Annotated in this window: 52 protein-coding genes and 1 tRNA gene (2 of these 53 only partly in view); 26 read left to right on the top strand and 27 right to left on the bottom strand. The window is 67.3% G+C overall.

Translation table 11 applies throughout. From position 1 onward, the window contains the following. Positions 1-1,930 carry the 3' portion of an ankyrin repeat domain-containing protein gene (locus B9Y82_RS18050; RefSeq protein WP_100474663.1) on the top strand. 1,403 nt of this gene lie to the left of the window's left edge, so 1,930 of the gene's 3,333 nt are visible here — the last part of the coding sequence; its start codon lies off the left edge, out of view; the stop codon is at positions 1,928-1,930. 74 nt (positions 1,931-2,004) lie between these two features. On the opposite strand, the gene B9Y82_RS18045 is transcribed toward B9Y82_RS18050, so the two are convergent. Then, complete coding sequence (locus B9Y82_RS18045; protein ID WP_100474660.1) at positions 2,005-3,783, bottom strand: monovalent cation:proton antiporter-2 (CPA2) family protein; 1,779 nt, start codon at positions 3,781-3,783, stop codon at positions 2,005-2,007. Positions 3,784-4,128: 345 nt separating this feature from the next. Here B9Y82_RS18045 and mgtE point away from each other — a divergent pair, with 345 nt between their 5' ends. Both mgtE and B9Y82_RS18030 read left to right on the top strand, forming a co-directional pair. Continuing rightward, a complete protein-coding gene (gene mgtE, locus B9Y82_RS18035; protein ID WP_100474654.1) occupies positions 4,129-5,499 on the top strand; it encodes a magnesium transporter in 1,371 nt (456 codons plus the stop codon). Between the two features lie 83 nt (positions 5,500-5,582). Further along, entirely contained in the window at positions 5,583-8,309 is a 2,727-nt protein-coding gene (locus tag B9Y82_RS18030; RefSeq protein WP_100474651.1) for a bifunctional acetate--CoA ligase family protein/GNAT family N-acetyltransferase, read from the top strand. Positions 8,310-8,333: 24 nt separating this feature from the next. Here the strand turns inward: B9Y82_RS18030 and B9Y82_RS18025 are convergent, their stop codons facing one another. Beyond that, positions 8,334-8,714, bottom strand: a complete 381-nt coding sequence (locus tag B9Y82_RS18025; RefSeq protein WP_100474648.1) for a YbjQ family protein — start codon at positions 8,712-8,714, stop codon at positions 8,334-8,336. A 98-nt stretch (positions 8,715-8,812) separates the two neighbouring features. Between B9Y82_RS18025 and B9Y82_RS18020 the strand changes: the two genes are divergently transcribed. Next, positions 8,813-9,514 (top strand): alpha/beta fold hydrolase, encoded by a 702-nt coding sequence (locus tag B9Y82_RS18020; protein ID WP_100474645.1) that lies wholly within the window; start codon positions 8,813-8,815, stop codon positions 9,512-9,514. Here the strand turns inward: B9Y82_RS18020 and B9Y82_RS18015 are convergent. Further along, entirely contained in the window at positions 9,477-10,253 is a 777-nt protein-coding gene (locus B9Y82_RS18015; protein WP_100474642.1) for a YdcF family protein, read from the bottom strand. The genes B9Y82_RS18020 and B9Y82_RS18015 overlap by 38 nt on opposite strands. Positions 10,254-10,611: 358 nt before the next feature. Here B9Y82_RS18015 and B9Y82_RS18005 point away from each other — a divergent pair, with 358 nt between their 5' ends. Together B9Y82_RS18005 and B9Y82_RS18000 are read left to right on the top strand one after the other, a co-directional pair. Beyond that, positions 10,612-10,968 (top strand): hypothetical protein, encoded by a 357-nt coding sequence (locus B9Y82_RS18005; protein ID WP_238381636.1) that lies wholly within the window; start codon positions 10,612-10,614, stop codon positions 10,966-10,968. A 1-nt stretch (position 10,969) separates the two neighbouring features. Next, positions 10,970-12,766, top strand: a complete 1,797-nt coding sequence (locus B9Y82_RS18000; RefSeq protein ID WP_238381635.1) for an ATP-binding response regulator — start codon at positions 10,970-10,972, stop codon at positions 12,764-12,766. 98 nt (positions 12,767-12,864) lie between these two features. On the opposite strand, the gene dkgB is transcribed toward B9Y82_RS18000, so the two are convergent. Together dkgB and B9Y82_RS17990 are read right to left on the bottom strand one after the other, a co-directional pair. Beyond that, entirely contained in the window at positions 12,865-13,674 is an 810-nt protein-coding gene (gene dkgB, locus B9Y82_RS17995) for a 2,5-didehydrogluconate reductase DkgB (RefSeq protein WP_100474632.1), read from the bottom strand. Positions 13,675-13,932: 258 nt separating this feature from the next. Continuing rightward, a complete protein-coding gene (locus B9Y82_RS17990; protein ID WP_100474629.1) occupies positions 13,933-16,053 on the bottom strand; it encodes a methyl-accepting chemotaxis protein in 2,121 nt (706 codons plus the stop codon). A 183-nt stretch (positions 16,054-16,236) separates the two neighbouring features. On the opposite strand from B9Y82_RS17990, the gene B9Y82_RS17985 reads away from it, so the two are divergent. Then, positions 16,237-16,692: an Rrf2 family transcriptional regulator gene (locus B9Y82_RS17985; protein WP_100474626.1), complete on the top strand. Its 456-nt coding sequence runs from the start codon at positions 16,237-16,239 to the stop codon at positions 16,690-16,692. After that, entirely contained in the window at positions 16,682-17,587 is a 906-nt protein-coding gene (locus tag B9Y82_RS17980) for an NAD(P)/FAD-dependent oxidoreductase (RefSeq protein ID WP_100474624.1), read from the top strand. The genes B9Y82_RS17985 and B9Y82_RS17980 overlap by 11 nt, the downstream gene beginning before the upstream one ends. 94 nt (positions 17,588-17,681) lie before the next feature. On the opposite strand, the gene B9Y82_RS17975 is transcribed toward B9Y82_RS17980, so the two are convergent. From B9Y82_RS17975 to B9Y82_RS17960, 4 genes are all read right to left on the bottom strand, one after another. Beyond that, positions 17,682-18,902, bottom strand: a complete 1,221-nt coding sequence (locus tag B9Y82_RS17975) for an RtcB family protein (protein WP_100474620.1) — start codon at positions 18,900-18,902, stop codon at positions 17,682-17,684. Positions 18,903-18,958: 56 nt separating this feature from the next. Beyond that, a complete protein-coding gene (locus B9Y82_RS17970; protein WP_100474617.1) occupies positions 18,959-20,083 on the bottom strand; it encodes a slipin family protein in 1,125 nt (374 codons plus the stop codon). Positions 20,084-20,438: 355 nt separating this feature from the next. Next, a tRNA-Gln gene (locus B9Y82_RS17965) sits at positions 20,439-20,511 on the bottom strand. A 643-nt stretch (positions 20,512-21,154) separates the two neighbouring features. Further along, positions 21,155-22,111 (bottom strand): aldo/keto reductase, encoded by a 957-nt coding sequence (locus B9Y82_RS17960; RefSeq protein WP_100474614.1) that lies wholly within the window; start codon positions 22,109-22,111, stop codon positions 21,155-21,157. A gap of 169 nt (positions 22,112-22,280) precedes the next feature. Here B9Y82_RS17960 and B9Y82_RS17955 point away from each other — a divergent pair, with 169 nt between their 5' ends. The 3 genes from B9Y82_RS17955 to B9Y82_RS17945 all read left to right on the top strand — a co-directional run bounded on the left by B9Y82_RS17955 (position 22,281) and on the right by B9Y82_RS17945 (position 24,108). Then, complete coding sequence (locus B9Y82_RS17955) at positions 22,281-23,138, top strand: class I SAM-dependent methyltransferase (protein WP_100474611.1); 858 nt, start codon at positions 22,281-22,283, stop codon at positions 23,136-23,138. A gap of 95 nt (positions 23,139-23,233) precedes the next feature. After that, positions 23,234-23,500: a hypothetical protein gene (locus B9Y82_RS17950; protein ID WP_238381674.1), complete on the top strand. Its 267-nt coding sequence runs from the start codon at positions 23,234-23,236 to the stop codon at positions 23,498-23,500. 68 nt (positions 23,501-23,568) lie between these two features. After that, positions 23,569-24,108 carry a pseudouridine synthase gene (locus B9Y82_RS17945; RefSeq protein ID WP_100474604.1) on the top strand — a complete coding sequence of 180 codons (540 nt, stop codon included), beginning with the start codon at positions 23,569-23,571 and terminating at the stop codon, positions 24,106-24,108. Between the two features lie 60 nt (positions 24,109-24,168). Here the strand turns inward: B9Y82_RS17945 and B9Y82_RS17940 are convergent, their stop codons facing one another. Next, positions 24,169-24,543 carry a hypothetical protein gene (locus B9Y82_RS17940; protein ID WP_057497856.1) on the bottom strand — a complete coding sequence of 125 codons (375 nt, stop codon included), beginning with the start codon at positions 24,541-24,543 and terminating at the stop codon, positions 24,169-24,171. Positions 24,544-24,756: 213 nt separating this feature from the next. After that, positions 24,757-27,261, bottom strand: coding sequence for an ATP-dependent helicase HrpB (hrpB, locus tag B9Y82_RS17935; RefSeq protein WP_100474601.1), 2,505 nt, complete (start codon positions 27,259-27,261; stop codon positions 24,757-24,759). 67 nt (positions 27,262-27,328) lie between these two features. Between hrpB and B9Y82_RS17930 the strand changes: the two genes are divergently transcribed. After that, complete coding sequence (locus tag B9Y82_RS17930) at positions 27,329-28,126, top strand: TatD family hydrolase (protein ID WP_100475275.1); 798 nt, start codon at positions 27,329-27,331, stop codon at positions 28,124-28,126. 27 nt (positions 28,127-28,153) lie between these two features. On the opposite strand, the gene B9Y82_RS17925 is transcribed toward B9Y82_RS17930, so the two are convergent. From B9Y82_RS17925 to B9Y82_RS17905, 5 genes are all read right to left on the bottom strand, one after another. Continuing rightward, positions 28,154-29,077, bottom strand: a complete 924-nt coding sequence (locus B9Y82_RS17925) for an epimerase (protein ID WP_100474600.1) — start codon at positions 29,075-29,077, stop codon at positions 28,154-28,156. Next, complete coding sequence (gene panE, locus B9Y82_RS17920) at positions 29,074-30,012, bottom strand: 2-dehydropantoate 2-reductase (protein WP_100474597.1); 939 nt, start codon at positions 30,010-30,012, stop codon at positions 29,074-29,076. The genes B9Y82_RS17925 and panE overlap by 4 nt, the downstream gene beginning before the upstream one ends. A gap of 188 nt (positions 30,013-30,200) precedes the next feature. Then, complete coding sequence (locus tag B9Y82_RS17915; protein WP_100474594.1) at positions 30,201-30,968, bottom strand: hypothetical protein; 768 nt, start codon at positions 30,966-30,968, stop codon at positions 30,201-30,203. 354 nt (positions 30,969-31,322) lie between these two features. Continuing rightward, entirely contained in the window at positions 31,323-32,114 is a 792-nt protein-coding gene (locus B9Y82_RS17910) for an ABC transporter permease (protein ID WP_100474591.1), read from the bottom strand. Continuing rightward, positions 32,111-33,079, bottom strand: coding sequence for an ABC transporter ATP-binding protein (locus tag B9Y82_RS17905; protein ID WP_049400895.1), 969 nt, complete (start codon positions 33,077-33,079; stop codon positions 32,111-32,113). The genes B9Y82_RS17910 and B9Y82_RS17905 overlap by 4 nt, the downstream gene beginning before the upstream one ends. 84 nt (positions 33,080-33,163) lie before the next feature. Here B9Y82_RS17905 and B9Y82_RS17900 point away from each other — a divergent pair, with 84 nt between their 5' ends. Then, positions 33,164-33,913, top strand: coding sequence for a ferredoxin--NADP reductase (locus B9Y82_RS17900; RefSeq protein WP_100474588.1), 750 nt, complete (start codon positions 33,164-33,166; stop codon positions 33,911-33,913). Between the two features lie 75 nt (positions 33,914-33,988). On the opposite strand, the gene B9Y82_RS17895 is transcribed toward B9Y82_RS17900, so the two are convergent. The 3 genes from B9Y82_RS17895 to B9Y82_RS17885 form a co-directional block, all read right to left on the bottom strand. Next, a complete protein-coding gene (locus B9Y82_RS17895; RefSeq protein ID WP_100474585.1) occupies positions 33,989-35,164 on the bottom strand; it encodes a lytic polysaccharide monooxygenase in 1,176 nt (391 codons plus the stop codon). A 178-nt stretch (positions 35,165-35,342) separates the two neighbouring features. Further along, the gene (locus B9Y82_RS17890) at positions 35,343-36,512 is read right to left on the bottom strand and encodes a lytic polysaccharide monooxygenase (protein ID WP_100474582.1); all 1,170 of its coding nucleotides are present in this window, start codon (positions 36,510-36,512) and stop codon (positions 35,343-35,345) included. A gap of 233 nt (positions 36,513-36,745) precedes the next feature. Beyond that, entirely contained in the window at positions 36,746-37,231 is a 486-nt protein-coding gene (locus tag B9Y82_RS17885; protein WP_100474579.1) for a DUF1203 domain-containing protein, read from the bottom strand. Positions 37,232-37,335: 104 nt separating this feature from the next. Here B9Y82_RS17885 and B9Y82_RS20990 point away from each other — a divergent pair, with 104 nt between their 5' ends. From B9Y82_RS20990 to B9Y82_RS17865, 4 genes are all read left to right on the top strand, one after another. After that, positions 37,336-37,461, top strand: a complete 126-nt coding sequence (locus B9Y82_RS20990) for a hypothetical protein (RefSeq protein ID WP_265350040.1) — start codon at positions 37,336-37,338, stop codon at positions 37,459-37,461. A 68-nt stretch (positions 37,462-37,529) separates the two neighbouring features. Further along, positions 37,530-39,056 (top strand): alpha/beta fold hydrolase, encoded by a 1,527-nt coding sequence (locus B9Y82_RS17875; protein ID WP_100474576.1) that lies wholly within the window; start codon positions 37,530-37,532, stop codon positions 39,054-39,056. Continuing rightward, the gene (locus B9Y82_RS17870) at positions 39,053-39,799 is read left to right on the top strand and encodes an ATP-binding cassette domain-containing protein (RefSeq protein ID WP_100474575.1); all 747 of its coding nucleotides are present in this window, start codon (positions 39,053-39,055) and stop codon (positions 39,797-39,799) included. The genes B9Y82_RS17875 and B9Y82_RS17870 overlap by 4 nt, the downstream gene beginning before the upstream one ends. After that, a complete protein-coding gene (locus B9Y82_RS17865) occupies positions 39,796-40,980 on the top strand; it encodes an ABC transporter permease (RefSeq protein WP_100474572.1) in 1,185 nt (394 codons plus the stop codon). The genes B9Y82_RS17870 and B9Y82_RS17865 overlap by 4 nt, the downstream gene beginning before the upstream one ends. 22 nt (positions 40,981-41,002) lie before the next feature. Here the strand turns inward: B9Y82_RS17865 and B9Y82_RS17860 are convergent, their stop codons facing one another. Together B9Y82_RS17860 and B9Y82_RS17855 are read right to left on the bottom strand one after the other, a co-directional pair. After that, positions 41,003-41,713: a transposase gene (locus B9Y82_RS17860; RefSeq protein WP_100474569.1), complete on the bottom strand. Its 711-nt coding sequence runs from the start codon at positions 41,711-41,713 to the stop codon at positions 41,003-41,005. A gap of 99 nt (positions 41,714-41,812) precedes the next feature. Continuing rightward, a complete protein-coding gene (locus tag B9Y82_RS17855; protein ID WP_100474566.1) occupies positions 41,813-42,610 on the bottom strand; it encodes a helix-turn-helix domain-containing protein in 798 nt (265 codons plus the stop codon). 76 nt (positions 42,611-42,686) lie between these two features. On the opposite strand from B9Y82_RS17855, the gene B9Y82_RS17850 reads away from it, so the two are divergent. After that, the gene (locus B9Y82_RS17850; RefSeq protein ID WP_100474563.1) at positions 42,687-42,941 is read left to right on the top strand and encodes a hypothetical protein; all 255 of its coding nucleotides are present in this window, start codon (positions 42,687-42,689) and stop codon (positions 42,939-42,941) included. 82 nt (positions 42,942-43,023) lie between these two features. Here B9Y82_RS17850 and B9Y82_RS17845 read toward each other — a convergent pair whose 3' ends face one another. Together B9Y82_RS17845 and B9Y82_RS17840 are read right to left on the bottom strand one after the other, a co-directional pair. Further along, positions 43,024-44,037: an energy transducer TonB gene (locus tag B9Y82_RS17845; protein WP_100474561.1), complete on the bottom strand. Its 1,014-nt coding sequence runs from the start codon at positions 44,035-44,037 to the stop codon at positions 43,024-43,026. Between the two features lie 199 nt (positions 44,038-44,236). Further along, positions 44,237-44,845, bottom strand: coding sequence for a TIGR00645 family protein (locus tag B9Y82_RS17840; protein WP_100474559.1), 609 nt, complete (start codon positions 44,843-44,845; stop codon positions 44,237-44,239). Between the two features lie 112 nt (positions 44,846-44,957). Here B9Y82_RS17840 and B9Y82_RS17835 point away from each other — a divergent pair, with 112 nt between their 5' ends. From B9Y82_RS17835 to B9Y82_RS17825, 3 genes are all read left to right on the top strand, one after another. Further along, positions 44,958-45,647 carry a glutathione binding-like protein gene (locus B9Y82_RS17835; RefSeq protein ID WP_100474556.1) on the top strand — a complete coding sequence of 230 codons (690 nt, stop codon included), beginning with the start codon at positions 44,958-44,960 and terminating at the stop codon, positions 45,645-45,647. A gap of 166 nt (positions 45,648-45,813) precedes the next feature. Next, complete coding sequence (locus tag B9Y82_RS17830) at positions 45,814-48,039, top strand: S9 family peptidase (protein WP_100474553.1); 2,226 nt, start codon at positions 45,814-45,816, stop codon at positions 48,037-48,039. 25 nt (positions 48,040-48,064) lie between these two features. Continuing rightward, positions 48,065-48,580, top strand: a complete 516-nt coding sequence (locus tag B9Y82_RS17825; protein WP_100474550.1) for a cytochrome c oxidase assembly factor Coa1 family protein — start codon at positions 48,065-48,067, stop codon at positions 48,578-48,580. 616 nt (positions 48,581-49,196) lie between these two features. Here B9Y82_RS17825 and B9Y82_RS17820 read toward each other — a convergent pair. Beyond that, complete coding sequence (locus B9Y82_RS17820) at positions 49,197-49,751, bottom strand: DUF6990 domain-containing protein (protein ID WP_100474549.1); 555 nt, start codon at positions 49,749-49,751, stop codon at positions 49,197-49,199. Continuing rightward, positions 49,751-49,918 (bottom strand): hypothetical protein, encoded by a 168-nt coding sequence (locus B9Y82_RS20685; protein ID WP_157804669.1) that lies wholly within the window; start codon positions 49,916-49,918, stop codon positions 49,751-49,753. The genes B9Y82_RS17820 and B9Y82_RS20685 overlap by 1 nt, the downstream gene beginning before the upstream one ends. Positions 49,919-50,266: 348 nt before the next feature. On the opposite strand from B9Y82_RS20685, the gene B9Y82_RS17815 reads away from it, so the two are divergent. Next, complete coding sequence (locus B9Y82_RS17815) at positions 50,267-52,063, top strand: DUF885 domain-containing protein (RefSeq protein WP_100474547.1); 1,797 nt, start codon at positions 50,267-50,269, stop codon at positions 52,061-52,063. A 102-nt stretch (positions 52,064-52,165) separates the two neighbouring features. Here B9Y82_RS17815 and B9Y82_RS17810 read toward each other — a convergent pair whose 3' ends face one another. Then, positions 52,166-52,630, bottom strand: coding sequence for a hypothetical protein (locus B9Y82_RS17810; RefSeq protein WP_014038879.1), 465 nt, complete (start codon positions 52,628-52,630; stop codon positions 52,166-52,168). 186 nt (positions 52,631-52,816) lie between these two features. On the opposite strand from B9Y82_RS17810, the gene B9Y82_RS17805 reads away from it, so the two are divergent. From B9Y82_RS17805 to B9Y82_RS17790, 4 genes are all read left to right on the top strand, one after another. After that, positions 52,817-53,065, top strand: a complete 249-nt coding sequence (locus B9Y82_RS17805; RefSeq protein ID WP_005420185.1) for a hypothetical protein — start codon at positions 52,817-52,819, stop codon at positions 53,063-53,065. A gap of 123 nt (positions 53,066-53,188) precedes the next feature. Next, complete coding sequence (locus B9Y82_RS17800; RefSeq protein ID WP_100474544.1) at positions 53,189-54,106, top strand: bestrophin family protein; 918 nt, start codon at positions 53,189-53,191, stop codon at positions 54,104-54,106. Between the two features lie 19 nt (positions 54,107-54,125). Continuing rightward, entirely contained in the window at positions 54,126-55,115 is a 990-nt protein-coding gene (gene hemB, locus B9Y82_RS17795) for a porphobilinogen synthase (protein ID WP_065198312.1), read from the top strand. A 32-nt stretch (positions 55,116-55,147) separates the two neighbouring features. Further along, positions 55,148-55,417 carry a hypothetical protein gene (locus B9Y82_RS17790; protein WP_100474541.1) on the top strand — a complete coding sequence of 90 codons (270 nt, stop codon included), beginning with the start codon at positions 55,148-55,150 and terminating at the stop codon, positions 55,415-55,417. Between the two features lie 83 nt (positions 55,418-55,500). Here the strand turns inward: B9Y82_RS17790 and B9Y82_RS17785 are convergent, their stop codons facing one another. Further along, positions 55,501-56,212 carry the 3' portion of a TolB family protein gene (locus tag B9Y82_RS17785; RefSeq protein WP_100474538.1) on the bottom strand. It continues 152 nt past the right edge of the window, so the window shows 712 of its 864 coding nt (coding positions 153-864); its start codon lies off the right edge, out of view; it ends in the stop codon at positions 55,501-55,503.

Below are 56,212 nucleotides of genomic sequence, written 5' to 3'. Positions count from 1 at the left end.
GCGCGATGCACTGGGTCGCACGCCGTGGCTGGAAGCGGCCCGTGCCGGCCGAGCCGCGGTGGTCGAGCACCTGTTGCCGCACAAGCCGGACCTGGCCGCGGTCGACGGCGAAGGCCGCAATGCGGTGCAGCTGGCGGCCATGGCCGAGGATGTCTCACCGCTGCTGATCAAGCGCCTGGTCGAGCTGGGCATCGCCGCCGATGCCGCCGATCCGCTCGGTCGCCGCGCGGTGGACTATGCCGCCGAAGCCGGCCGCTGGGCGATCGTCGCCCTGCTGGACCCGTCATATCCCTTGCCGGCCGCCGTCAGTGATGGCCTGGCCGAACGCGGCGAAGCGGCCAGCGCCAGCGGCCTGCTGCCGGACCGCCCGCCGCTGACCCTGCTGCGCGAGGCACTTGGCTTCGGCAACACCGAAGGCATGGCCGCGCTGGCCAAGCTGTGCCAGCCGGAGGAACTGGGTGGCCTGCTGCTCGATCCGGAGCTGGCGCTGGAACCGCGTGCGGTCGACTGGCTGCTGGCCCACGGCGCCGATCCCTACGTGCGCGATGCCTGCGCCGACACGCCGATGTTCGCGCTGCTGTCGCGCGGCATCGATGCGGTGCCCGCGCTGCAGGTGATGCTGCAGCGTGGCCTGTCGCCAGCCGGCCGCGGCGGCCTGGCGCGGTTCCTGGCCGCCTGCGCGCAGCACGACCAGGCCGCGCGTGGCCTGGAACAGCTGGCGCTGGAACTGCTGGAGCGTGGCGCCGATCCGTTCGCCGCGTCGCCGGCCGGTGACCCGCCGTTGTCGCTGGCGGTGCGCCTGGGCTGGCTGCGCCTGCAGCTGGCCCTGCTCAAGGCCGGTGTCGATCGCGAAGCGCGCGACAGCCATGGCATGACCGCACTGCACCTGGCCACCGCGCTGGCCCGCGAAGGTGCGCTGAAGCTGCTGGTGCAGCACGGCGCCTCGCCGGAAGCACGCGCCGCCGATGGCCAGACGCCGCTGGGCGTCGCACTGTCGATTGGTCGCCGTGACCTGGCCGACTGGCTCGACTGGCGGGTGTGGCCGCTGCCGCGCCGTACCCTGCGCGAGGCCGATCTGCCGGCTGCCGCGATGGCCGGTGATGTGGACGCGGTGCGCCGCCTGATCGATCTGGGATTTGCCGTCGACGCGGTCGACGCACAGGGCTGCACCGCGCTGCTGCGTGCGGCCGGTGGCGGCCACCTGGCGGTGACCGACCTGCTGCTGGCGCGTGGCGCCGATCCGCAGCACGCCGCTGCCAGTGGTGCGACGCCGTTGTCGGCGGCGGTCAGCATGCGCCAGGTGGATATCGTTTCGGCCCTGCTTGATGCCGGCGCCAAGCTGGAGCACCGCCTGCCGGGCGGCGTGACCGTGCTGATGCTGGCCTCGGCGCTGGGCCTGCCGGACATCGTCGCGCGCCTGCTCACCGCCGGTGCCGACGTGCATGCCGGTGATGCGCAGCAGCTGGGGCCGCTGCACTGTGCTGCGCTGTACGGCTTCAGTGCCCGCGACCGTTCGCGCCTGCTGGCCCTGCTCGACACCCTGCTGCTGGCCGGGGCCGAACCGGACCAGGCCGCGGCCGGTTCGGTCACGCCGCTGCTGCTGCTGCTGGGCGCCCGTGCCGAGCCGGGCACCGCCTGCGACGAGCAGGTGGTGATGGCGGCGGTAGAGCGCCTGCTGGACGAGGACGTCAGCCTGGACGTGCGCGATCCGCGCGGCTTCGGCCCGCTGCATCTGGCCGCGCTGCATGGCCTGCCGCTGCTGGTGCAGCGCCTGCTGCGCGCCGGCGCCGATCCGGAAGTGCGCGACAGCCTCAACCGCAGCCCGCGCGAGATCGCGGTGATGCGTGGTTTCATTGACGTTGCTGGCGAGTTCGAACCGCGCGTGCCGGGCGTTTCGTCGATGGCGCGGTTCCTGCGCGACAACGGCTGATCCCTGGAAATGGTGCCGGCCAGCGGCCGGCACTACCGCAATCTGTGGTGGGTGCCGACCGTTGGTCGGCACGCCTACTTGTCGTCGCTCTCCGCGTCGGCCTCGAACAGGTGCATCAGGTCGTTGCGTGCATCGCGCGAGGTCTGGATCACCGCGGCCTCGTCGTCGTAGACCAGGTACTGGTCGCGCAGCAGCTGCTCGTCGTGCTCACGGAAGCGCTGCACGTGGCGTTCGGCCACTTCAGGTGCAACACCCAATGCAGTCAGCACGCGCCCGCTCATTTCCAGGCTGGTGCCGAACACTTCGCGGAACGGTTCGGCCGACATGTCCATCAGGCGCCACGCGTGCTGGCGGTTGCGTGCACGCGCCAGCACCTTTGCGTCCGGGTACAGCCGGCGCACCATGCGCACTGCGCGAAGGTTGGTTTCCGGGTCATCCACAGTGATCACGAACACATCGATGTGCTCGCCGCCTGCTGCGCGCAGCATCTCCGGCCGGGTCGGGTCGCCGTAGTACAGCTGGTTGCCGAAGCGGCGCAGGTCGGCCACGGTGTCCGGGTTCGCCTCCAGCGCTACGAACGGCACCTTCTGCGCGGTCAGCAGGCGCGCGATCACCTGGCCGAAGCGGCCCATGCCGGCGATCAGCACCTTGGGCCGGTTGTCCGGCGCCACCTTGTCCGCCTCGGCGGCCTGGTGCGGCACCGCCTTCTCCCGGCCGAGCAGCTTGAGCAGCGCGATCATCAGCAGCGGTGTGATCGCCATCGACAGGCCGACGATCGCCACCAGCCGGTCATGGTTGGCGTTGCCCAGCAGGTGCGCGCGCTGTGCTTCGTTGAACACCACGAAGGCGAACTCGCCACCCAGCCACAGCACGCTGCCCAGCAGCAGCGACTGCCGTGACCCTAGCTTTGCAATGCGGCCAATCACGTACAGCAGGCTGAACTTGACCACCAGCAGGATCGCCACGCCGGCCGCGATCAGCCAGGGCTCGGCCGCGATGCGGTCGAGGTCGATGCCCATGCCCACCGCGATGAAGAACAGGCCCAGCAGCAGGCCCTTGAACGGCTCGATCTGCGCCTCCAGTTCGTGCCGGAACTCCGAATCGGACAGCAGCACGCCGGCCAGGAACGCGCCGAGGCTGGGGCTGAGGCCGGCCTCCTGCATGAACCAGGCGGTGCCCAGCACCACCAGCAGCGCGGTAGCGGTGAATACCTCCGGGCTGCGGGTGCGCGCGATGATGCTGAACACCTTGCGCAGCACCGGCCGCCCGCACAGGATCACCACGGCCAGCGCGCCGAGCGCGACGGCGGCGTCTTCCCAGCGCAGGGTCTCGTTCTTTACTCCGCCCAGCAGCGGGATGGCCGCCAGCAGCGGGATCGCGATCAGGTCCTGGAACAGCAGGATGGCGAAGCCCAGCCGGCCATGGTCGCTGTTGATCGCCTTGTGCTCGGACAGCAGCTGCAGGCCGACTGCGGTGGACGACAGCGCCAGTGCCACGCCCACCACCAGCGCGCTCTTCCACTGGAAATGGTCGAGCAGCAGCAGGCCGCCCAGCACCAGCCCGGACAGCGCCACCTGCGCCGCACCGGCACCGAACACCGAGCGCCGCATCACCTTCAGGCGTGCTGGTGACAGCTCCAGGCCGATCACGAACAGCAGCATCACCACGCCGATCTCGGCGGCGCCAAGGATGCGGTCGGCATCCTGCACGAAGCCCAGCCCGTCCGGGCCGAGCACCACGCCGGCCGCCAGGTAGCCCAGCACTGCGCCGAAGCCGAACTTCTTGAACACCGGCACGGCGATGACCGCCGCCAGCAGCAGCACCAGGGCCAGTTCCAGACCACCGCTATGCATGGGAGTACCTGGTCATCGGGAGAGCCCGCTGTGCGTCCGTTCGGGTGGGGGAGGGCGTGGCGAGTGCCACCGCGTCATTATGCGCGCCGGCCTGTGTATGCACGAGAACAACCTGCCGGGCAGGCGCCCTGCGCAAGGCTGCCGGGTTGACCTGCATGGCCCACCGGTCCAGACTGCCCGCCGCTGGCGGCGCGTCCGTCGGCACACGCATCCCGGAGTCCCCAACCCATGTCCAGCGACAGTAGAAGTCGACCTCGTTCGACGCCAGCGATGGCCACCGCCTGACATCGGGACGGTTTGCCTGCGTTGGCGTTGCGCGAGGTCGCACCCCACAAGGCAAAACCGATGAACCAGAAGCAACTGCTGCGCCCGGTGGCCGATGCCGCCGCACTGGCCGCACCGCTGGCGAACTACAACACCGCCGACGCGGTGGAATTCCTCAACACGCTGGAACTGGCCCGCGCCGCGGAAACGCTGGCCGCGCTCCCGTTGCCGCGTGCAGTGAAGATGCTTGAAGCGCCGGAGCTGCACCGCAGCGGCGAGCTGGTGGCCGCGCTGCCGCCGGCGCGGGCTGCGGCTCTGCTGGGCCTGATGGCCGACGACCGCGCCACCGACATCGTCCACGAGCTGGACGAGGACGAACGCGCGCGGCTGATCCCACTGCTGGGCACCGATGCCCGCCAGGCCATCCAGAAGCTGCTCAGCTACCCGCCGAACACTGCCGGTGCGCTGATGACCACCGAGTACGTGGCGGTGCCCGCCAGCTGGACCGTGGCGCAGACCCTGCAGCACATCCGCCAGGTCGAGCGCACCCGCGAGACGGTGTACGCGATCTACGTGCTGGAGCCGGCCAGCCAGCAGCTGCAGCAGGTTGTGACCATGCGCCGGCTGATCACCGGCCTGCCCGAGGAGTCGATCCTGGACGTGGCCCAGGTCAATCCGCCGGTAACGGTGGACGCGCTGATGGACCAGGAAGAAGTGGCGCGGCTGATCCGCCGCCACGACCTGCTGGCGATCCCGGTGGTCGACGCGCAGCAGCAGATGCTCGGCATCGTTACCGTGGACGACGTGCTCGATGCGCTGATCGAAGAATCCACCGAGGACGCGCACAAGTTCGGCGGCATGGAAGCACTGGACAAGCCGTACATGCAGATCGGCTTCTTCGAGATGCTGCGCAAGCGCGCCGGCTGGCTGAGCGTGCTGTTCCTGGGCGAGATGCTGACCGCCAGCGCGATGCAGCACTACGAGGACGAACTGGCGCGTGCGGTGGTGCTGACCCTGTTCATCCCACTGATCATGAGTTCGGGCGGCAACTCCGGTTCGCAGGCCACCTCGTTGCTGATCCGCAGCCTGGCGCTGCGTGAACTGCGCCTGCGCGACTGGTGGAAGGTGGCCCTGCGCGAAGTGCCGACCGGCATGGTGCTGGGCGCCATCCTCGGCTGCCTGGCCATCGTGCGCATCGTGATCTGGCAGCTGGGTGGCCTGCATGACTACGGCGAGCACTGGATCCTGCTGGCGATCACCATCGGCGCGGCCCTGGTCGGCATCGTCACCTTCGGTTCGCTGTCCGGCTCGATGCTGCCCTTCATCCTCAAGCGGCTTGGTTTCGACCCGGCCAGCGCCTCGGCCCCGTTCGTGGCCACCCTGGTGGACGTTACCGGGCTGGTGATCTATTTCAGCATCGCCGCGATGATCCTGCACGGCACGCTGCTGTAACAAAAAGGGGACGGAGGGGATTAAGTCGTTTGTGCACAAACGACTTAATCCCCTCCGTCCCCTTTTTTGGGTACCGTAGGCGCATGAGTACCTACCACCTGCAGTCCGTGTTCCGTCCGCAGTCGGTCGCGGTGATCGGCGGCAGCCCGCGTGAGCGCTCGGCGGGGCGTGCAGTGATGCGCAACCTGCGCGGCACCGGCTTTCCCGGCAAGGTGGCGTGGGTCAATCCGCGGCATGCCGAGATCGATGGCATCCGCACGGTCAAGCGGCTGAAGGACCTGGACTGGGTGCCCGACCTGGTGGTGATCACCGCACCGGCGGCGATCGTGCCGCAGGTGGTGCGCACTGCCGCCGAGCGTGGCGTGCAGGCGGCGATCATCCTCACCGCGCACCTGGGCGAAGGCCCGGGTTCGCCGTCGGCGCAGGTCGAAGCGGTGGCCCGCAAGCATGGCCTGCGCATCCTCGGCCCGCACTGCCTGGGCGTGATCGCACCGCATGCGCGGCTCAACGCGAGCATCGCCGCGCACTTCCCGCAGGCTGGCGACCTCGCGCTGATCTCCGAATCCTCGGCCATTGCCGCTGCGCTGGTGGAATGGGGCGTGGCGCGCTCGGTCGGCTTCTCCGCCGTGGTCTCGCTGGGCGACACGATGGACGTCGACTTCGGTGACCTGCTCGACTACTTCGCCACCGATTACCGCACCCGCGCCATCCTGCTCTACGTCGAGCAGATCAAGGACGCGCGCAAGTTCATGTCGGCCGCGCGTGCCGCCGCACGCGCCAAGCCGGTGGTGGTGGTGAAGTCCGGCCGCGCCGAACGCGTGCAGCCAGGCAGCCGCGATACCCATGTGCAGGCCCTGGCCCGCGCCGACGATGTGTACGGGGCGGCCTTCAACCGCGCCGGCCTGCTGCGCGTGGGGGCGCTGGACGAGCTGTTCACCGCCGCCGAGTCACTGGGCCGGCTGGGCACCTTCCCCGGTCGCCGCCTGGCCATCCTCAGCAACGGTGGCGGTGTCGGCCGCCTTGCCGTGGACCAGCTGATCGCATTGCGTGGCACGCTGGCCAACCTGTCCGACAGCACCATCGAGAAGCTCGACGCGGCGTTGCCGCAGGGCTGGTCGCGCAGCAATCCGGTCGACATCGTGGTCGACGCCGATGGTGACCGCTACGCCGCGGCCATCGAAGCGCTGCTGGCCGACAATGAGAATGACGCGGTGATGGTGGTCAACGTGCCGACCGCGTTCACCTCATCGGCGGACGCCGCGCAGGCGCTCACCCGCACGCTCGGCCTGCGCCCGCGCCATCATCGCGACAAGCCGGTGTTTGCGGTGTGGCTGGGCAACGACGACCAGGCTACCGCCACGCTCAACGCAGCACGGGTGCCGACCTACCCGACCGAGGCCGAGGCCGTACGTGGCTTCCAGCACCTGGTGCGCTATCGCGAAGCGCAGAACGCCTTGATGGAAACGCCGCCCAGCCTGCCGCAGGACTTCAGCGTCGACACAGCCGCCGCACGCACGCTGGTCGATGCCGCACTGGCCAACGGCCAGCAGTGGCTGGACCCGCTGGCCACCCATGAACTGCTCAAGGCCTATGGCATTCCCTCCGCGCCGGTGATGCACGCGCGCGATGCGCACGAGGCGATGGACCTGGCGCAGCCGCTGCTGGAACGCGGTGCCACGGTTGCTCTGAAGATTCTCTCGCCGGATATTCCGCACAAGTCGGAAGTGGATGGCGTGCGCCTGAACCTGTCCACGCTGCCGGCGGTGCAGAGCGCGGCCAACGCGATCCTGTCGCGCGCACGCCAGCTGCGGCCGGATGCGCGCATCGATGGCCTGCTGGTACAGCCGACCATCGTCCGCCCGAAGGCGCGCGAACTGATCGTCGGCATCGCCGATGACGCGACGTTCGGTCCGGTGATCGTGGTCGGCCGTGGCGGTACTGCCGTCGAAGTGATCAATGACAAGGCGTTGGCGCTGCCGCCGCTGGATCTACGCTTGGCTCACGAGTTGATCGGCCAGACCCGGGCCTCGCGCATCCTCAAGGCCTACGGCGATGTGCCCGCCGCCGATGAGCGCGCACTGGCGCTGGCGCTGGTCAAGCTGGCGCAGTTGGCCGCCGACATTCCCGAAGTGCGTACGCTGGACATCAATCCGCTGCTGGTCGACGGCAAGGGCATCCTCGCCCTCGACGCACGCGTGGCGGTGGCGCCGTCGCGCATCCTGCACAAGGGCCGCGGCCACCCACGCTTCTCGGTGTTCCCGTACCCGAAGGAGTGGGAGCGCACCATCGAACTGTCCGATGGCGGCCGTGCCTTCGTGCGCCCGGTGCGGCCGGAAGACGACGCACTGTTCCGTGCGTTCTTCGCCCGTGTCAGCGACGAGGACCTGCGCCTGCGCTTCTTCCAGTCGGTGAAGCACTTCAGTCACGAGTTCATCGCGCGCCTGACCCAGCTCGACTACGCACGCTCGATCGCACTGGTGGCGATCGAGCCACGCAGCGGGGAAATGCTGGGCGCAGTGCGCCTGCACGCCGACGCGGACTATCACCGTGGCGAGTACGGCATCCTGATCCGCTCGGACCTGAAGGGCCACGGCATCGGTTGGCGCCTGATGGCGATCATGATCGAGTATGCCAAGTGGCTGGGCCTGGACGTGGTCGAAGGCCAAGTGCTGCGCGAGAACAGCACCATGCTGGCGATGTGCCAGAGCCTGGGCTTCAAGACGAAGCTGGACCCGGACGACCCGACGGTGATGATGGTGACCCTGCCGGTGCAGCAGGTCGAGGTGCCTGAAGTGCCGCCGGCGGCGTGATCCGCGCTCGGCGGTGCACCGGTCCTACCGCATTGGTTCCACCACCACCGCCGTGCCATAGCACAGCACCTCGGTCAGCCCGGTCATCACATCGGTGGCGTCGTAGCGCATGCCGATGATCGCGTTGGCACCCAGCTGCCGCGCATGCTTGACCATGTCGCGGTAGGTTTCCTCGCGGGCCTGTTCGCACAGCTCGGTGTAGATGGTGATGTTGCCGCCGAAGATCGTCTGGATGCCGCCCAGGAAGTTGCCGACGATCGAACGCGAGCGCACGGTGATGCCGCGTACCACACCGAGGTTGCGCACGACGCGGTGCCCGGGCAGCTCGAAGGCGGTGGTGACCAGCGCATCGTCGAAGCGCAGTGCCGGCGGAGAAGAGGTGCCGCTGTTGTAGGGGTCTGCCATGGTCGCGTCCGTGTTGTAGGGTCGAGCTTGCCTGACTCTACAACGCAACCGCCCGTTGCGGCATGGTTCCGTCACCGCGCTGGCGCGACAATACCCCCATGACCGACCGTATTCCCCTGTTGATGCTGCCCGGCCTGCTCAACGACGCCGAGCTGTGGCGCGCGCAGCTGGCCGACCTGGCCGATATCGCCGACTGCACCGTGGGCGACCAGACCCGTGGCGAGACCCTGCAGGCGGTGGCCGAAGACGTGCTGGCGCAGGCACCGGAGCGCTTTGCGCTGGCTGGTTTCTCGCTGGGAGGTTTCGTGGCCCAGCAGATCCTGCGCATCGCGCCGGAGCGGGTGCTGCAGCTGGCGCTGATCGACACCTCGATCCACGCCGACTCACCCGAGCGGGCCGAGCAGCGCCGCAGCCAACGTGCCAGCGTGCGCCTGCCGGGGAAATTCCACGGCTTCGGTGATGTGCTGATGCGCAGCTACATCGATGCTTCGCGGCTGGATGACTACGTGCTGGTGCAGCGTGTGCGCGACATGACCGCCCGCCTGGGCGCGGACGTGTTCCTGCGCCAGAGCGCGCTGGAACGCCGCGATGGCCATGATGTGCTGGCCGGCTACCGCGATCCGCTGCTGATCGTGTGCGGCGCGAACGATCGCATCACCCCGCTGGCGGTGAGCGAGGAAATGCACGCGATGGTGCCGCACTCGCAGCTGGTGGTGGTGCCTGATTGCGGGCACCTGGCACCGATGGAAAAACCGGACGAGGTCAGTGCGGCGATGCGCGGGTGGTTGCTGCAGAAGTGACTGCATCCGGTCCAGCCGGCGCCTGGTTCCAGCCCATCCAGTTGTAGACGTGGTAGCGCAGAACGCCGATACGCTCATGCAGCATCACTTCCACCAGCAGTAGATTGAATGTGGAGGGCAACCACCCACGGGTGGCACGGAGGTGGTCACTGGGCAGGCCCTCGGCCCCGACACCGAAGTGACGGAAGTAGATCAGGCTCCGCGTGAGATGCAGGCCTGAGGTCACCAGCACCACTCGCGAGCTGTTGCGCCCGATGATCGCACTGCTGTTTCTGGCGTTCTGCCAGGTGTTGCTGCTGGCACGCTCGCGGACAATCTTCTCGGTGGGCACGCCCAGGGCAATCAGTTCCCTTGCGTAGACATCGGCCTCAGCGGCATCGCCCGTGGCAGTGACGCCTCCGCTGGCAAGCACGGTACAGACTTCCCCCGTGCGGTCGCATTCGTGGTAACGCTGTGCAGCCCTCATCAGGCGGCTATAACCGGCCAGCCCGGGCCTGGGGCCACGGGCATCGTGATCGATGCCAGCACCCAGCACTACGATCACAGTGCGCGGATGGAGCGCATGTTCAGTGACAAGCGGCGTGTCCTGCGCACGGTCCAGCAGCCATTGCGTGATGGGCGTGCTGGCGCTGGCTGCAATGGCCAGCGGAAGCGTCGCCAGGAGAGCGGCACTGCGCAGGCGTCGTTTCAGGACCAGCGCGCCGCATGAAAGCAGCAGGAGAAGTGTCAATGTCAGCATGGTGGTCCATAGGGGAAGTTTGAAAGGATTCCGATGGCATGGAGAGATCGTTGCCTACATGCTGGATGCCATGGACCTGAAGCGACTTTCACTCCCGACCCGATGTGCTGTCATCGTAGGCGGAATCATGCTCGCGATTGCCGCAGGGTATCTGCTGGGTGGCGGCTTCCCGCAGTTCTTCGTACAGATCCATCAGCGGATGCAGTAGCTCGTGAGTCCTGCATGCTGACGCCTGAAGTCTATGGTCAGGCGCAACCGGGCGCTGGAGTGGGCTCGTTCAGGTGTTGAATGCGATAGACGGGGGAAGGCAATGCAAGGCTTGAATTCACGGGTTGGGCTGAACCCGGGGTCGCGCGCCATGGAACGACCCGAGCTCGGAGAGGGCTCGATGCTCTGTCTCATTGCGGCAACATCACCTCACCACTTGCCATCATTCACCGCGGCGTTGGACGGGGCGATCTCGCAATGGATGAGCAAGGCAAAGGAAGAGTCCTTCGGTGGCATGGAGCAGGAGCTGGCGCGCCTGCATGCCCTGAAGAGTGTTACCTCGGCGTTGGGCAGCGCCGGGGTTGCACAAGCCTGCGACGCGCTGAGTGACTGTCTCCGCTCGGGTACAGAAGCGTGCGCTGTGCGGCGGCGGGCATGCGCGTTGGCGCTGTCTGCGCAGCGTCTTCTGCATCGTGCGACGACGCATTTCCTGATGGAAGGGGGCTGACGTGAACGAGCCCCGTGTGTCCTCGCAGGCCTTTGCACCGGCAGCGTTGCTGCAGGCAGCCCGTGCGCTGGAGATGCACCGCCTGGCTTGGCTTCTGTCGTGCCTGCAGGAGCCACGCGCCAGCGGATTCCGGGTGCTGCTGCAGGCACTGGTGGTGCTGTGGTGCTGGCTGTGGGTGGATGGTCCGCAGCCGGTTCTGGCCAATGAGGCGGCCCGCGTGTTGCCGGAGGCCGTTGCACTGCTTGTGGTATCCGTGACATGGGCACTCCTTGCAAGGCTCTGCATGGAGCGCTGGCACCGCTGGTGCGATGGGGTAGGCCTCCTGCTCAGCTTGGCAATGGTTGCGATCCAGGTGGACGCGGCGTTCATCCTGCTGATGACGCTCAATGCAGCCCTGCCTTTCCTCGTGATCTCCGCCACCGCGGTGTATGGCCGCAGGGCAATTGCTCCCGCGATCGCATCGACTGCGCTGGCATTGTTGTGGGCCGCGCCTGAAGGCTATTGGGTCTCTCGACCCGCCTACCTGGCCTACGCGCTGGCATTGACGATCCTGTTGCCGTTGGTAGTAGCGTCGCTGGTAGCCGCGATGCGTGACATAGCGCTGCGCGCCATTGCTTCGCGTGAGGCGCAGGGCCGATTCGTCAGTACGATGAGCCACGAGCTGCGAACGCCGCTGAACGCCATCATCAGTGGGATCCAACTGCTGGAGGTGGGTACGGTGGGTACGGCCCAACGGCATGCACTGGCGACGGTCGCAAGACAGGCGCAGGCGCTCAGGCACCGCATCGATGATGTACTGGACGTAGCCAGCATCGATGGTGGTCGGTTGCGGTTGCGGCTTCATCCTTGTTCGCTGCGGTCGCTCATTGAAGGCGTGCAGGCAACCTGCATGCCCGCGGCCGCCGACAAGGGCGTACTTCTGCAGATGGATGGGAGCGAGCCAGATGTATGGATGCTGGCAGACGGCGGCCGTATCGAACAGGTGGTGACCAATCTTGTCTGCAACGCCATCAAGTTCAGCCCGATGGCGGGCGAGGTGTGGGTATCCATTGATGCCGTCCCATCGGGCGACGACTGGCAGCTTCAGATCGAGGTCTGCGATTCCGGCACGGGGATCGATGGCGCGGATCTGGAGATGATCTTCTCGCCATTCGTACAGCTCAGCCAGGGCGAGGCACGCTGCGAGCAGGGTGTCGGGCTGGGGCTGTACATCGTGCGGCTGATTTCCGATGCCATGGGTGGAACGATCAGCGTGGGCCGCAGTGAAGCAGGCGGTGCCTCGTTCGTGTGGCGCTTCACGGTGGCCTCCACCTCGGAGGTGGACCCTCTTCCTTCCCTTGAACAGCTTCTTCAGTCACACGCAGCGTCGGTTCGATCGCTGCACTGCCTGCTGTTCGAGGATGTGGAAACCAACCGTGACGTGGTGGAACGCCTGCTTCAGAGCGCCGGCCATCGCCTGAGCTCCCGCCATGATGGCCACGATGCGCGGGAAGTGATCAAGGCACTCGGGCCCGATGTGGTGCTGCTGGATCTGCACATGCCGGGCTGCAGCGGATGGGAGGTGCTGGAGTCGGTGGCCAGGGTCCCCGGCGCGCCACCGGTTCTTGTAATGAGCGCGGATACGCGGGTACAGGTGATTGAAAGAGCCCGTGCGCTGGGGGCTGCCGGTTTTCTATGCAAGCCACTGGATATCCACGACGTGCTGGACATGTTGCGCGGTGTTGCAGGACGCGGTGGTTCGGGTGCAACTGTGCAGGACCAGGTTCCAACCATTCCGGCGGCGGGGCGCTTCCGGTAGGTGCCGACCTTGGTCGGCACGATGTTTCATCGATCGATCAGACGTCTGCGCCGACCAAGGCCGGCGCCTACCAGGGCCGTTGCGCGCCGTCGTTGGAATCAATCCCAGGCCGGGGCGATGCCTTCCGGGTTGGCCAGGCGGTGGCCGCGGTCGAGCCTGGCGATCTGTGCCAGGTCTTCGTCGGTCAGGCGGATCGCCGCCGCTTCCAGGTTGCTGGACAGGTTCTCGCGCTTGGTCGATGACGGGATCACCGAGAAGCCCTGCTGCAGCGCCCAGGCCAGCGCGATCTGCGCCGGGGTGGCCTGGTGGCGGCCGGCAATGGCCTGGATCACCGGGTCCTTGATCACCTCGCCATAGGCCAGGCTCATGTAGGCGGTGACGTGGATGCCGTTGTCCTGCAGGAACTTCACCAGCAGGCGGTTCTGCAGGTAGGGATGGACTTCGATCTGATTGGTGGCGATGGCATCGGCACCGAGGATGCCGATCGCCTTGCGGGTCTGCGCGACGGTGAAATTGGAAATGCCGATCTCACGGGTCAGGCCCTGCGCCTTGGCTTCGGCCAGTGCGGCCAGGTACTCCTCCATCGGCACGTCGACCTTGTCGTTCGGCGAAGGCCAGTGGATCAGCGCCAGATCCACCTGGTCGGTGCGGAGCTTTTCCAGGCTGGTGCGCAGGCTGGCCAGCAGCGCATCGCGCTTGAACGCGGTGATCCAGACCTTGGTGGTCAGGTAGATCTCATCGCGCGGCACGCCGGAGTCGGCGATGGCCTGGCCGACGTCGGCTTCGTTGCCGTAGATCTGCGCGGTATCGATGGCGCGGTAGCCGACCGCCAGCGCATTGCGCACGGAGTCGATCACGGTCTGGTCTTTCAGGCGGAAGGTGCCGAGACCGAAGGCGGGGACAGTCATGGGGGCTCCAGCAGAAGGGGAGGGAGGCGGGAACATCCGGCAAAGGGTAGGCCAGTAGCCGCGTGCATGCCGGCAACGGTGCATTGCATCACCGTATACGCACGGATTCCTGCCATCGCCCGACCAACGGTCGGGCGCCACCCATGCGGCGTCGGACGCTGCCGGCCAGCGGCCGGCACGACCGCTATGGTGGGTGCGGACCGTTGGTCCGCACGGATTCCGATGGCAGTGCCGGCCGCTGGCCGGCAACCGGATCAATCAGGCCGCGCGTGCCTGCTCGCCCTTCACCGCCGCCGTGGTCGACAGATCGAACACATCGACGGCATCGATCAGGCGGTTGGCCTGCTGCTCCAGGCTGCGCGCCGCGGCGCTGGCCTCTTCCACCAGTGCAGCGTTCTGCTGGGTGGTGCCATCCATCTGGATCACGGTCTGGCTGACCTGTTCAATGCCCGCGCTCTGTTCCTGCGAGGCGGCGGAGATCTCGGCCATGATGTCGGTCACGCGCTGCACCGATGCAACGATCTCGGCCATGGTGTCGCCCGCCTCGCGCACGCGCTGCGCGCCGTGGCCGACCTGTTCCACCGAGGCTTCGATCAGTGACTTGATCTCCTTCGCGGCCGCCGCCGAGCGCTGTGCCAGCGTGCGCACTTCACTGGCGACCACCGCGAAGCCGCGGCCCTGTTCACCGGCGCGCGCCGCTTCCACCGCGGCATTCAGCGCCAGGATGTTGGTCTGGAACGCGATGCCATCGATCACGCTGATGATCTCGGCGATCTGCCGCGACGAGGTTTCGATTGCGCCCATCGTCGCCACCACCTGGCCGACCACGCTGCCACCGTGCGAGGCGACCGTATGCGCGCCGATCGCCAGCTGGTTGGCCTGGCGCGCATGCTCGGCATTCTGGCGCACGGTGGAGGTCAGTTCCTCCATCGACGCCGCCGTCTCTTCCAGGTTGGCGGCCTGCTGTTCGGTGCGGCGCGACAGGTCATTGTTGCCGGCGGCGATCTCCGCTGCGGCGGTGTGGATGTTGCCGGAGGCGTGCTTGATGTCGGTGACGATGGTCGCCAGCTGCGTGGCGGTGGTATTGGCATCGCCGGCGATGCGCGCGAACACGCCCTGGAAATCCCCGTGCATGCGCGCGCCGAGGCGTCCATCGGCGATCGCGCGCAGCATGCTGGAGACCTCGCCCAGGTTCAGCTCGGTGGTCTGCATCAGGCGGTTCAGGCCCTCGACCATCGCGCGGAAATCATGCTCGAAGCGGGCACTGTCGCCGCGCTGGCTGAAGTCACCGGCGGCCGCCGCTTCGGCCAGGCGGCGGATCTCGCCGTTGATCGCGCCGAGGTTGTGCTTGACCGCGTCCAGCGCTTCGGTGATCACCGCCTTCTCGCCGGGCAGGCGCTCCATGTCCTGGCTGAGGTCGCCGACGGCGTAGCGGCCCATGATCGAGATCGCGCGCATCTTGACCTGGATGTGCGCGTCGACCAGCGTGTTGCAGTCGGCCACCATGGTGCCGAACGCGCCGGGGAAGGCACCGGCGTCCATGCGATGGCTGATGGTGCCGGCTTCGTGCGCCTGCGCCATCGCGGTCTGTGCATCCAGCACGCCGCGCAGCGTGGACTGCACCGCCTGCATGGCCTGCGCGAGGCGTCCGATCTCATCGCGGCTGCGCACCTGCACCACGTGCTGCAGATCACCGGCGGCCACTGCACGCGCAGCGGCTTCCACTGCCAGCACCGGCTGCACCACCGCACGCCGCAGCCACCAGGCCAGGCCCATCAGCAGAAGAACGGCGGCCAGCACGGTCAGTGCCGCACACAGCAGCAGGGTCTGCCGCGCCTGCTGCGAGCGCGCTGCCAGCGCCGCTTCGGCCACCTGCGTGGCGTGCGTGCTCAGCGCATCCAGTGCCGCCGCCACCGGGCGATCCTTGCCGCGCACGAGGATGTCGCCGGCGGCGGGATCGTAGCTGGCCTCGGCAAACGCCTGCAGCGCCGCGTGGTAGTCCTGCTGCAGCTGCGCGTGCAGGCCGATGAACGCCTGCGCCAGTTCGCGCGTGCGCGTGTCCGGGCTGGTCACCAGGCCCTTGGCCAGTTGCTCGACCAGACGACCTTCGCTGTCGAAGGCATCCAGGTGACGCTTGCGCAGGGCATCGTCGTGGCCGCGCAGCAGCACGTTCTTCCATTCCTGCACCTGGCCGCGGAATTCACGCTGCAGGCGTTCGGCATCGCGGCTGTGCGCGACCTCGGGTGGAACCTCGGTGGACACCTTCAACCAGGCGAAGGCCAGGCCTGCCAGGGCGCACAGCAGGACCACGGCCAGACCAACAGAAACCGCGCCGAGCAGCTTGGACTGCAGGCGCGGAGCACGGACAGACGCATTCATGGGGAAGCACTCTCGGGAAGGGGCACTGCGGTATCGACCCGTCGCCCGCGCACTGAAGTGCGACACTCATCACATTCGCGTTTCGTTTAGCGATGTGAAGAAACTATTTCATAGGACAAATGTGTCCATATGGAACGAATGCGGACCCTCGACAGCTGGATTAAATGTAACTATTGTTGTTACATGAAATCCGCGAATCCCCTCTCCGATGCCCTGCACGTGATGGCGCACCTGGTCGGCCAGTCCGCCCCGCGTACCTCCGAGCAGCTGGCGTCGTGCCTGCCGACCCACCCGGTGGTGATCCGCCGCCTGCTGGCGCAGCTGCACAAGGCCGGCCTGGTGCACAGTGCCCGCGGCCATGGGGGCGGCAGCCAGCTGGCCCGCGACGCCGCAGCCATCACCCTGCATGACATCTACCTGGCGGTGGGCGCACCGCCGCTGGTGCAGGTCGGTAGCCGTGATCCAGGCGGCGGCTGCCCGATCCAGCAGCTGGTCAACAGTGCCTTGCTGGAGGGCGCACGCGAGGCGCAGCGGCTGCTCGAACAGCGCCTGCAGGCGACCACGCTGGACCAGCTCGGCGCCGATTTCGCCCGCCATCTCGCCCATCACCGTTCCCTGGAGGGTCACCATGAATCCTGATGTGCTCATCGTCGGCGGCAGCTATGCCGGCATCGCCGCCGGCCTGATCCTGGCCCGTGCCCGTCGCCCGGTCACCGTCATCGACGCCGGTTCGCCGCGCAACCGTTTCGCCAGCCATTCGCACGGTGTGCTGGGTCTGGATGGCATCAGCGGCGCCGAGCTGCTGAAGACTGCGCGCCAGCAACTGCTGGATTACCCCAGCGTGCGCTGGGTGCAGGCCGAGGCGGTGCAGGCCACCGCCAGCGCAGCGGGCGTGGAAGTGCGCACCGCCGATGGCCAGGTGCTGGCCGCGCGCAAGCTGCTGCTGGCCAGCGGCATCGCCGACCAGCTGCCGGAGCTCCCCGGACTGGCCGAGCGCTGGGGCAGCACCGTGCTGCACTGCCCCTACTGCCACGGTTATGAGGTGGGTGGTGGTGCCATCGGCCTGCTCGGTGGCCATCCGATGTCCGCCGGCAAAGCACCGCTGTTCGCCGACTGGGGCAATGTCACCTTCTTCAGCCAGGGCCTGCCGATCACCGAGGAGGAGCGGGCGGCCATGCAGCAGCGCGGCGTGCAGATCGAGACCTCGCCGGTGCTGGGGGTGCAGGGCGACCAGCCGACCTGGCTGGAAGTGGAGCTGGCCGATGGCCGCCGCATCGCCCAGCGTGCGCTGTTCGTACCGGCCACCCAGGCGATGGCCACGCCGCTGGTGCAGCAGCTCGGCTGCACGCTGGCGGAGAGCCCGCTGGGCGTGCTGATCGAGGTCGACATGATGAAGCAGACCTCGGTGCCGAACGTGTATGCCGCAGGCGATGCGACCACGGTCGGCAACATCACCCTCGCCACTGCCGAGGGCGTTCGCGCGGGGATCGGCGTGCATCATGCGCTGGTGGCCGAGGACAGCGTGCCGCGCTGAACGTCTCGGGGTCAGATCCCTTTCGCAGAAAGGGCTCTGACCCCGGCATGCCGTGCTGCTCTGGTAGGTGCCGGCCTTGGCCGGCACCCCTCCCTCATCCCTTCACGCACAGCACTTGCCGCAGCGTGTGCACCACGTCGACCAGATCGAGCTGTGCGGCCATCACATCGTCGATCGACTTGTACGCCGCCGGCGACTCGTCCAGCACACCGCTGTCCTTGCGGCATTCCACGTGCGCGGTCGCTTCGCGATGCTGGGCCAGCGTGATCTGCTGGCGCGCAGCGCCGCGGCTCATCACCCGGCCGGCGCCGTGGCTGCAGCTGTGGAAGCTGTCCGCGTTGCCCTTGCCACGCACGATGTAGCTGCGCGTGCCCATGCTGCCGGGAATGATGCCAAGTTCGCCCTCGCGCGCACTCACCGCGCCCTTGCGGGTCACCAGCAGTTCCTGGCCGTGGTGCGTCTCCTTCTGTACGTAGTTGTGGTGGCAGTTCACCGCCATCGCCGCCAGCTGGAACTTCGGCAACCGATGGCGCATCTCGGCCAGCACCCGCGACATCATCGCCTCGCGGTTCTGCCGGGCGTAGTCCTGCGCCCACGACACCGCTTCGACGTAGTCATCGAACAGCGGCTCGCCTTCCATGAAGAACGCCAGGTCCTTGTCCGGCAGGTGGAAGCCGAGCACGCGCCGGGCCAGTTCCTCGCGCGCCTTCTCGATGAAGTACGTGCCGATCAGGTTGCCGGTACCGCGCGATCCGCTGTGCAGCATCACCCACACCGTATCCGTCTCGTCCAGGCACAGTTCGATGAAGTGGTTGCCGCCGCCCAGCGTACCCAGCTGGCGGTCCAGCTTGTCGGTGCGGATCCGGCGGTGCTTGTCCTTGATCTTCTCCAGGCCGGCGGCCAGCCCCGACTGCACCAGCCGGGTGTGGATGCTGTCGGGCATGCGCTGGTGCTCGCCGCCGCGACCGTTGCCGACCGGGATGCTGCGCTCGATGCTGCTGCGCAGCTGCCGCAGGTCATCGGGCAGATCATTGGCGCGCAGCGTGGTACGCACCGCCGCCATGCCGCAGCCGATGTCGACGCCGACCGCCGCCGGGATGATCGCACCGCGGGTCGGGATCACCGAGCCCACGGTCGCGCCCTTGCCCAGGTGCACGTCCGGCATCACGGCCACCCACGGCCCGACGAACGGGATCGCGGCGATGTTGCGCAGCTGCTCATGCGCCTGCGCTTCCAGCGGTACACCGTTGACCCAGCCCTTGATCGGCGTGGTGCCCTCGGCGTGCAGCCATTGATAGTTGTATTGAGTGTCCATGTTTTCGTGTTTGTCCTTGATGGGCCGGCGGCGCGTCCCTGCGCCGCCGCTACCCCCTACCTGATCGTCACCAGCTGCTTCAGCACGCCATCCAGGCCGCCGAACACGGTGAGCTTGTCGATCTTCTCGGTGACCTTCTCCAGCGCCTCCAGCTCCTTCAAGCGCATCAGCACCGGGTTGTCCTCGATCAGCTTTGCGGTGTTGAGCTGCGAACGCGTGGCATTGGCCTCCTCGCGGCGACGGATCACGCTGGCCTGTGCCTGCTTCTCGGCCAGCACCACACCGTTGAGGATCTCCTTCATCTCGCCCGGCAGGATCACGTCCTTGATGCCCACGCCGAGCAACCGCACGCCGTGGCCCTCGATCGCCGCCTGCACATGGGCGGCGATCTCGCCGTCCAGTGCCGCCTTGTCACCCAGCAGCTCGTCCAGGCTGCGCGCGGCAATCGCCTGGCGCAGGCCGAACTGCAGCTGCCGATAGACGAACTCGTCGGCATTGCTGAGCGTGCGGTGTGCACGCACCGGGTCGACCACCTGCACGGTCGCGGCCAGGTTCACCCGCAGGGTCACCTTGTCGCGGCTGAGCAGTTCCTGGCCGGACACGTCCAGCGAACGCGCACGCAGCTCCACGCGCTCCACCGACACGTTGCCGTTGAAGTTCCAGAACGCGTGCAGGCCGGCGTCCAGCGTCTGCCGCAGCGTGCCATCGATGAACAGCAGGCCGACCGACTCGCTCGGCACGGTGCTGATCACCGCCACACGCGGCAGCACGCCCAGCTGGCCCAGGCGCTGCTGCACGTCCGCCGGAATACGCGGCTCGTCACCCAGCGCCATTACCTGCACCTGGGTATCGACCGAACCGCGCCAGTACAGACGGCGGCTGCCCGGCGGCAGCACTTCATCGATGCGGCCGTTGCGCAGCAACAGGCCGACCTCGGTGGCACCGACGTTGGCCAGCACGAAGTGCGTGTCCAGCGTCGCGCCCAGTGCCTCGATCAGGCTGTCCTGGTCGCTGCCGGTGTAGGCCGCGCCCTTCGATGCAGTGTGGATGTCCACGTGCGGGCGGCCGCCGAACGGCGACAGGCGGTGCACGCCCGGCGGCAGGATCTGCTGGAAACGACGGTTGCGATACACCAGGCCGCGCTCGCCGTCGCCGATCACGACCTTGATGGTCCAGAACATGGGAGTCTCTCCTTGTTGGCTCTGGTGGTTCGACCCGATGGCATGAATCGCCGTGACCCGGGTCGATCAGGTCGTGGCGAGGCTGCCTGCACACCACGTGCAGCCAGCGGAAGAGGGCGGCCACCGGCGGACGGTCCGCGCGCGGAGCCTTCGGTGCACCGGCACTGCTGCCGTCGTCGTTCCCGGCAGGCAGCACCGGTGCGGAACGTGGCTGGCAGTGGCGGCGGGCCCGGGCCCGGCGTGCGGTCCGTTGCCTTCCACGTTCCTGCCCGAAGGCGATGTCCGTGGACGGCGACGATGGCCGCTGGGGCTTGCGCCCCGGGTGTTGCTTCAAGTCATGACGTGACAGGTCATGTGGTTTGGAGTGGGAGTCGAACCCACGACAGACGGAATCAGGATCCGTTGCTCTACCCGACTGAGCTATCCAGTGGTGAACCGCGCGGAATCGAACCGCGTACCGGCGAACCGGCGCCTGCCTCCAGCAGGCGATCCAGGCGATGGCATGTCCGCGACCTCCGGCATACGCCACGGCAACGCCGCGCGCACCAGCCCGTGGATGAAACGGGACCGTTGGAGAATCGAGGGTGCAGGCCGCCGACATTATCGCGAGCGATAATGTTTGGGTGCGATGCAGATAATGTCCAGGCGTCGCCACTCGCGCGAAGTAAATCCTTCGGCGGGGCGGAAAAGCCTGGGTCAGTGAGCGGCGGGTTGCCGCGCGGGGTGCAGTTCTGGCATCGCGGGTCCTTGTGCCGACGCAAACGAAAACGCCCCCGGGACTTGCGTTCCGAGGGCGTCGTCAGGCCTCGGAGATCGGGGTGGCCGATCTCCGCAGGGCGGGTATCAGGCCGTTGTCAGCTGGACTTCCTTGCCGAACGCGCGCGCCAGCACGTCCATGCGCAGGCATGGCAGCAGTTTGGCGATGGCGACGGAATGCGCGTTCAAGGGAAGTTTCCAGTGGTTGTTGAAACGAGGTGCGCACGATAAACCACGATTTACTCGCGTGCAACCATTTTGTTCAATTATTTTCTTCGGCATTGTGCGATGCCGGCCAGCGGCCGGCACTACAACTCAGCCTTCTTTGCTGGCGGCATCCAGCTGCGCGACATCCTGCACGCTCAGCGACAGGTTGGCCGCCGCCAGCAGATCGTGCAGCTGCTCGACGCTGGTGGCGCTGACGATCGGCGCGGTGATCGACGGCCGTGCGATCTGCCATGCGAGTGCGATCTGCGCGGCACTGGCATTGTGCTTGCTGGCCACGTCGTCCAGCGCCTGCAGGATGCGCAGGCCACGCGGATTCAGATAGCGCTTCACCACCGTTTCGCCACGTGCCGGGCTCTTGGCCGCATCGGCCGGCGTGCGGTACTTGCCGCTGAGGAAGCCGCTGGCCAGCGCGTAGTAGCCGATCACGCCGATCTGTTCGCGCTCCACCAGTGGTTCCAGCTCCTTCTCGTAGCCGGCACGGTCGTACAGGTTGTACTCCGGCTGCAGGGTTTCGTAACGCGGCAGCTTGTAGTCGGTGGACACCTTCAGCGCGTCGGCCAGGCGCGTGGCGCTGTAGTTGGAGGCACCGATCGCGCGCACCTTGCCGGCTTCGATCAGGCGGCCGAACGCGGCCAGGGTCGCTTCCAGTGGCGTCGACTCGTCATCCTCGTGGGCCTGGTACAGATCGATCACGTCGGTCTGCAGGCGGCGCAGTGAATCCTCGACCGCGGCATTGATGTTGTCCGGGGTCAGGCCGGGGCGTTCGGCCCATTTGGCCACCTTGGTCGCCAGCACCACCTTGTCGCGCTTGCCGCTGCGGGCAAACCACTTGCCGATCAGCGTTTCCGATTCGCCGCCGGCATTGCCCGGCACCCAGGCCGAGTACACATCGGCGGTGTCGACCAGGTTGAAGCCGGCGTCGACGAAGGCATCGAGCAGGGCGAAGCTGGCCTTCTCATCGGCGCTCCAGCCGAACACGTTGCCACCGAAGGCGAGCGGACGTACATGCAGGCCGGAACGGCCCAGTTCGCGGGTTGCCGTCATGGGCACGGACTCCTTGGGGGAAGTGCTCCAGAATAGAACGCGTTGTGTGACCGCGCTGCGGCGGCGACCACAAAACAGTGTTCCGCGATGCGCACGCAGCTAACGTTTTGTGAACACCTGGGACGCCGCGGCTGCTAGTCTCGCCGCATCTTCCGCTGGAGTCGCTCCGATGATGCCTGCTTCGTCCCTGCGTGGTTGCCGCCTGCTGCTTGCTTCGGCCCTGCTTGCCGCTGTTCCCGCGTTCGCCGTACCGGCCACGGTCGCACCGGCGAAGATCCAGGTCTCACCGGCCATCGACGCGGCGGTGAAGGCGCCCACCCGCGATGCCAACAACGTCAAGCGCGATGGCTTCCGTCATCCTGCGCAGACGTTGTCGTTCTTCAAGGTGGCACCGGAGAAGACCGTCATCGAGATCACCCCTGGCAACGGCTGGTACTCGGAAATCCTGGCGCCGCTGCTGCACGACAAGGGCCACTACGTTGCCGCCGTGGTCGATCCGATGGCCGTTGCCGAAGGCCGCGGCCGTGACTACCAGCAGCGCAGCCGCGACAGCCTGGAAAAGAAGTACGCCGCTGCGCCGGCACAGTTCGGCAAGACCGCCGTGGTGGCCTACGATCCGGCCAAGCCGGTGTTCGGCCCGGCCAGTTCAGCCGATGTGGTGCTGACCTTCCGCAACGTGCACAACTGGCGCAAGGCCGGCCAGGCGCAGGGCATGTTCCAGGGCTTCTTCAACGTGCTCAAGCCGGGCGGCGTGCTGGGCGTGGTCGAGCATCGCGCCAAGGCCGACGTGGCCGACGACGATGACACCGGCTATGTCGGCCAGCAGCAGGTAATCGCGATGGCCGAGGCCGCCGGCTTCAAGCTGGACGCACGCAGCGAGGTCAACGCCAACCCGCGTGACACCAAGGACCACCCGAACGGCGTGTGGACGCTGCCGCCGACCAACCAGCACGACAAGGCCGACGATGCGAAGTACCAGGCGATCGGCGAAAGCGACCGCATGACCCTGCGCTTCATCAAGCCGTAGCGGGTGGCGCTGGGCTGCGCCCGGTGAGCGCGCAGCGCGGTGTTGGATGGAATGGGTCGCCGCCGGGCAATGCCCGGCGCTGCCGTCAATGGAGTGTGCTGTTGAAGAAAGTGCTGTACTTCGCCTTCGCATTGATGGCGTTGCCGCGGTTATACGACTTCGTGTTCCATGCGGGTCACGTGCATGACCTCGTGGCGGCGGCAGGTTTTGCGGTGCTGCTCGTTGGTTGCCTGCTGGACGAACGCGCGCGCAGGATCTGCCCACCGGTAGCGCGGCTGCGGTACCGTGCCAACGCTGCCGCCACGTGCGGCGTCGTAGTGGTGCTCGTTGCGCTGTTGATGGAAAGGAAGGTCTTCGGCTGAGCAGCCGGTGATCGCGGCGGCGATGCGGGAATGGGACAATGCCCCACCCGCCGCCCGCCATGCCCGCAATGCTGATTGCCTTCAACAAGCCCTTCAACGTGCTCTGCCAGTTCACCGACCGCAGCGTGCCGCCGCGGCCGACCCTGGCCGGGTTCGGCCTGCCGCCGCGCGTGTATGCCGCCGGCCGGCTGGACCATGACAGCGAGGGCCTGCTGCTGCTGACCGACAACGGCACGCTGGCGCACAAGCTGACCGACCCGAAGCACAAGGCCGACAAGACCTACTGGGTGCAGGTGGAAGGCACGCCCAGCGACGAGCAGCTGCAACGGCTGCGCGACTGCGTAGAGCTGAACGACGGGCCGACCCTGCCGGCGAAGATCGAGCGCCTCGACCCGGCGCCGTCGCTGTGGACGCGTGATCCGCCGGTGCGCTTCCGCAAGACCGTACCCGACAGCTGGTTGGCGGTCACGATCCGCGAGGGCCGCAACCGCCAGGTGCGTCGGATGACCGCGGCGGTGAACCTGCCGACGCTGCGTCTGGTGCGGGTGGCGATGGGGCCGTACCGGCTGGAGGGCCTGCAGCCCGGGCAGTGGCGGCAGATCGGTTGAAATGAAAAGGCCGGAGCCCTTCCTGGGGAAGGACCCCGGCCCTGGCAGCGGTCAACGGTCTCAGGCGTCGCTGCCGATATCGCTGTGCTCGTCCACGACGGTGTCGTTGCGGCGGTCACGCGCGTTGATGCGTTGCGCCTGCCCATTCACTACGTGGCCATTGGCCGCCTTCTTCTTCTGCTGCTTGCGGTACAGCGCATAGCCGAGCAGGCCCACGCCGACCGCAGCTGCAGCCACGGCCACCGCCGGATTGCGGCGCACGAACTTGGTCGCCACCTTGCCGCCGGTCTTCACTGCGCCGATGGCGGCGCCGGTCTTGATCCAGTCCGCATTGCGCAGGCTGCCACCGGCGCTCTTCAGGCCATCGCCGGCGGTGTGGGCCAGCTCCAGGGCGCGCTCCAGAGCGCGGTCGGTGATTACGGTCAGCTTGCTCATGCGGGGGGTCCTTTGCCTCGGGTCGAAGTCCAGTGTCGCGTGTTGCCCGTAAACGGTATGTCAGTCGAGGCAGCACGTGGCGTGACTTCAGCGCAGCCATTCAGGATCAGGCAGGGTGGGGTCGGATCCCTTTCCCTTGGGAAAGGGCTCTGACCCCAACCGCCGCGCCCGGGGTCAGGGCCCTTTGCGTTGCAAAGGGATCCGACCCCGCCTTCAGGTGCCGCGCGGCTTGGCCCGGTGCGTGGCCATCGCCGTCCACGGGTCATCCGGCCACGGATGGCGCGGGTAGCGGCCCTTCATTTCCTTTTTCACCTCGGCGTAGGTGCTTTCCCAGAAATTGCGCAGATCCTGGGTGACCTGCAGCGGGCGGCCACCGGGGGAGAGCAGGTGCAGGGTCAGTGGCACGCGGCCGTCGGCGATGCGCGGCGTGTCGGCCAGGCCGAACAGTTCCTGCAGTTTCACCGCCAGCACCGGCGGCAACGGATCGCCGCTCTCGCTGTCCAGCGCATAGGTGATCGGCCGCTCCAGCCCGGAGGGCACGGTAATGCGGGTCGGCGCATGACGTTCGACCAGCTGCCGCTGCGACCACTCCAGCGGCGACTTCAACGCTTCGCCGAAGCTGGATTCATCCAGCGCATCCAGTCGCGCCTTGCCGGCGAACGCCGGTTGCAGCCATTGCGCGCGCGTGGCCAGCAGGGCGTCGTCGCTGCAATCGGGCAGGCCGAGCTCGGGCATCCAGCGCCGCAGCGATTCCACCCGTGCCTGCCACTGGCGCAGGCCTTCGGTCCACGGCAGCGCCTGCAGGCCGAGCTCGGCCACCGCGTCGGTCAGGGCCTGCGCGGCATGCTGCGGATCGACGCGCCCGGCCGAGCGGCTGTCCAGCACGATGCGGTCGAAACGGGTCTCGCGCAGTGCCACCAGGGCGCGACGCTCGCTGTCCCAGCGCACCACATCTTCGGTGACGAAGCGCTCCGGCCACGCCTTGCGCAGTTGAGCTTCATCCACCGGCGCGGCACGCAGCAGCAGCGCATCGCGCGCCTCGAATCGCAGTTCGCTGGCTACCAGCCACGGTTCGCCACGCAGGTCGCTCAGTTCGTGCAGGCGTGCGCTACGACCATTGGCCAACAGGTAGCGCAGCGGATCGCTGGGATGCTGGACACCGATCCGGTCGGGGAACGCATGTGCGAGCAGGTCCCCCAGTTCGTGGGCCTCGATACTGGTGGGTGGCGTGGCGTCACAGCGCAGGCGTCGTCGCCATTGTTTGGCGGCCGCATCGATGGCGGCCAGCCCGCTGCGGTTGGCGTCGCCCGGTGCGCGGCCGTTGCGGAACGCCGCCAGTGCACGCCAACGCGCGGCCAGTGCATCACCGCCCTGGCGCAGCGGGTCGCGCGCGTCCAGCAAGGCGGCCAGATCGGCGGCCAGTGCCTGCGTGCGGGCATCGGGCGCGGCCAGCAGCATCGCTGCCATCCGTGGGTGCGTGCCCAGCGCCAGTACACGGCGGCCGAGCGCGGTGATCGCGCCGCTGCTGGACAGCGCGCCGAGCCGCTGCAGCAGTTCGCGCGCGGCACCCATCGGGCCGGCCGGGGGCGGATCGAGGAAACGCAGGTCGCTGCTGCCCCAGGCCGCCAGTTCCAGCGCCAGCCCGGCCAGTTCCACCTGGTCGATCTCGGCGCGGCGCTGCGGCTCCAGCCGCTGCGACTGCGGCCACAGCCGCCAGGCCACGCCTTCGGCGACGCGGCCGGCACGGCCCGCGCGCTGGTCGGCCGACGCCTGGGCGATGGCCACCACGTCCAGCCGGGTGAAGCCACTGTTGGGGTCGTAGCGCGGTTCGCGTGCCTGGCCGCTGTCGATCACCACGCGCACGCCGGGCAGGGTCACCGAGGACTCGGCCACGTTGGTGGCCAGCACCACGCGCCGGCGGCCATCAGTGGCCGCCTGCAGTACGCGCGCCTGCTGTTCCACCGGCAGCTCGCCGTGCAGGGCCAGCACTTCAACACCCGTGTCCAGCGATTCCTGCAGGCCCGCCTGCACCCGCGCGATCTCGCGCTGGCCGGGCAGGAACACCAGCAGGTCACCGGGATGTTCAGCCAGGGCCTGCTGCACCGCGCGGCGTACCTGCAGTTCCAGCGCCTCATCGCGGCGCGCCGGGAAATGGCTGACCGCCACCGGGTAGCTGCGACCTTCGCTGCTCAGGCGCGGCGCATCGAGGAAACGTGCCAGGCGCTCACCATCCAGCGTCGCCGACATCACCACCAGGCGCAGGTCATCGCGCAGCTGTGCCTGCACGTCCAGCGCCAGCGCCAGGCCGAGGTCGCCACTGAGGTGGCGTTCGTGGAACTCATCGAACAGGATCGCACCGACCTCTTCCAGCATCGGGTCGTCCTGCAGCATGCGGGTCAGGATGCCTTCGGTCACCACCTCGATGCGGGTGCGCGCCGATACCTTGTTCTCGAAGCGGATGCGGTAGCCGACGGTGCCGCCCACCTCTTCGCCCAGTTGCCGCGCCATGAACTGCGCGGCGCTGCGTGCAGCGACCCGGCGCGGCTCCAGCAGGATGATCTTCCGCCCCTGCAGCCACGCTGCATCGAGCAGCGCCAGTGGTACCTGGGTGGTCTTGCCGGCGCCGGGCGGCGCCTCCAGCACCAGCCGAGGGTGTGTGGCCAGGTGCTGCTGGATCTGTGGCAGCAGCGGAGAGATAGGGAAGAGCGGGGCGTTCATGTGCAAAGGATAAGGGGCCACGGCGGGCGCAGGTACAATGCGCGGGCACTTTTCCCCCGCGATGACCATGCACCTGATCGATATCGGCGCCAACCTGACCCACGACTCCTTCGACCGCGACCGCGATGCCGTGCTGGAGCGCGCGCGCCAGGCCGGCGTGGTGCAGATGGTCATCACCGGTGCCAGCCGCGAGCACTCACCGCTGGCCGTGCAGCTGGCCCAGCAGCACCCCGGCTTCCTGTATGCGACCGCCGGCGTGCACCCGCACCACGCGATGGAGTACACCGAGGAATGCGATGCCGAGATGCGCGCGCTGCATGCCCACCCGGAAGTGGTGGCGGTGGGCGAATGCGGGCTGGACTACTTCCGTGACTTCTCGCCGCGCCCGGCCCAGCATCGTGCCTTCGAGCGCCAGCTGCAGCTGGCCGCAGACAACGGCAAGCCGCTGTTCCTGCACCAGCGCGACGCGCATGCCGATTTCATGGCGCAGATGAAGAACGTCGAGGGTCGCATCGGGCCGGCGGTGGTGCATTGCTTCACCGGCGAACGCGACGAGCTGTTCGATTACCTGGACCAGGACTGGTACATCGGCATCACCGGCTGGCTGTGCGACGAACGCCGTGGCGCGCACCTGCGCGAGCTGGTGAAGAACATTCCGGCCAACCGCCTGATGATCGAGACCGACGCGCCGTACCTGCTGCCGCGCACGCTGAAGCCGATGCCGAAGGACCGCCGCAACGAGCCGATGTTCCTGTCGCACATCGTGGAAGAACTGGCGCGCGACCGCGGCGAGGACGTGGCGGTGACCGCCGCGAATGCAACTGCGGCGACGCGTGCGTTCTTCCGCCTGCCCGATGCGGGTTGATCGGCTCGCGCCGATCAGCGGCCGGCCCTACCGCGGCAGCTGTGAACGCCCGAAGCCGGGAGCGAGCGCCGCAGCCAGATCTTCCAGTCCTTCCCGGTACGTCGGGAACCTTGGCTCCCACGCCAGCGCTTCACGCGTGCCGCGACTGTCGATGCGCTTGTTGCTCTCGTAGAAGCGCCGTAGCGTCGGGCTCAGTGCGGGGTCGTCCCATGCCACGGCAGGTGGCATCGCAAACCCGCCCAGCTGCGCGGCGAAGGCCAGTACCTCCTGCGGCGGTGCCGGCTCGTCATCGGACGGCAGGTACAGTCCATCCACGCACGGCCGCTGCATCGACGCGATAACGACCCTTGCCAGGTCATCCACGTGCAGTCGGTTGAATGCCAGCCCAGGACGCACTACGTGGCGGGCACGTCCCTGAGCCAGCTGCAGCAGCGCATTGCGCCCGGGCCCGTACAGGCCGGGCAGGCGGAACAGCGCCGATGCGATACCGCGTACTTCAGCAAGCGCACGCCATTGCGCTTCGGCCCGCAGGCGCTGCACGCCGGCTGTTTCAGTGGCATCGGCTGCGCTGCGCTCGTCGACCCGGCCGCCGGCGCGGTCGGCGTACACCGAGGTCGATGACAGGTAGCCGACCCAGCGCAAGGCCGGGCTGGCTTGCAGCGCGGGCAACAGCCGGCGCAGTGCGGGATCGCCATCGGCGTCGGGCGGCACGCTGCACAGCACGGCCTCGGCCCGCGCGACCTCATCGAGCAGGGCAGGCGATGGCGTGGCGTCGGCACGCAGCGGATGGCGCCGCAGGCCATCCTGTGGTGCCGACTCCGGATCGCGTACAGTGCCGGCGACGCATGCGCCCAATGCCTGCAGATGCTGGGCCAGCACGCGTCCGCTCCAGCCCATGCCAAGGATCAGGACCCGCGCCGGCAGCGTGCTGGCCTGCAACGTCTGGCTCACGCGCTGCGCAGTGCCTGGTAGGCCTGCAGGCTGCTGTAGGCGACCTGCAGCAGCAGGGCTTCCTGGTCGGCCTTGCGCGCGCGCGCCAGCATGTCGCCGACGATCTGTTCGGCCTCCACCTGCTGGCCGGCTTCCAGGTCACGCAGCATCGATGCCTTCAACGCCGAGCCCGCCTGGGTCAGGGTGGCGCGCGCGGCGTCCTGCGCGGCATCGGGAATCGGCTCACCGGCAGCTTCGGCCACGGCCAGGCATTCGTCGTACAGGCCGCGCACGATCGCCTCGCCATCATCGGTGGCGACGATGGTGCCGATATCCGCACGCAGCAGGCAGGTGGCGGCGGCCAGCGCGGTCAGGAAGGTGTACTTGATCCATTGCTCCTGGCCGATGTGCTGGCTGGCCAGGTGATCAAGCTGGGCCTGCGCGCAGACCGCAGCGAAGCCGCGCACGCGCGCGGACAGCGCGCCACCGTCGCGCTCGCCGAAGGTGAGCTTGGCCGGCTTGCCGAGGTGCAGCACGGCGCCGTCGGGGGCCTTGGTGGCGCTGATGAAGCACAGGCCGCCAAGCACGGCGTCGCGGCCGAAGCGCGCGTCCAGGGCGTTGTAGTGATGCAGGCCATTGAGGATGGGCAGTACGGTGGTGCCTGCGCCAACGGCCGGGGCAATGGCGTCGATCGAACTGGACAGGTCGTAGGCCTTGCAGCTGAGGATGACCAGGTCGAACGGCTTCTGTGCGGCGAGCGCAGGCAGCGCGTCGGCGGTGACATGCTGTACCGGGAGGCTGGCATCGCCGAGCGGGCTGCGGATGACCAGGCCGTCGCGATCCAGCTGGGCGGCGCGTGCGGGGCGCACAAGGAAGGTCACGTCCACGCCGGCCTGGGCCAGGCGGCCGCCGAAGTAACCGCCGGTACCGCCGGCGCCGAGGATCAGGATGCGCATTGCACGTTCACCGTTTTCTGGGGAATCAGGATTTCGATTGTGCCGGAGATTGCGGCCAACGGCGGAGCCCCTCGTGGTGGTTCGCGGAGTTGGTTTCACGACCCCTGCCAGTATCCGGGCGCGGCCACCTCGGAAAACAGATCAAAAGCGAAGGCGGAAGCGGGTCGCTCGCTCGTGTAGAGCCGCGCTCAGGGCAGTTGTTCGCTGAAGCCTTCGGTGTATCCCAATAGAAGCGTGGTGCGGGTGGCCAGCGTTGCGGCCAGTTGTGACCAGGTATCGTGCGTTCCTGCAGCGTAGACGCGCTGCAGGTCCGCGACCAACGCGTCCGCTTGTGCAGGCGACGGTGCACTGTCGCGCCGGAAGCCGAGCCACGATGCGCCGAGCCCGAACAGGCGGTAGTCGTATTGCTGCTGCAGGTACCGGATCAGGGCGTGGTTCTGGAAGAGGTCCCAGTCCGCGCTGAAGTAGCCGTTGGGAAGGGCGGCAATCAGCAGGTCGTCGCGGGCCACGGGCACCTGCTGCACGCAGACCACCTCGTCGGCGATCAGATCCGGCGCAGCATTGGCCGTGACCAGCGCCTCGATGTCTGCGTCATTGCACAGCAAGGTGCCCGGCAGGGTGGTCCATTCCAGCCGATGAGAGGAGTGATCGAGCTGCGCGATGACATGCGCCAGCAACCGCTCGCGTGCCGCCAGCGCGTCTTCCGGCGTCGCCGGGTCTTCGTCCTCGTACAGCGCGATGCGCTCGTCGTCGGACGCATGCATGCTGGTGTAGCGGCACTGGCCGGGATCGTCGAGCGTGCACAGATAGCGGTGGCGGGGATCGGCCACGTGCAGCGAGGCCAGGTATTCCAGCACCTCATCCAGCGTGGGCGAGTCGCTCAGCAGGGCATGGCTGAAGGCATCGATCGGACCATCTGACACGGCCTTGTCCAACGGAATGGAAGTGATCTTCATCGCCACAGCCTAGCCGTAATCCGAAACGAAAAGAGCCAAGCATCGGCTTGGCTCTATAGGGAACGATTCATCCACGCATGGCGTGGATCTACCGTGTCGACCAAGGTTGACACCTACCAGAGCAGAATGCCGTTCCGACAGATCGCGGAAATCTGTCGAAGGCGGGGTGGATCCGGTTGCGGGAGTGTCCGCGGCATGGATGCCGCGGCCAAGCCCCCAGGGATGGGTTCACGGCGTCTCCCGCAACCGGACCCACCCCGCCATCCCACGGATAGTCAGCTTTTGCCGTGGCCGTTGCCGTTGCCGTTGAAGTTGATTCGGCGGGTGCAGGGCCGCAGGCCCTGCAGGCAACCCTCAGCTGCGCATGCCCACGCCGCGACGCAGCAGCCACAGCGCCACCGCGGTCAGCATCACCACGAAACCGATCATCAGCGCATAGGCCACCCACAACGGCACATCGCTGCTGCCCAGCAGGCCATAGCGGAATGCGTTGACCATGTAGAAGATCGGGTTCGCGTGCGTGGCCGCTTCCGCCCAGCCCGGCAACAGCTTCACCGAATAGAACACGCCACCCAGGTAGGTCAGCGGGGTCAGGATGAAGGTCGGCACGATCGCCACGTCATCGAATTTCTTGGCATACACCGCATTGATGAAACCGGCCAGCGAGAAGATCGTCGCACCCAGGATCACCGTGCTCAGCGTCACCAGCGGGTGCGGGATGCGCACCGGGGTGAAGAACATGGCGATGATCAGCACGATCACGCCCACCATCAGGCCGCGCAGCACTGCGCCGGCGACGTAGCCCCAGAGGATCACCCAGTTCGGCATCGGGCTGACCAGCAGTTCTTCCACGTGGCGGCCGAACTTGGCGCCGAAGAACGAGGAGCTGATGTTGCCGTAGCTGTTCTGGATCACGCTCATCATCACCAGGCCCGGCACGATGAACTCCATGTAGCTGTACTCGCCCATGTTGCCCACCCGCGAGCCGATCAGGCGGCCGAAGATCAGGAAGTACAGGGTCATGGTGATCGCCGGCGGCACCAGGGTCTGGCCCCAGATGCGCATGATGCGGGCGACTTCACGGCGCACGATGGTCAACAGTGCGACGCGGTTGCGCTGGCCGTCGGTCAGCTCGGTGGTGCTCATGCAGGCTTCTCCAGGTTGCCGGTGAGGCGCACGAACAGCTCCTCCAGGCGGTTGCTCTTGGTACGCATCGAGCGCACGCGGATGCCGGACTCGTTGAGCGTGGCGAACACGCGGTTGAGGTCCATCGCGCGCGGCATGTCGATGTCCAGCGTATGCGGGTCCGGCGCGGTCAGGGTCGCGCCTTCGATCACCGGCAGCTGCGCCGGCAGGTCACCGTCGATGTCCAGCAGGAAGCCTTCCACGTCCAGCTTGGCCAGCAGGGTGCGCATCGGCCCCTGCTCGACGATCTGGCCATGGTTGATGATCGCCAGGTGGCGGCACAGGTACTCGGCTTCTTCCAGATAGTGCGTGGTGAGGATGATCGTGGTGCCGGCAGCGTTGATCTCCTTCAGCACGCGCCACATGTCGCGGCGGATCTCGATGTCCACGCCGGCGGTCGGCTCGTCCAGGATCAGCAGGCGCGGGCGCGTCATCATCGCGCGGGCGATCATCAGCCGGCGCTTCATGCCGCCGGACAGCGTGCGGCTCATCACCTGCGCCTTTTCCCACAGGTGGGCCCGCTTCAGTTCCTCTTCGGCGCGCTGCTCGGCTTCCTCGCGCGGCACGCCATAGAAGCCGGCGTAGTTCACCAGGATGTCGAAGGGCTTTTCGAACAGGTTGAAGTTGATTTCCTGCGGCACCAGCCCGATCAGGCGCATGGTGGCGCTGCGGTTGCGCACCAGGTCGCTGCCGAACACCTCCACCTGGCCCTCGCTGAGGTTGACCAGGGAGCTGATGATGCCGATCAGGGTCGACTTGCCGGCACCGTTGGGGCCGAGCAGGGCGAAGAAGTCGCCCGGGGCCACTTCCAGGGAAACCCCCTTCAGGGCCTGGGTGCCGTTGTCGTAGGTCTTGCGCAGGTCGCGCACGCGCAGGGCGGGCGCCGTATCGTTCTGGGATGCCAAGCTCGAAGCCTTCGCGCCCATGGGCTGGCGCTGGAGAGGGGCGGGGAGCGGCTATTATAGAAGACCCCGAGGGCTTGCCCCGGCTACACACTGTCCCGAAAAGTCGTGCCTGTTCAATTCCCCCTCAAGCTGGTCGGCTGCCGCATGCTGGCCCCGACCGTCGGCCACTACCAGTTCGTGCGTGATGATGGACAGCCGCTGGATTTCCAGCCCGGCCAGTTCATCCAGGTCCATTTCAGCTACGCCGACGGCACTGAAACCAAGCGCAGCTACTCGCTGGCGACCATCCATGACCATGCGCTGGGCCCGGGCGAGGCGGTGGATATCGCGGTCAGCTTCGTGCCCGGCGGCGCCGCCACGGCCCTGTTCGAGGCGCTGGAGCAGGGCGGCCAGATCAGTGCGTCCGGCCCCTATGGCCGGTTCTGCCTGAATCCCGGTGACCACAACGCCCGTTACCTGCTGATCGCCACCGGTACCGGCGTCACCCCGTACCGCTCGATGCTGCCGCTGCTGGAAAAGGCCATGGCCGAGCGCGGTGTGCAGATCGTGCTGCTGCAGGGCGCGCGCAGCCCGGGCGAGCTGCTGTACAGCGAAGACTTCTACAGCTTCGCCGAAAAACACCCGAACTTCCGCTATGTGCCGTGCCTGTCGCGCGAACTGCCGGCCGCTCCGCACCCGGACGTGCAGCACGGCTACGTGCAGCAGGCGCTGGCCGGCTTCACCCCGGACCCGGCCACCGACATCGCCTACCTGTGCGGCAACCCGGACATGGTCGATGCCTGCGCCGAGCTGCTGAAGGCCGCAGGCCTGGGCAACCCGCAGATCCGCCGCGAGAAGTACGTCAGCAGCAAATAAGCCGGGGTAGTGCCGGCCGCGGGCCGGCAATCCCATGAACCGGAGGCGGCATCATGCCGCCCCCGGTGTCCTGCCTCAGTACGCGATCCAGGCGTCGCGCCAGGCGAAGCCGGTGCCCGGGCGGTAGGCATCGGCGTTGATGTTGCACCAGGCGCCTTCCGGGAACGGGCGGCAGGCGTACAGCTTGCCGTCGGTGCCCTTCACCACGGTCTCGCCCGGCTTGTAGCTGCCGAGGCCGGCCGGGTACACGAAGTCGAAGTCGCCGCCCGGCGGATCGACCGGATCGATCGGGCCCGGACCCGGCACCTGGGTTTCCAGCTGGAAGCGGTTGCCCGGCTTCAGGTACACGCGGTTATCGGTAGCCGAGGCGACCGGCGTGATCACGCCGTTCTTCATCACGCCCACGCGGGCGTGCTGTGCGCTGGCGTTGACCTTGCGGGCCAGGGCCAGCGGCCACTGCGTCGGGCTGGTCTGGCCGGTCGCCAGCTTGGTTTCCAGACGCTCCAGGTCATTGCCGTTGGCGTTGAACACGCGCAGGGTCACGGTGCTGTCCACCTCCAGCGCGCCATTGGCGGTTACTGCACCGGCATCCTGCCACTGCGGCGGCGGAACCACGCCACCGCCACCTTCGAAGCGCACGTCCATGCAGGTATAGAACGCTTCCTGCGAATCCGAGCGCTGCCAGGTGTTGTAGATGATGTGCTGGCCACTGCGCTTGGGCAGCGGGCAGTCCAGCTTGTAGACGCCGCCTTCGGACAGCGGCACGTTGCCCAGGGTGCAGAATTCCTGCAGGTCGGCCCAGCGCAGCGGGCTGCCCGGCTGCCAGCCATCGCGGGTGACATAGAACTTCCATTCGCGGGTGGCATGCGGCGCCGGTGCGCGGAATTCGAAGGTGTAGCGGCCGCGCGAATCGGCGCGGACCGGGGTGGTCGGCCAGTCGCTGCGGTTCAGATCGAGCCCGCGGTACTTGGGGATGCTGGCGCTGCACAGCTCGCCGTCACGCACCAGATCGCGGTGGTTGCCATTGGCGTTGCCGTGGGCGATCGCGCTCCAGTCATAGAACGGCTGCGCGCCACCGATGGCCTTGGCCGCGGCACAGGCCGGGTTGGTCGGGTTCTCCGGATTGCCCTCGTGGCACTGCTTCACGCGGCTGAGCGGCTTGGTCATGGTGCCGTGTGCGAAGGCGCTGCCGGACAGGGCCAGGCCGGCAACGACGGACAGAGCGAGGACTGCCCGATGGGACAGGTGCATGCAGGAACTCCTTTGCGAAGTGTGGGAAACCTCGCGCAGTCTTCACATGCAGGCCCGCCGGCAACATCGGATAAGTTCGAATTCGATGGCGGCCGTGTTCGATCTGCAACACGTTGCTCACTGTGCCGCTTCCCTGACAGAAGGCGGTGCATGCTGCACCGCCTCCCGCATCACGGCCTCAGTACGCGATCCACGCGTCGCGCCAGGCCGCGCCGACACCCGGCCGGTACGCCTCGGCGTTGACGTTGCACCACGCACCCTCCGGGAACGGGCGGCAGGCATACAGCTTGCCGTCGCTGCTCTTCACCACGGTCTGGCCCGGCACGTAACTGCCGATGCCGGCGGGGTACACGTGGTCGAAATCGCCGCCCGGTGACGGCGTGCCAGGGTCGGGAACCTGGGTATCGAGCTGGAAGCGGTTGCCGTCCTTCAGGTACACGCGGTTGCCGGTGGCCGAAGCGGCAGGCGTGATCACGCCGTTACTGAGCACGCCCACGCGTGCATGCTGGGCGCTGGCATTGACCTTGCGGGCCAGCGCCAACGGCCACTGCGCGGCCGCCGTCTGGCCGCTGGCCAGGGTTGCTTCCACGCGTTCGATGTCATTGCCGTTGGCATTGAACACGCGCAGTGCCAACGTCGTGCCAACCGGCAGCTCACCGCGTGCGGTGACCGGGCCGGCATCCTGCCATTGCGGTGCCGGTGCGGTACCGCCGCCGCCCTGGAAGCGCACATCCATGCAGGTATAGAACGCCTCGGTCGAATCCGAGCGCTGCCAGGTGTTGTAGATCACATGCTGGCCGGTGCGCTGCGGCAACGTGCACTGCAGCTTGTAGGTGCCATCGGCCGAGAGCGGCGTATTGCCCAGCGTGCAGAACTCCTGCAGGTCGGCCCAGCGCAGTGGGCTGCCCGGCTGCCAGCCTTCGCGGGTGACGAAGAAGCGCCAGTCACGGGTGGCATGTGGTGCGGTCGCCTTGAACACGAAGGTGAACTTGCCATTGGCATCGGGCTGGATCGGCGTGGTCTGCCAGTCACTGCGGTTCACATCCAGTCCGCGGAAGGTCGGGTTGTTGCCGCTGCACAGCTTGCCGTCAGGCACCACGGCCTGATGATTGCCGTTGGCGTTGGCCTGGTTGATGCCGTTCCAGTCGTAGAACGCCTGCGAACCGCCAATCGCTTTTGCAGCGGCACAGGCCGGGTTGGTCGGGTTCTCGGGATTGCCCTGGAAGCAGGCATAGACACGGCTGACCGGCGTGGTCATGGTGCCGTGGGCGAACGCGCTGCCGGCCAGGCACAGGCCCGCAGCGGCGAACGAGGTAGCCAGCAACAGCGGTGTGGATCGGAATGACATGGCGCATCCTTGTGGTCGTCGAAAGGGAACGGTGACCGCAGGAGCTGCGCTGCGCGGCGGACTTTCGGCGGCACCACGGCGAGTATCGAGTCGCAGCGCAGGGGGCGGAACCACCGAAGCGCCGATCCGTGACTGTGGGTGTGAAGCCCTTCCCACCGGCTTCACGCAGGGCTGAACGGATGCGTTGGACGTCACGGGATCGGCGTGGCATCGATCACGTCATGGAGATCACGCTACGCAGTCCCGGTAGCGACCCGATCCGCCTGGCACGAGAAACAGCCATGCGCCGCATTGTGCAACTGGACGAACGCCACCGACGGGTCGGCGAACAGTGCATCCAGTCGGCCCGCAACGTCGATGCCCGCACAGATCTCGGCATCGCTCATCAGCGCGGCGTGGTCATAGGCACGCACCGAGATCATCCTGCGCTGCACGTACGGGGGCACTTCGCCCGGCGGCAGGACGCAACGGGTCACGCCGCGCTGCACGAAGATCGGCCCGGCGGCGCGGTATGGCGAATGCAGCGGCAGGTGGACGTGGGACAGCAGGAGCAGTTCACTGCCAGGTGCGGGATCGCTCAGGCTGATCCGGCAGGGATGGCCGCCATTGGCGCCCGCCCAGCGACGCTGGATGCCGAGCGCGGCGAGTGCGCTGTCGCTCATCTCGAACAGATGGAGGAACGGGCGGTGGTCGATGCCACCGAGGTACCACGCGTGCATGGGCGTCTCCTTGGGTTCTCCGCGGATTGTGCGCATGCGCTGTCCGCTGCGCTCGCCGTTTTCAGACCCCACATCGCCGTCGGGCCGGAACACTGGCCCATGGGTTGCTGCTGGCCGCCGCCGATGCCGCCCTGTACCGGGCCAAGGCCGAAGGGCGGGACCGCCTGGTCTGCGCGCCGTCGGCGGCGGATTCGTCATTGCCCATCGCCGTCGGCGCGCTGCCCGTGTAAGTTGGGTCACATCTTCCGCGGCAGCCCGTCGTGGTCGACAGGAACGTCCTCCAGGGGAAACGAGCACGATGCAAAGACACCACCTCGCGCTGGCCGGGATGCTGGCCAGCCTGATGATTGCCGGGTGCAGCCAGCCGCCGGCGGCCGATGCCGGAAGTGCCAGTGATGCACCCAGCCGCCGCTTCGGTACGATCGACTTCCAGCCCTGCACGCTGTCCACCGAAGGCGCCAGCGCCAACGTGGAGGCGCAGTGCGCCACCCTGCAGGTACCGGAGGATCGGGCCCAGCCCGCGGGCCGCCGGATCGGCCTGCGCATCGCCTGGCTGGAATCGGGAAGCAGCGGCGCCAGCCAGCCCGACCCGGTGTTCTTCCTGGCCGGCGGCCCCGGCCAGGCGGCCAGCGAGGTGGCGGTCATCGTCGATACCGCACTGCGCCAGGTGCGCAAGCAGCGCGACGTGTTCCTGATCGACCAGCGCGGCACCGGCGGCTCCAACCCGCTCAGCTGCCTGGGCGCGGACGGCAAGCCACTGCAGATGGACGAAGATGCCGCGCCTTCCGAGGCATCGCTGCGCGACTACGCCCAGCGCTGCGCGGCGTCGCTGCAGGGGCGTGCCGACGCGCGCTTCTACACCACCACCGAGGCCATCGCCGACCTGGATGCGGTGCGCGGTGCGCTCGGCGTGGATCAGGTCAACCTGGTCGGTGGCTCCTACGGCACCCGCGTGGCCCAGCGCTATGCCGGCGCCTATCCGCAGCACACCCGCAGCATCGTCATCGATGGCGTGGTGCCGAACGAGCTGGTGGTCGGTGGCGACTTCGCGACCACCTTCGAGGATGCGATCGCCCTGCAGTCGGCGCAGTGCCGCAAGGATGCCGCCTGCAGCAAGCGCTTCCCGACCGATACCCGCGCGCAGCTGCGCAGCGTGGTCGACACCCTGCGTCGTGCGCCGGTCTCGGTCGAGTATCGCGATCCGGGTACCAACGCACCGCGGCAGGATGTCCTGACGCCGGACAGCGTGGTCGGCCTGGCCTTCGCCTTCTCCTACGTGCCGCAGTATTCCTCGCTGCTGCCACTGGTGCTGGATGAGGCCGCACACGGGCGCTACGGACCGCTGGCATCGCTGGCGCGCGGCGCGAACCGCAGCATGGATTTCCAGATCAACCGCGGCATGCAGTGGTCGGTGATCTGCAGCGAGGATGCGCCGCGCTACCACGCGCCGGCCGAGGATCCCGAACGGCTGTTCGGCAACGAAGTCGCCAGCGCCTTCTTCGCGGCCTGCCCGGTGTGGCCGCATCGTCCGGCGCCGGCAACCGATGCCGTGCCGCTGCGCAGCGAGGTGCCGGCACTGCTGCTGTCCGGTGAGCTGGACCCGGTAACGCCGCCCCGCTACGCCGCACAGGTGCTCAAGGGCCTGCCCAATGGCCGTGCGCTGGTCGCCCGTGGCCAGGGCCATGGCACGTTGACCGCCGGCTGCATGCCGCGCCTGCTCGGCCAGTTCATCGACAAGACCGATGCCAAGGCACTGGATGCCAGCTGCCTGGACACGCTGAGCTACGTGCCGGCGTTCACCTCGTTCAACGGATGGGAACCATGATCGTCGCCGACAACCTGCACAAGGCCTTCGATACCCGCACGGGCCGCATCCAGGCGGTCGCCAACGTCGGCTTCCGCGCCGGGGATGGGCAGATCACCGGCCTGCTGGGCCCCAATGGTGCCGGCAAGACCACTACCATGCGCATGCTCTACACGCTGATGACGCCCGATCAGGGCAGCATCACGGTCGATGGCATCGACGCGGCGCGCCATCCGGTGGAGGTGCGTCGCCATCTCGGCGTGCTGCCCGATGCGCGCGGCGTCTACAAGCGCCTGACCGCGCGCGAGAACATCGCCTACTTTGGCGAGCTGCATGGCCTGTCGGCCGAGCGCATCCGCGAACGCATCGAGGTGCTGTCGCACGCACTGGACATGGGCGACATCCTCGACCGGCAGACCGATGGCTTCTCGCAGGGCCAGCGCACCAAGACCGCGATTGCCCGCGCGCTGGTGCACGACCCGCGCAACGTCATCCTCGACGAACCGACCAACGGCCTGGATGTAATGACCACGCGCGCGCTGCGCCGCTTCCTGCTGGGCCTGCGCGACGAGGGCCGCTGCGTGATCCTGTCCAGCCACATCATGCAGGAGGTGGGCGCGTTGTGTGACCACATCGTGATCATCGCCAAGGGCACGGTGATGGCCGCTGGCAGCGCCGACGAACTGCGTGCACAGGCCGGTGAAGCCAACCTTGAGGACGCGTTCGTGAAACTGATCGGCAGCGAAGAGGGCCTGCACGCATGAGCATGATGTCGACCCTGATGACGGTGATGCGCAAGGAACTGCGCGACTTGTCGCGTGACCGCCGCACGCTGCTGCTGACGCTGCTTTTCGGACCGCTGCTGTACCCGGTGCTGCTGCTGGGCATGGGCAAGCTGGCCGAGAGCCGGGTGCGCACCCAGATCGAAGAGCCGTTGCAGATCCCGACCATCGGTGCGGAGAACGCACCGAACCTGGTGCGCTTCCTCGCCGCGCAGGGCCTCAATGCCGCACCGGCACCGAAGGACCTGGCCGAGGCCATCCGCACCCAGGACATCGATGTGGCGCTGCGCATCAGCGATGACTTCGGCAAGGACTGGGCCGATGGCAAGCCTGCACTGGTGGAGGTGATCAGGGACAGCACGCGGCGCGCTGCCGAAGTGCCTGGCGCACGCCTGGAGGCGGCACTGGCCACCTACAACGGCCAGGTCGGTGCACTGCGCCTGATGGCGCGCGGCACCGATGCACAGGTGGCACGCCCGCTGGACGTGGCGCGCCAGGACCTGGCCAGTGCCGAAGCCAAGCGCGGCATGATCCTCTCGATGCTGCTGCCGGTACTGCTGACGCTGACCTCGTTCATCGGTGGCGCCTACCTGGTGATGGACGCCACCGCCGGCGAGCGCGAGCGGCAGTCGCTGGAACCACTGCTGGCCACGCCGGGCTCGCGCAGCGCGATCGTCAGCGGCAAGATCGCCGCCGCCTGCGTGGTCGGTTTCGTATCGCTGCTGCTGACCCTGGTCGCATTCAAGGTGAGCGCGCAGATTGCGCCCGGCAACATCGGCCGCCAGTTCAACATGAACGTCGGCTCGATGCTGCAGATGCTGCTGGTGATGTTGCCGATGCTGCTGATCGGCACCTCGCTGCTGACCTTCCTGTCGGCCGCGGCCAAGAGCATGAAGGAGGCGCAGAGCCACATGACCTGGCTGATGCTGCTGCCGATGCTGCCCGGCTACGCACTGGTGGCCTATCCGCTGAAGAGCGAGCTGTGGCAGTACGCCGTGCCGTTCCTGTCGCAGAACCAGATGCTGCTGAAGGTGATCCGCCACGAGACCATCACCCCGACGGTCTGGGCGATCTACCTGGGCGCAAGCCTCGGCCTGGCCGCGGTGCTGTGGTTCGCCGCCGTGCGCCGCTACCACAACGAGCGCCTGGCGATTTCCGGTTGACCCAAAAAGGGGACGGAGGGGATTAAGTCGTTTCTGCCTCCCCCGTCCCCTCCTTGCGCGGGCGCCCTCGTCTGCGTATTGCCACGGGGCGTCCCAGCGTCTTCTCCACCATCCGCAGGAATGCAGCGTCCCCCATTGGGCATTGCCTGCTGCTGTGGTTGCGGATTGCGGGCAGGTCTGCGGATGCATTCACATCGCGCAGGAATTCGGCATACAACCTCGTCCTCTGCTGAGCGGTTCCTGCAAGCGCTTTGAACGCGGGGTGCAGGGTCAGCATTGGATCATCCCGTCGTTGAAGGTTGCCGTGCACGCTGGACCACGGATGATCTTCGGCGCTGACAACAATTCCGGCGCGAACCGGATTGCGTTCGATGTAGCGGTATACGCTGAGAAGATAAGCGTCGCTGTCGATCATCGAGGAATGGAAGCGCCCCTGCCACAGAGGCCCACTGCGTCCGTGCCGCTGGTTGAAGGCCTGAACGTAGTTGTTGCCCTGCATGCGCATTGCGCCCGCCAGTCCCTGCTGTGTGGAGGGCGTGGCCAGCAGGTGGACGTGGTTGCCCATCAGTACATAGGCATGCAGTGCGACGTGGTGCTTGAGAAATGCGCTGTGCAACAGATGCAGGAACAGTTGGCGGTCGATGTCGTCGATGAAGATCGCGCCTTTGTTCACGCCGCGCTGGATCACGTGATAGGCCTGGCCTGCCAGCATCAGGCGTGCTTGTCGGGGCATGGGATTCGGAGGCTGAAAGGGACCTCAGCCTGTCATCGCGGCTGCGGAGCAGGGCATCAGGCAATGCCGCGAAGCAGTGTCGGGTGAGTCAAAAGCGACTTAATCCCCTCCGTCCCCTTTTGCGTAGCGCGCAGGCGTCATCCCCATCTCGCGCTTGAACACGGTGATGAAGGCGCTGGGCGTGTCGTAGCCCATGGACAGCGCAACGCTGATCACCGGTTCGCCCGCCAGCAGGCGTGGCAGCGACAGCAGTACGCGCAGGCGTTGCCGCCACTGGCCCAGCGTCATGTGGGTTTCGGCCTGCCAACGGCGGGCGAGGCTGCGGCTGGACAGGCCGCAGGTGGCTGCCCACGCCTCGACACTGCGAAGGTCATCCGGCGAACGTGCCAGCACCGCAGCGACCCGCCGCAGGCGGCGATCCTGCGGTTGTGGCAGGGCAAGCGGCAGCGGCGTGCTGGCGGTGATCTCATCGGCGATCACGCCGGCCAGGCGTACCTGCGCGGCGTCCAGCGCCCGGTGTGGCCAACCCAGCGCGCGCGTCGTCGCGGCCTGCAACAGCGCGTTGGGCTGGAAAATGCGCGGCACGGCGGGCAGGTCCAGGCAGGCCTCGGCGTTGAAGTACAGGCTCCAGCCATCAAATTCCTCTGCCCCTACCAGGGCGTGGGGCAGTGAGGGCGGAATCCAGGCGACGTGCCCGGCTGGCAGCAGCCACTGCAGATCATCGACCTCGATCCGCAGCAGGCCCTGGTGTGCGCCCAGCAGCTGGCCGCGGGCGTGCCGGTGGCGGGCCGTGCGTCGTGGGCGGTGCAGGCGCAGCTGGGCTGCCAGCAACGCCGGCCCGCTGCTGGCGTTGGCCAGTGCGGGGTCGAGCAACGCGGGGAATGTCTGATCTGCCATATCGTTTGGCAGTTATACGGCAGAACGGTCGCTGCGCGGTGTCGATACTGGAAGTCCCCTCAATGGAGCATCACCCATGCAGCCGCAGGCCATCCTTCCCGACCACCAGAACGAGGTGCAGGTAAACGGCCTCACCGTGCGCAAGGGCAGCGTCGGTGCCTTCCTCGCCAGCGTCCGTGACTGGCAGGATCCCGCCAGCAATGACGCCACCCGCGCCACCGCTGAGGCCGACCTGCGTGCGCTGCTGCCGGGCCTGCATGCGCTGGGCCTGTTCCAGGTGCTGGCTGCGCGCGATCCAGCACTGCAGCGCCTGATCGACAGCTACCCCTGAAACGAACACGGCCCGGACATGCCGGGCCGTGTGGTCATTGCGGGACGGAAACGACTTAATCCCCTCCGTCCCCTTTTCGTGGTCAGCCGCCGCCCGGGGCGAATACCAGGGTGCGGCGGGTGGTGACCGGCGCGCTGACCGGCTCGAAGCGCCAGCGCTTGACTGCGTTCATGGCTTCGCGATCGAAGACGCGCGACGGCGTTGCGCGCAGCACGCGGGCGTTGATCACCGAACCGTCAGTGCCGACGGTGATTTCCACCAGCACTTCGCCGGAGGTGCCTGCACGCAGCGCCTCGGACGGATAACGCGGTGCCGGGGTGCTGACCGGGCGCAGGTTCGGCGCCGCAGCGGCCGCCGGAGCCGCCGCCTGGCGTGCGGCGCTGGCCTGCTGGGCGGCCGCCTGCTGCTGCTTCTGCTCGGCTTCGCGGCGGGCAGCGGCCTGGCGCTCGGCCTCCTGGCGCTCGTTGTCGCGGCGGGCAGCATCCTGCTGCGCAGCGATCTGCTTGGCCGCGTCGGCTTCCTTGGCGCGCTGCTCGGCCAGGCGCTGCTGTTCGGTCTGCTGCTTGCTGCGGTCCTCGGCGTCCTTCTTGGCTTTCTCGGCTTCGGCTTCGGTGCGCTTGGCAGCGTTCTGCACGCCCTTGGCCAGGCCGTCCTTCAGGCGCGGCAGGGCCGGCGCGGAGGCATCCACCTTCTCGATCAGCGCCACCAGGCGCTGCGCCTCGGTGTAGTCCTCGCGGCCCAGGTGCTGCTCGGCGGCGATCAGGGTGTACGGCAGCAGGTCGGTCAGCGCGCTCTTCACCGAGGCGTCGTCCGGGGTCTTGTCGCGCAGGGCGAGGTAGTACTCGATGGCGTTGTCGCCGGCCGGCGCGTACATGCGGTTCTCGCGCAGGGCCTGGCTGGCCGACTCACGCAGCTGCTCGGTGCCCATCGACTGCACCTTGGCGGCGACCACCGGTGCGGTCGGTGCGGCGGCGGCGGGTGCGGCGGCCGGGGCCGGTGCTGCGGATTCTTCCTTGCCCGAGCAGGCGGCCAGCGCCAGTGCCAAAGCAACCGGCAGCCACCGGCGCGCGGCGGTGATCGTTGAGACGTGCGACATCCTGCTCCCCTCTAGAAGACGACGTGACGTAAATCATTGATATGCATGGCCGGGACCTGCGGTCCGGGCGCGGCAGGGTGACGTTTCCCGACGCCACCGCCGGCAACGGCGAGGGTGCAATCTAGCATCCCGGCCACCGCCGCGTACAAGGGGCGGTGGCCGGAAGGGGCAACGGCCACCGCCGTTGCCGGCGACGACCTCAGTGGTCGTGCGACTTGCTGTGGCTGTTGGACATCAGCTTGTCGGTCCAGGCGATGCCGATTGCCGACAGGATGAACACGCAGTGGATGATGGTCTGCCACAGCACGCCGTCCGGGGTCAGCATCGAGCAGCGGGCGACACCGATGTTGGCGGCAGCCACGCTCATCTGTTCCGGCGTGCACAGCGGGATGCCATTCAGTGCGCCACTGGCGATGAAGGTCTTCAGCAGGTGGATCGAGGAGATGCCGATGATCGCCATCGCCAGCTTCACCTTCAGCACGCTGGCGTTGACGTGGCTCAGCCACTCCGGCTGGTCCGGGTGGCCTTCCAGGCGCAGGCGCGAGACGAAGGTCTCGTAGCCGCCGACGATCACCATCACCAGCAGGTTGGAGATCATCACCACGTCGATCAGGCCCAGCACGATCAGCATGATCTGCTGTTCGCCCATCGAGACCGAGTGCGAGATCAGGTGCCACAGTTCCTTGCCGAACAGGAACACGTAGACGCACTGCGCCACGATCAGGCCCAGGTACAGCGGCAGCTGCAGCCAGCGCGAGGCGAAGATCAGCGTGGACAGCGGGGAGAGCGGCGGGCGGTTTGCACTCATGCGGGGGATGCTGCGTTTCGGGGGAGAGGCGAGGTTACCGGCCCGACATGACGGTGCCAACCCAACTCTCGCACTAGACTTCAGGTTCCTTTCCGCACCCCGAGCCGACGCCATGATCGACCTGTATTACTGGCCCACCCCGAACGGCCACAAAGTGACCCTGCTGTTGGAGGAAACCGGCCTGGAGTACCGCATCCACCCGGTCAACATCGGCTCGGGCGACCAGTTCAAGCCGGAATTCCTGGCCATTTCGCCCAACAACAAGATGCCGGCCATCGTCGACCAGGCCCCGGCCGATGGCGGTGCCCCGCAGAGCGTGTTCGAGTCCGGCGCGATCCTGTTGTACCTGGCCGAGAAGACCGGCCAGTTCCTGCCCAGCGACCCGCGCGGCCGGGTCACCACCCTGGAGTGGCTGTTCTGGCAGATGGCGGGCCTGGGCCCGATGAGCGGCCAGATGGGGCATTTCAATGTGTATGCGCCGGAGAAGATCCCGTACGCGATCGAGCGCTATGACAACGAAGTGCGCCGCCTGCACCGGGTGATGGACAAGCGCCTGGCCCAGCACGCCTTCCTGGCCGGCGACGAGTACACCATCGCCGACATGGCCAGCTACCCGTGGATCGGCGCCTACGACACGCTGCCGGTGGATTTCGCCGCGTTCCCGAACCTCAAGCGCTGGCACGATGCCATCGCCGCACGCCCGGCCACCCAGCGCGCCTATGCCCTGCGCCAGCAGGTGAACCCCAACGCCGGCAAGCCGCTCAGCGACGAAGAGCGCAAGCACCTGTTCGGCCAGCGCTGACCCAGTACGGTGGGTGCCGACCATGGGGCGGCACTCGTCGGCACTCCTTGCCGGCACTCCTTATGGGCGGAAGGTCATGCTGCCTTCCCGCACGGGCTTGGTTAGGATGGGGGACGACCGCCCGGCGCCCGCCGCGGGGCGGACCTGCCGTTTGCCGGGATCCTCCATGCGCCACCTGTTCGCTTCGCTCGCCCTCATGCTCGCCACCAGTACCGCCGCCCACGCTGAAAAGCTGACCCTGGAAGCCATCACCGGCCCGCTGCCGTTGTCCGGCCCGACCCTGATGAAGCCGAAGGTGGCGCCGGACGGCTCGCAGGTCAGTTTCCTGCGCGGCAAGGACAGCGACCGCAACCAGCTGGACCTGTGGACCTACGACATCGGCAGCGGCCAGACCCGCCTGCTGGTCGATTCCAAGGTGGTGCTGCCCGGCACCGAGACCCTCAGCGACGAGGAAAAGGCCCGCCGCGAGCGCCAGCGCATCGCCGCGATGACCGGCATCGTCGATTACCAGTGGTCGCCGGACGCGCAGCGCCTGCTGTTCCCGTTGGGCGGCGAACTCTACCTGTACGACCTCAAGCAGCAGGGTGCAGCGGCCGTGCGCCAGCTGACCCACGGTGAAGGCTTCGCCACCGACGCCAAGCTGTCGCCCAAGGGCGGCTTCGTCAGCTTCATCCGCGGCCGCAACCTGTGGGTGATCGACCTGGCCAGTGGCAAGCAGCTGCAGCTGACCCGCGACGGCAGCACCACCATCGGCAACGGCGTGGCCGAGTTCGTCGCCGATGAAGAGATGGACCGCCACACCGGTTACTGGTGGGCGCCGGATGATTCGGCCATCGCCTTCGCGCGCATCGACGAGGCACCGGTGCCGGTGCAGAAGCGCTACGAGGTCTACGCCGACCGCACCGATGTGATCGAGCAGCGTTACCCGGCCGCCGGCGACGCCAACGTACGCGTGCAGCTGGGCGTGATTGCACCGGCCGCCGATGCACAGCCGCGCTGGGTCGACCTGGGCAAGGAGCAGGACATCTACCTGGCCCGCGTCGATTGGCGCGATGCGCAGCACCTGAGTTTCCAGCGCCAGTCGCGCGACCAGAGGCAGCTGGACCTGGTGGAAGTGGCACTCGATTCCAACCGCCAGCGCGTACTCGCCCACGAGACCAGCCCGACCTGGGTACCGCTGCACAACAGCCTGCGCTTCCTTGAAGACGGCAGCGTGCTGTGGTCGTCCGAGCGCACCGGCTTCCAGCACCTGTACCGCATCGACAGCAAGGGCAAGGCCACCGCGCTGACCCATGGCAACTGGCCGGTGGACGAGCTGCTGGCGGTCGATGAAAAGGCCGGCAAGGCCTACTTCCGTGCCGGCATCGAGAGCTCGCGCGAAAGCCAGATCTACGCGGTGTCGCTGCAGGGCGGTGAGCCGCAGCGCCTGTCCAAGGCACCGGGCATGCACAGTGCCACGTTCGCCCGCAATGCCAGCGTCTACGTCGACAGCTGGTCCAACAGCACCACGCCGCCGCAGATCGAACTGTTCCGCGCCAGTGGCGAGAAGATCGCCACGCTGGTCGAGAACGACCTGGCCGATCCCAAGCACCCGTATGCGCGCTATCGCGATGCACAGCGCCCGGTCGAGTTCGGCACGTTGATGGCTGCCGATGGCAAGACCCCGCTGAACTACAGCCTGATCAAGCCGGCCGGCTTCGATCCGTCCAAGCGCTATCCGGTAGCCGTGTACGTCTACGGCGGCCCAGCCAGCCAGACCGTCACCGACAGCTGGCCCGGTCGTGGCGACCATCTGTTCAACCAGTACCTGGCCCAGCGGGGCTACGTGGTGTTTTCGCTGGACAACCGCGGCACCCCGCGCCGTGGCCGCGACTTCGGTGGCGCGCTGTATGGCAGGCAGGGCACGGTGGAAGTGACCGACCAGCTGCGTGGCGTGACCTGGCTGAAGCAGCAGCCGTGGGTGGACCCGGCGCGCATCGGCGTGCAGGGCTGGTCCAACGGCGGCTACATGACCCTGATGCTGCTGGCCAAGGCGTCGAACCAGTACGCCTGCGGCGTGGCCGGCGCACCGGTCACCGACTGGGGCCTGTACGACAGCCATTACACCGAGCGCTATATGGATCTGCCGGCGCGCAATGAAGCGGGTTACCGCGAAGCGCGCGTGCTGACCCACATCGACGGCCTGCGTTCGCCGCTGCTGCTGATCCACGGCATGGCCGACGACAATGTGCTGTTCACCAACTCGACCAGCCTGATGAGCGCGCTGCAGAAGCGTGCGCAGCCGTTCGAACTGATGACCTACCCGGGCGCCAAGCATGGCCTGTCCGGCGCCGATGCCCTGCATCGCTACCGCGTGGCCGAAGCCTTCCTGGGGCGCTGCCTGAAGCCCTGATGCACGAACGGGAAGGAGCCCGCCGATGACCCTGCCACCGCCGATTCCCACCCATGGCCCCAAGCCCGCCGGCTGGTGGTGCCGCCACTGGCGCTGGGCGATGCCGCTGACCGTGCTGCTGGTGCTGGCCGGCGCCGGTGGCACAGTGGCCTGGAGCGTGCTGCGCTGGAGCGAGGCGGCACGCGAAAGCCCGCCGATGCGTGAAGCGTTGCGCCGCGCTGGCTGCAGCATCGAACTGGTGGAAGCCTTCGGCGAGCCGCTGCATATTGAATCGATGCCACTGGGCAGCATGCAGACCGCGATCAACGGCCAGCGCGATGTTGGCCTGACCGTGGCCCTGGAAGGACCACGCGCGCAGGGCCGGCTGTTCGTGAAGGGTACCCGCAGTGACGACGTGTGGGACTACCCGGTGATGTACGTGCTGGGCGAGAACAAGCAGACGTTCGACCTGACCGCACTGGATGACGTTGAAGCCGCGCAGGAATGCGAACTGCAGGCCTGCCGCGAGCGCGGCGAATGCCCACTCACCGCCGCGTTGTGACCGCACGATCGCCGAGACCGAGGCTGTCGTGATCCGCCACAGTTGAATTCACTTGCCGATCGGGCCTCGGCTGAGCTCGGCATGTCAGGTGTGAGGCCAAACAGTTCCGACACCACACGACGCTGATGAACCGGTTCGCGAGTGGCGAAGCCTTCAATCCTCACTCCTTCGATAGCGTGGATTGATAGTGCGAACGACGTTCCGGATTGCTGGCACAGGTCCCCTCCAATGATTGAGCCCAGCGCAGTTCTTACTGCAACGATTCACTTCATCCTCGAAGGAGCGTGCAATGCGAACGTATGCGGTGTCCACGATCCTTCCGAACCCCTATTCGATAGCGCCCAGAATGTGATCTACCGGCCTGCGGGTGACGAAGGCGCACAACGAGAGGCGCGCTCGATCCCTGGTATGCAGTGGGTGGGCAGGGGTGAAGGCCGTTTCGCTGGATGTTGAAGGGAAGCCTGGGCCGCCCCCGTACGTGCGAATCTGGTCGGACGCTTCAGGAACACATGCGAGATTCAGCCATGGGTTCTGGCATTACACGCTGGACGGCGATCGACTGGTAAAGCGTGATGTGCGCCGCGCTCTACGAATTGCCGGGGCTATTTGTTATCGGTCAAGCCCTATGTTTTTGGGCTATCGAAATTGCTCTGTCAATCATTTCGGAAGTTATGTATGGAACAAAGCCAAGACGATCACCCAGCTCAAAATTTCTCCGGTACGATTCAAGGCTATCCACCTCCCCGGCAATCGCCAATGCCGCTAAGTGGCGAAGTGGCATAGCGCCTTTAGCATCTGTTGGCAGATTTCTATATGCAGCTAGTCCATCTTCAAGGCTTTGAGCATGCGCCCAGGAGATCGCTTTCTCTGACAATCTGGACACATCATTAGCTGAGAGCTCGACCAACTTCTCAGGGAGTTCATTGCTCACAATTACAGGGACGTAATCTCTCCCTTCACCCAGGATTAGTCCAACTGCTGTTGAAAATTCCTCTGATGAGATTGAAGGCGTAAGTGAAACACGAAAATGATCCGACCTTTTACCTACGTAAGGAATAACCTGAACTTGGCAATGACCAATATTCGCTATGCAGAAATAGTCTCCCACCTCATCCCTCGCGCAGACCCAGCCTTGCTCCTTCAGGGCTGAAACCACATCTTTTTCGTTCATCACTTGGCACCTGGAAAATTCATGGCTTCAATTGGAATGCCATTTGGATAACCTTGTGCTCTAAACAGTATCCCGTGCATCAGGCCGGAATCGTCTGCAAATTTCCATCTGGGAATTGAACTGCCACCTCGAATTTGTGGAAGAATTTCAGGTTGTCGAATGCTCAAGTCTGCTCCTCCCGTTCTAACTTCAATCATTCTCAGCTTTTAATTCAACGCGGAAGACGCGCCTGGCTGGCGTACCGTCATGGCCTTGGAGTGCGGCGACCGGACCTGCCCGCGATTGAACAGCTGGTCATCTCCGCTCTTCCAGCATGAGGGCGTGCCAACGGGCTCCGCTGATCTTCACGACAATGCAAGGGTCCTGCGCGAAATGAAGGGCATCGTAGCCAGCTTCTATCCGGATCCGCCATTGCATGATCGCGGTGTCCCCAATGCGGTCGCCGTGACCTCCAGCCGATTGTCGCCATGGCCGTGAGCGCGTAGGGTGCGGGCAACCCTTTGCTGGAGTGTCCCATGAAGCCGATTGCGCTCGCTGTTGCCCTGGCCCTGACTGCTGCCCCGTTGCTGTCCGCACCGCCGGCGCTGGCTGCACCCGCCGCCAAGGCCGCTACCCCGGCCAGCCCGGCCTGGGTGGCCCGCAGCAACGCACTGGCGCAGATCCTGCTCGATGCGCAGGGCCCGTTCCAGCCGGAAGAAACCGGCTTCTTCGGCGTGCCCGGCTACGATGACAAGGTGGCTGACCTCGGCCCGGACAACGGCAAGCGCTACCGGGCCGCGATGGCCAAGGCACGCGACGAACTGAAGGCGAAGCTGGCCGCCGAGCAGGATCCCAATGTCCGCCAGGACCTGGAGATCATGATCCACGCGGCCAACCAGAACATCGAAGGCAGCGAGCTCAACGAGAAGTACCTGCTGCCGTGGAGCGATGCGCCGCAGACGGTGTTCAGCGGCCTCAACCTGCTGCTGTCCGACCAGGTACCGGCCGAGCGCCGGGCCAAGGCGCTCGACCGCCTCAAGGCGTATGCCGGCCTGCAGCCGGGCGGCACCGCGTTCACCACGCTGGCCCGCCAGCGCTACGAGGAACGGCTGAAGGACAGCAGCCTGCTGCAGCCGACGAAGATCGAAGTGCAGCAGTCGTTGGACAACGTCGAGACCTACATCAGCGGCATCGAGTCGCTGCTGAAGAAGTACCAGATTGCCGGCGCCGACGAGGCGATGAAGGCCCTGGCCGGGCAGATGAAGGACTACGCTGCCTGGACTCGCAAGGAGGTGCTGCCGAAGGCGCGCACCGACGCACGCCTGCCGGCGCCGTTGTACGCCTACCAGCTCAAGCAGGTCGGCATCGACATCGACCCGAAGCTGCTGATGCAGCGCGCGCAGCTGGAATTCATGGAAACCCGTTCGGCGATGCAGCAGCTGGCACCACTGGTGGTGAAGGACAAGGGCCTGAAGGTGGCCGATCCGAGCGACCCGGTGGCGGTGATCCGCGCGCTGAAGGCCGACAAGATCGCCGACGATCATCTGGAAGGCCACTACCGCAAGGTGATCGATGCGATCGATCCGCTGATCCGCGAGCACGCCATCGTCGATGTGCCCAAGCGCGCCATGCAGATGCGCCTGGGTTCGGCCGCCGAGAGCGCGGCCAGCCCGGCACCGCATTTCCTGCCGGCGCCGCTGGTCAACAACACCGGGCAGCAGGGCACCTTCGTGCTGCCGCTGGGCAACCCGGCCGCGGGCCCGGGCGCGCAGTACGATGATTTCAACTTCGGCGCGGCGGCGTGGACGCTGAGCGCGCATGAAGGCCGCCCCGGCCACGAGCTGCAGTTCACCGCCATGGTCGAGCGTGGCGTCTCGCTGGCACGCACCATGTTCGCGTTCAATTCGGTGAACGTGGAAGGCTGGGCGTTGTATGCCGAAGCCGAGATGGTGCCGTACGAGCCGCTGGATGGGCAGATGATCGCCCTGCAGTTCCGCCTGCTGCGGGCCGCGCGCGCGATGCTCGACCCGATGCTCAACCTCGGCCTGACCGACCGTGCCAACGGCGAGCGCGTACTGATGGAGCAGGTCGGCCTGTCCAAGGCGATGGCCACCCAGGAACTGGACCGCTACATGGTGCGCATGCCGGGCCAGGCGGGCAGCTACTTCTATGGCTACACCCGCATCCTGGAACTGCGCATGCAGACCGAGCTGGCACTGGGTGCGAAGTTTGACCGCCTGGCGTTCAACAACTTCCTGCTCGACCAGGGCCTGCTGCCGCCGGACCAGCTGGCCGATGCGGTGAACAAGGTGTTCGTGCCGAAGTACAAGTAACCGAAGCGCTGGGGTCGGATCCCTTTCCGTAGGGAAGGGCTCTGACCGCGTGCGTCACCGGGAATGCCCATCCACGCATGGCGTGGATCTACCGCATCACCGTCAACGCTGCGGCTGCGGCGTGATCACCTGCGTCGGCAGCCGTGCCGGCGGTGCCGGGTTCGGTACCCAGATCGCGACGCCGGCGGCGCGCTTCTGCGTGGTCGGAATACCGATGCCGACCCCTCCGCCGACATGCGAGCCGAACGTGCCGGCACCCACCGACATGCCCACCGGCGAGCCGCTGCTGCCCACGCCCATCAGCACCACGCCATTGGCGCCCAGCGCTGCGGCCTCGCGCTTCAGGCGCGCCACCGCCGCGTCGGTCTGGCCCTGCGTGCCGAAGCCTACGGCAGACGCCGATTCCAGCTGGGCGATTTCCTGGGAGCCGGCCGGCGGCGTCGAATAGATCTGTACCAGTGCCGGATCGATCGGCGCGCGGGCGCGCCCCAGCATGACCTTGGAGGTGCTGGCACAACCGGCGGCGACCAGCAGGATGGCCGCCAGCGCGGCCCAACGGATGTTCATGGCACGACCCCTGTAGGACTGGTTGCGATCATCGACGGGCTACTCTGAATCGGCGCCAACACCCGGGCCAGAGCGCGCACGGCAGGACGCTAGCACGGTGCCGGTGACAGCCCCGCCAACGGTAGTAGGCGGCGACCGTGGGAACGACTATGGTGGACAGACAGGAACCAACTGCGGGAGAGCGGAATGGGTGTGATCAGTCTGTTGTGGGGCGTACTGGCGCTCTTGTGGATGATCCTGGCGCTGATTCCGCTGCTGGGCTGGGGCAACTGGTTCCTGATCCCGTTCGCCGCCGTGGGCGCGGTGATCGCCGCGCTGGGCATCCTGTTCACCCACCCGACCAAGCGCGGCCGGGCCTGGGCTGGGCTGGTGCTGAACGGCATCGTGGTGGTGGTCGGCATCCTGCGCCTGGGCCTGGGTGGCGGCGTGATCTGAGCCGCGTCGCCGGGTGCGACAGGGCGTCGCAGGTACACGGCCGCGGGCCGGGCAGGGGCGTACAATGAACGGCTGCGCGAGCCCCCCGCGTGCCTGTGAATCCGCGCCCGGCGCGGCTGCCCCATGATCATCCGACCCCGTCCCCACGGCTGGCAACTGCTGTACATCCTGCGCGGCTCGATCGTCAAAGCGATCGCACCGAAGGTGCTGGCCATCCTGATCCTGTCCATCGCGGTGGCCGCGGTGGTGGAACTGGCGCCACCGACCGGCATCGAACGCGTTTCCGTCACGCCGTTCACCCTGCTTGGCCTGGTCCTGTCGATCTTCCTCAGCTTTCGCAACAGCGCCTGCCATGACCGCTGGTGGGAAGGCCGCAAGCTGTGGGGCCAGCTGGTCTATGAATCGCGTTCGCTGGCGCGCCAGGTCAACCTGCTGCTGGCCGATGACGCCGGTCGCCGTCGCCGCATCGCCTACCTCACTACTGCCTTCGCCCATGCGCTGGCCGCGCGCCTGCGCGGTCGCATCGTGGCCCTGGCCGCGTTGCCGTGGATGGACAAGCCGCAGCGCGAGCAGCTGGGCCAGCGCGAGAACGTGCCTGATGCAGTGCTGTCGATGATCGCCGCCGAGCTGGCCCAGGCCCTGCGCGCCGGTGAACTCGATCCGATCCTCTACACCCAGCTGGAGGAGCGCCTGCACGCGATGTCGTCGATCCAGGCCGGCTGCGAGCGCATCCTCACCACGCCGCTGCCGTTCGCCTACACCCTGCTGCTGCACCGCTGCGCATGGATGTTCTGCGTGCTGCTGCCGTTCGGCCTGGCCAGCTCGCTGGGCTGGGGCACGCCGGTGCTGTCGGCGGTGCTGGCCTACGCCTTCTTCGGCCTGGACCAGCTGGGCGAAGAAATGGAAGACCCGTTCGGCCTGGAGCCGAACGACCTGCCGCTGGACGCGCTGGTACGCACGATCGAGATCGACCAGCTCGACGCGCTCGGCGAACGCCCGTTGCCCGAACCCCTGCTGCCGCAGGGCTACCTGTTGCAATAGCCACTCCTCGGAGCCTGCCATGTCCCACCCGCTTTATCGCCCGCGCCGCATGCGCCATGACGAGTTCTCGCGCCGCCTGATGCGTGAGAACACGCTGACCACCGACGACCTGATCTACCCGGTGTTCGTGCACGAATTGGCCGGCCGCACCGCGGTGCCGTCGATGCCGGGCGTGGAGCGGTTGTCGATCGAAGAGCTGCTGAAGGTGGCCGAAGAGGCGCTGGAGCTGGGCATTCCGGTGATCGACCTGTTCCCGGTGATCGATCCGTCGCTGAAATCGCTGGACGCGTCGGCGGCGTGGGCCGAGGACGGCCTGGCGCAGCGCGCGATCCGCGCGCTGAAGTCGCGCTTCCCGGAACTGGGGGTGATGACCGACGTGGCGCTGGACCCGTACACCACCCACGGCCAGGACGGCATCATCGACGACAAGGGTTACGTGCTCAACGACATCACCGTCGAAGCACTGGTCAAGCAGTCGGTATCGCACGCCGAAGCCGGCGTGGATATCGTCTCGCCGTCGGACATGATGGACGGTCGCATCGGCGCGATCCGCCGTGCGCTGGATGCCGACCACCACATCAACGTGCGCATCATGGCCTACTCGGCCAAGTACGCCTCGGCGTTCTACGGCCCGTTCCGCGATGCGGTGGGCAGCGCGGCCAGCCTCGGCAAGGCCGACAAGAAGACCTACCAGATGGACCCGGCCAATGGCGACGAGGCCCTGCGCGAGATCGCGCTGGACCTGGAAGAGGGCGCCGACATGGTGATGGTCAAGCCGGGCATGCCCTACCTGGACCTGGTGCGCCGGGTGAAGGAGAAATTCGGCGTGCCGACCTTCGCCTACCAGGTCAGTGGCGAGTACGCGATGATGAAGGCCGCCTTCGCCAACGGCTGGCTGGACGAACGCGCCTGCGTGATGGAGTCGCTGCTGGGCTTCAAGCGGGCCGGCGCCGACGGTGTGCTGACCTATTTCGCGCCGCAGGTGGCGCGATGGCTGCGCGAGCGCTGACAATAGCGCCACGATAGACGGAGGAATACGCGATGGGACCCGAACTGGGATGGGTGCAATGGTTGATCTGGGGCATCGGTACGCTGGTGTTCGGGGCCATCATCGTCGGTGTTTTCATCGTGGCCTGGCGGGCTGGCAAGCGCCCGCCGGAACAGCTCTCCGCCGCGCGTCACGTGGCCCGTGAACAGGCGCTGCCGGACAGCGTGCAGGCCGAGCTGGCCGCGTTGAACCAGCGCAAGGACAACGGCCAGCTGAGCGAGATGGAGTACGAGCAGTTGCGCGCCAAGGTGTTGTCGCGCTGACGGGGCAATGCCCGGGGTCGGATCCCTTTCCGCAGGAAAGGGCTCTGACCCCTTCGCGGGCACCATCCACGCATGGCGTGGATCTACCGCACGCACCCGGGCACCGCCGCCACCTTGGGCACCGCCAACCGGTACACATCCACGCCCCCGGCACGCGGTGCCTTCGCCGCACTGCTGGCGACCATCATCTCGCCGGGCTTGGCGTTGTCGATCACCGGCGCGCCGGTCCAGCCGCCAGCCTGGTTGAACGACAGCCCCAGCGGCTGCAGTGCCACGCCGCTCCATGCGCAGCCGCTGCTCCAGACCTGCGCGGTACTGCCGCTGCCACGGCTGAATACCACGGCGCCGTCATGGCCCAGCCAGTCACCGTCGGTCTCGTCGTCGGCGCTGTTCAACGCGCTCAGTGCGCTGGCCGGGCCGCGCAGGCCCTGCGCATCCAGCGTCGCCACGAACAGGTCCCAGCCGGCGCCACGGCCCTGCTGGCGGGCAAACAACAGCTGCTTGCCATCCGCGCTCAGGGCTGGCCCGCGCTCTTCCCGGCGCCCGCCGTCACCGGCCAGCGGCTGCGCCGGGCCCGGCTGGCCGTCGGCGGCCAACGCGGCACGGTACAGCGCCAGCTTGCCCTCGCCGCCGGCCGCGAACAGCAGCCAACGGCCGTCACGGCTGAAGTAGGGATCGCGGGCTTCACCGGCCACGCCTACCGGCAGCGCCTGCGCCTGCTGCCAGCGGCCGTCCACCACGCGCGCTTCCCACAGGCCCCATCCGGCCTCGCCGCGGCGGGCGAAGACGATGCGC

This window comes from Stenotrophomonas maltophilia, from assembly GCF_002799155.1.
Lineage (GTDB): Bacteria > Pseudomonadota > Gammaproteobacteria > Xanthomonadales > Xanthomonadaceae > Stenotrophomonas > Stenotrophomonas maltophilia_R.
The sequence above is the reverse complement of the archived record's forward strand: the minus strand, read 5'-3'. Positions and strand labels throughout refer to the sequence as shown.

Excerpts from the sequence above, each read along its gene's own strand:
- B9Y82_RS17855 (WP_100474566.1), bottom strand. The coding sequence starts at position 42,610 with ATGGCAGATCAGACATTCCCCGCGTTGCTCGACCCCGCACTGGCCAAC.
- B9Y82_RS17800 (WP_100474544.1), top strand. The coding sequence starts at position 53,189 with ATGATCATCCGACCCCGTCCCCACGGCTGGCAACTGCTGTACATCCTG.
- B9Y82_RS17970 (WP_100474617.1), bottom strand. The coding sequence starts at position 20,083 with ATGTTCTGGACCATCAAGGTCGTGATCGGCGACGGCGAGCGCGGCCTG.
- B9Y82_RS17845 (WP_100474561.1), bottom strand. The coding sequence starts at position 44,037 with ATGTCGCACGTCTCAACGATCACCGCCGCGCGCCGGTGGCTGCCGGTT.
- B9Y82_RS18020 (WP_100474645.1), top strand. The coding sequence starts at position 8,813 with ATGACCGACCGTATTCCCCTGTTGATGCTGCCCGGCCTGCTCAACGAC.
- B9Y82_RS17990 (WP_100474629.1), bottom strand. The coding sequence starts at position 16,053 with ATGAATGCGTCTGTCCGTGCTCCGCGCCTGCAGTCCAAGCTGCTCGGC.
- B9Y82_RS17930 (WP_100475275.1), top strand. The coding sequence starts at position 27,329 with ATGCACCTGATCGATATCGGCGCCAACCTGACCCACGACTCCTTCGAC.
- B9Y82_RS17820 (WP_100474549.1), bottom strand. The coding sequence starts at position 49,751 with ATGAACGAAAAAGATGTGGTTTCAGCCCTGAAGGAGCAAGGCTGGGTC.
- B9Y82_RS17860 (WP_100474569.1), bottom strand. The coding sequence starts at position 41,713 with ATGCCCCGACAAGCACGCCTGATGCTGGCAGGCCAGGCCTATCACGTG.
- B9Y82_RS17830 (WP_100474553.1), top strand. The coding sequence starts at position 45,814 with ATGCGCCACCTGTTCGCTTCGCTCGCCCTCATGCTCGCCACCAGTACC.
- B9Y82_RS17810 (WP_014038879.1), bottom strand. The coding sequence starts at position 52,630 with ATGAACATCCGTTGGGCCGCGCTGGCGGCCATCCTGCTGGTCGCCGCC.
- B9Y82_RS17835 (WP_100474556.1), top strand. The coding sequence starts at position 44,958 with ATGATCGACCTGTATTACTGGCCCACCCCGAACGGCCACAAAGTGACC.
- B9Y82_RS18015 (WP_100474642.1), bottom strand. The coding sequence starts at position 10,253 with ATGCTGACATTGACACTTCTCCTGCTGCTTTCATGCGGCGCGCTGGTC.
- B9Y82_RS17850 (WP_100474563.1), top strand. The coding sequence starts at position 42,687 with ATGCAGCCGCAGGCCATCCTTCCCGACCACCAGAACGAGGTGCAGGTA.
- B9Y82_RS17910 (WP_100474591.1), bottom strand. The coding sequence starts at position 32,114 with ATGAGCACCACCGAGCTGACCGACGGCCAGCGCAACCGCGTCGCACTG.
- B9Y82_RS17980 (WP_100474624.1), top strand. The coding sequence starts at position 16,682 with ATGAATCCTGATGTGCTCATCGTCGGCGGCAGCTATGCCGGCATCGCC.
- B9Y82_RS17915 (WP_100474594.1), bottom strand. The coding sequence starts at position 30,968 with ATGAAGATCACTTCCATTCCGTTGGACAAGGCCGTGTCAGATGGTCCG.
- B9Y82_RS18025 (WP_100474648.1), bottom strand. The coding sequence starts at position 8,714 with ATGGCAGACCCCTACAACAGCGGCACCTCTTCTCCGCCGGCACTGCGC.
- B9Y82_RS17790 (WP_100474541.1), top strand. The coding sequence starts at position 55,148 with ATGGGACCCGAACTGGGATGGGTGCAATGGTTGATCTGGGGCATCGGT.
- B9Y82_RS17905 (WP_049400895.1), bottom strand. The coding sequence starts at position 33,079 with ATGGGCGCGAAGGCTTCGAGCTTGGCATCCCAGAACGATACGGCGCCC.
- B9Y82_RS17940 (WP_057497856.1), bottom strand. The coding sequence starts at position 24,543 with ATGAGCAAGCTGACCGTAATCACCGACCGCGCTCTGGAGCGCGCCCTG.
- B9Y82_RS17840 (WP_100474559.1), bottom strand. The coding sequence starts at position 44,845 with ATGAGTGCAAACCGCCCGCCGCTCTCCCCGCTGTCCACGCTGATCTTC.
- hrpB (WP_100474601.1), bottom strand. The coding sequence starts at position 27,261 with ATGAACGCCCCGCTCTTCCCTATCTCTCCGCTGCTGCCACAGATCCAG.
- B9Y82_RS17955 (WP_100474611.1), top strand. The coding sequence starts at position 22,281 with ATGATGCCTGCTTCGTCCCTGCGTGGTTGCCGCCTGCTGCTTGCTTCG.
- B9Y82_RS18005 (WP_238381636.1), top strand. The coding sequence starts at position 10,612 with ATGGAACGACCCGAGCTCGGAGAGGGCTCGATGCTCTGTCTCATTGCG.
- dkgB (WP_100474632.1), bottom strand. The coding sequence starts at position 13,674 with ATGACTGTCCCCGCCTTCGGTCTCGGCACCTTCCGCCTGAAAGACCAG.
- B9Y82_RS17865 (WP_100474572.1), top strand. The coding sequence starts at position 39,796 with ATGAGCATGATGTCGACCCTGATGACGGTGATGCGCAAGGAACTGCGC.
- B9Y82_RS17815 (WP_100474547.1), top strand. The coding sequence starts at position 50,267 with ATGAAGCCGATTGCGCTCGCTGTTGCCCTGGCCCTGACTGCTGCCCCG.
- B9Y82_RS17875 (WP_100474576.1), top strand. The coding sequence starts at position 37,530 with ATGCAAAGACACCACCTCGCGCTGGCCGGGATGCTGGCCAGCCTGATG.
- B9Y82_RS17870 (WP_100474575.1), top strand. The coding sequence starts at position 39,053 with ATGATCGTCGCCGACAACCTGCACAAGGCCTTCGATACCCGCACGGGC.
- panE (WP_100474597.1), bottom strand. The coding sequence starts at position 30,012 with ATGCGCATCCTGATCCTCGGCGCCGGCGGTACCGGCGGTTACTTCGGC.
- B9Y82_RS17890 (WP_100474582.1), bottom strand. The coding sequence starts at position 36,512 with ATGTCATTCCGATCCACACCGCTGTTGCTGGCTACCTCGTTCGCCGCT.
- B9Y82_RS17825 (WP_100474550.1), top strand. The coding sequence starts at position 48,065 with ATGACCCTGCCACCGCCGATTCCCACCCATGGCCCCAAGCCCGCCGGC.
- B9Y82_RS18030 (WP_100474651.1), top strand. The coding sequence starts at position 5,583 with ATGAGTACCTACCACCTGCAGTCCGTGTTCCGTCCGCAGTCGGTCGCG.
- B9Y82_RS17895 (WP_100474585.1), bottom strand. The coding sequence starts at position 35,164 with ATGCACCTGTCCCATCGGGCAGTCCTCGCTCTGTCCGTCGTTGCCGGC.
- B9Y82_RS18045 (WP_100474660.1), bottom strand. The coding sequence starts at position 3,783 with ATGCATAGCGGTGGTCTGGAACTGGCCCTGGTGCTGCTGCTGGCGGCG.
- B9Y82_RS17945 (WP_100474604.1), top strand. The coding sequence starts at position 23,569 with ATGCTGATTGCCTTCAACAAGCCCTTCAACGTGCTCTGCCAGTTCACC.
- B9Y82_RS17805 (WP_005420185.1), top strand. The coding sequence starts at position 52,817 with ATGGGTGTGATCAGTCTGTTGTGGGGCGTACTGGCGCTCTTGTGGATG.
- B9Y82_RS17975 (WP_100474620.1), bottom strand. The coding sequence starts at position 18,902 with ATGGACACTCAATACAACTATCAATGGCTGCACGCCGAGGGCACCACG.
- B9Y82_RS17885 (WP_100474579.1), bottom strand. The coding sequence starts at position 37,231 with ATGCACGCGTGGTACCTCGGTGGCATCGACCACCGCCCGTTCCTCCAT.
- B9Y82_RS17960 (WP_100474614.1), bottom strand. The coding sequence starts at position 22,111 with ATGACGGCAACCCGCGAACTGGGCCGTTCCGGCCTGCATGTACGTCCG.
- mgtE (WP_100474654.1), top strand. The coding sequence starts at position 4,129 with ATGAACCAGAAGCAACTGCTGCGCCCGGTGGCCGATGCCGCCGCACTG.
- B9Y82_RS17985 (WP_100474626.1), top strand. The coding sequence starts at position 16,237 with ATGAAATCCGCGAATCCCCTCTCCGATGCCCTGCACGTGATGGCGCAC.
- hemB (WP_065198312.1), top strand. The coding sequence starts at position 54,126 with ATGTCCCACCCGCTTTATCGCCCGCGCCGCATGCGCCATGACGAGTTC.